General features: G+C 65.2%; 50 protein-coding genes (2 of these 50 running past the window's edge). 25 read left to right on the top strand and 25 right to left on the bottom strand.

All coding sequences use genetic code 11. The features are described from left to right. On the top strand, positions 1-756 hold the 3' portion of the coding sequence (locus tag ABIB90_RS07345; protein WP_007599348.1) for an ABC transporter permease. It extends 69 nt beyond the left edge of the window; the window shows 756 of its 825 coding nt (coding positions 70-825); its start codon lies off the left edge, out of view; the stop codon is at positions 754-756. Between the two features lie 122 nt (positions 757-878). On the opposite strand, the gene gtdA is transcribed toward ABIB90_RS07345, so the two are convergent. Continuing rightward, complete coding sequence (gtdA, locus tag ABIB90_RS07340; protein ID WP_354200555.1) at positions 879-1,919, bottom strand: gentisate 1,2-dioxygenase; 1,041 nt, start codon at positions 1,917-1,919, stop codon at positions 879-881. A 90-nt stretch (positions 1,920-2,009) separates the two neighbouring features. On the opposite strand from gtdA, the gene maiA reads away from it, so the two are divergent. Together maiA and ABIB90_RS07330 are read left to right on the top strand one after the other, a co-directional pair. After that, complete coding sequence (maiA, locus tag ABIB90_RS07335) at positions 2,010-2,642, top strand: maleylacetoacetate isomerase (protein WP_354200554.1); 633 nt, start codon at positions 2,010-2,012, stop codon at positions 2,640-2,642. Beyond that, positions 2,632-3,141 (top strand): MarR family winged helix-turn-helix transcriptional regulator, encoded by a 510-nt coding sequence (locus tag ABIB90_RS07330; RefSeq protein ID WP_007599351.1) that lies wholly within the window; start codon positions 2,632-2,634, stop codon positions 3,139-3,141. Before maiA ends, ABIB90_RS07330 begins: the two co-directional genes overlap by 11 nt. Positions 3,142-3,256: 115 nt before the next feature. On the opposite strand, the gene ABIB90_RS07325 is transcribed toward ABIB90_RS07330, so the two are convergent. The 4 genes from ABIB90_RS07325 to ABIB90_RS07310 form a co-directional block, all read right to left on the bottom strand. Continuing rightward, positions 3,257-4,870 carry a benzoate-CoA ligase family protein gene (locus tag ABIB90_RS07325; RefSeq protein ID WP_354200553.1) on the bottom strand — a complete coding sequence of 538 codons (1,614 nt, stop codon included), beginning with the start codon at positions 4,868-4,870 and terminating at the stop codon, positions 3,257-3,259. After that, entirely contained in the window at positions 4,867-6,006 is a 1,140-nt protein-coding gene (locus ABIB90_RS07320; protein ID WP_007599353.1) for an FAD-dependent monooxygenase, read from the bottom strand. Before ABIB90_RS07320 ends, ABIB90_RS07325 begins: the two co-directional genes overlap by 4 nt. Before the next feature lie 269 nt (positions 6,007-6,275). Beyond that, positions 6,276-7,130, bottom strand: coding sequence for a cysteine rich repeat-containing protein (locus ABIB90_RS07315; protein WP_354200552.1), 855 nt, complete (start codon positions 7,128-7,130; stop codon positions 6,276-6,278). A gap of 151 nt (positions 7,131-7,281) precedes the next feature. Next, positions 7,282-8,283, bottom strand: coding sequence for an NADP-dependent oxidoreductase (locus ABIB90_RS07310; protein WP_354200551.1), 1,002 nt, complete (start codon positions 8,281-8,283; stop codon positions 7,282-7,284). Between the two features lie 208 nt (positions 8,284-8,491). Here ABIB90_RS07310 and ABIB90_RS07305 point away from each other — a divergent pair, with 208 nt between their 5' ends. Continuing rightward, complete coding sequence (locus ABIB90_RS07305) at positions 8,492-9,787, top strand: dicarboxylate/amino acid:cation symporter (RefSeq protein WP_007599356.1); 1,296 nt, start codon at positions 8,492-8,494, stop codon at positions 9,785-9,787. A 12-nt stretch (positions 9,788-9,799) separates the two neighbouring features. Continuing rightward, positions 9,800-10,720 carry an amino acid ABC transporter substrate-binding protein gene (locus ABIB90_RS07300; RefSeq protein ID WP_007599357.1) on the top strand — a complete coding sequence of 307 codons (921 nt, stop codon included), beginning with the start codon at positions 9,800-9,802 and terminating at the stop codon, positions 10,718-10,720. A 345-nt stretch (positions 10,721-11,065) separates the two neighbouring features. On the opposite strand, the gene ABIB90_RS07295 is transcribed toward ABIB90_RS07300, so the two are convergent. The 4 genes from ABIB90_RS07295 to ABIB90_RS07280 form a co-directional block, all read right to left on the bottom strand. Continuing rightward, positions 11,066-11,431, bottom strand: coding sequence for a nuclear transport factor 2 family protein (locus tag ABIB90_RS07295; protein ID WP_354200550.1), 366 nt, complete (start codon positions 11,429-11,431; stop codon positions 11,066-11,068). Between the two features lie 166 nt (positions 11,432-11,597). After that, the gene (locus tag ABIB90_RS07290) at positions 11,598-11,948 is read right to left on the bottom strand and encodes a RidA family protein (RefSeq protein ID WP_007599359.1); all 351 of its coding nucleotides are present in this window, start codon (positions 11,946-11,948) and stop codon (positions 11,598-11,600) included. Between the two features lie 133 nt (positions 11,949-12,081). After that, entirely contained in the window at positions 12,082-13,002 is a 921-nt protein-coding gene (locus ABIB90_RS07285) for an extracellular catalytic domain type 1 short-chain-length polyhydroxyalkanoate depolymerase (RefSeq protein ID WP_354200549.1), read from the bottom strand. Next, on the bottom strand, positions 13,003-14,661 hold the full coding sequence (locus ABIB90_RS07280; RefSeq protein WP_354200649.1) for an FAD-binding dehydrogenase: 1,659 nt from the start codon (positions 14,659-14,661) through the stop codon (positions 13,003-13,005). Positions 14,662-14,953: 292 nt separating this feature from the next. Here ABIB90_RS07280 and ABIB90_RS07275 point away from each other — a divergent pair, with 292 nt between their 5' ends. The 5 genes from ABIB90_RS07275 (at position 14,954) to ABIB90_RS07255 (ending at position 19,245) form a co-directional block, all read left to right on the top strand. Next, positions 14,954-15,475, top strand: coding sequence for a Clp protease/crotonase-like domain-containing protein (locus ABIB90_RS07275; protein ID WP_007599362.1), 522 nt, complete (start codon positions 14,954-14,956; stop codon positions 15,473-15,475). 109 nt (positions 15,476-15,584) lie between these two features. Beyond that, on the top strand, positions 15,585-15,779 hold the full coding sequence (locus tag ABIB90_RS07270) for a hypothetical protein (protein WP_219684563.1): 195 nt from the start codon (positions 15,585-15,587) through the stop codon (positions 15,777-15,779). A 24-nt stretch (positions 15,780-15,803) separates the two neighbouring features. Then, positions 15,804-16,394, top strand: coding sequence for an SCO family protein (locus ABIB90_RS07265; protein WP_354200548.1), 591 nt, complete (start codon positions 15,804-15,806; stop codon positions 16,392-16,394). 91 nt (positions 16,395-16,485) lie between these two features. Further along, positions 16,486-17,421 carry a transporter substrate-binding domain-containing protein gene (locus ABIB90_RS07260; RefSeq protein ID WP_354200547.1) on the top strand — a complete coding sequence of 312 codons (936 nt, stop codon included), beginning with the start codon at positions 16,486-16,488 and terminating at the stop codon, positions 17,419-17,421. Between the two features lie 180 nt (positions 17,422-17,601). Further along, positions 17,602-19,245, top strand: coding sequence for a lysine--tRNA ligase (locus ABIB90_RS07255; RefSeq protein ID WP_007599366.1), 1,644 nt, complete (start codon positions 17,602-17,604; stop codon positions 19,243-19,245). 125 nt (positions 19,246-19,370) lie between these two features. Here ABIB90_RS07255 and ABIB90_RS07250 read toward each other — a convergent pair whose 3' ends face one another. Together ABIB90_RS07250 and ABIB90_RS07245 are read right to left on the bottom strand one after the other, a co-directional pair. After that, a complete protein-coding gene (locus ABIB90_RS07250) occupies positions 19,371-20,117 on the bottom strand; it encodes a carbonic anhydrase (protein WP_007599367.1) in 747 nt (248 codons plus the stop codon). 138 nt (positions 20,118-20,255) lie between these two features. Continuing rightward, on the bottom strand, positions 20,256-20,909 hold the full coding sequence (locus ABIB90_RS07245; protein ID WP_007599368.1) for a S24 family peptidase: 654 nt from the start codon (positions 20,907-20,909) through the stop codon (positions 20,256-20,258). 290 nt (positions 20,910-21,199) lie between these two features. Between ABIB90_RS07245 and ABIB90_RS07240 the strand changes: the two genes are divergently transcribed. Both ABIB90_RS07240 and ABIB90_RS07235 read left to right on the top strand, forming a co-directional pair. Continuing rightward, positions 21,200-21,544 (top strand): DUF952 domain-containing protein, encoded by a 345-nt coding sequence (locus tag ABIB90_RS07240; protein WP_007599376.1) that lies wholly within the window; start codon positions 21,200-21,202, stop codon positions 21,542-21,544. After that, positions 21,541-22,638: a quinone-dependent dihydroorotate dehydrogenase gene (locus ABIB90_RS07235; RefSeq protein WP_007599377.1), complete on the top strand. Its 1,098-nt coding sequence runs from the start codon at positions 21,541-21,543 to the stop codon at positions 22,636-22,638. The genes ABIB90_RS07240 and ABIB90_RS07235 overlap by 4 nt, the downstream gene beginning before the upstream one ends. Positions 22,639-22,738: 100 nt before the next feature. Here ABIB90_RS07235 and ABIB90_RS07230 read toward each other — a convergent pair whose 3' ends face one another. The 5 genes from ABIB90_RS07230 to ABIB90_RS07210 form a co-directional block, all read right to left on the bottom strand. Beyond that, positions 22,739-24,070, bottom strand: a complete 1,332-nt coding sequence (locus ABIB90_RS07230; protein ID WP_354200544.1) for an MATE family efflux transporter — start codon at positions 24,068-24,070, stop codon at positions 22,739-22,741. 1 nt (position 24,071) lies between these two features. Beyond that, complete coding sequence (locus ABIB90_RS07225) at positions 24,072-24,806, bottom strand: MBL fold metallo-hydrolase (RefSeq protein ID WP_354200543.1); 735 nt, start codon at positions 24,804-24,806, stop codon at positions 24,072-24,074. A 78-nt stretch (positions 24,807-24,884) separates the two neighbouring features. Further along, a complete protein-coding gene (locus ABIB90_RS07220) occupies positions 24,885-25,187 on the bottom strand; it encodes a DUF6460 domain-containing protein (protein ID WP_354200542.1) in 303 nt (100 codons plus the stop codon). Positions 25,188-25,471: 284 nt separating this feature from the next. Further along, positions 25,472-27,349, bottom strand: a complete 1,878-nt coding sequence (locus tag ABIB90_RS07215) for an ATP-dependent DNA ligase (protein WP_354200541.1) — start codon at positions 27,347-27,349, stop codon at positions 25,472-25,474. After that, a complete protein-coding gene (locus ABIB90_RS07210; RefSeq protein ID WP_354200540.1) occupies positions 27,346-28,383 on the bottom strand; it encodes a ligase-associated DNA damage response exonuclease in 1,038 nt (345 codons plus the stop codon). Before ABIB90_RS07210 ends, ABIB90_RS07215 begins: the two co-directional genes overlap by 4 nt. Positions 28,384-28,447: 64 nt before the next feature. On the opposite strand from ABIB90_RS07210, the gene ABIB90_RS07205 reads away from it, so the two are divergent. From ABIB90_RS07205 to pdeM, 4 genes are all read left to right on the top strand, one after another. Next, positions 28,448-29,374: a methyltransferase domain-containing protein gene (locus ABIB90_RS07205; protein ID WP_007599385.1), complete on the top strand. Its 927-nt coding sequence runs from the start codon at positions 28,448-28,450 to the stop codon at positions 29,372-29,374. A 114-nt stretch (positions 29,375-29,488) separates the two neighbouring features. Beyond that, positions 29,489-30,718 carry an ABC transporter substrate-binding protein gene (locus ABIB90_RS07200; protein ID WP_219684770.1) on the top strand — a complete coding sequence of 410 codons (1,230 nt, stop codon included), beginning with the start codon at positions 29,489-29,491 and terminating at the stop codon, positions 30,716-30,718. Positions 30,719-30,875: 157 nt separating this feature from the next. Next, entirely contained in the window at positions 30,876-33,452 is a 2,577-nt protein-coding gene (locus ABIB90_RS07195) for a ligase-associated DNA damage response DEXH box helicase (protein WP_354200539.1), read from the top strand. A gap of 53 nt (positions 33,453-33,505) precedes the next feature. Further along, a complete protein-coding gene (gene pdeM / locus ABIB90_RS07190) occupies positions 33,506-34,177 on the top strand; it encodes a ligase-associated DNA damage response endonuclease PdeM (RefSeq protein ID WP_354200538.1) in 672 nt (223 codons plus the stop codon). Positions 34,178-34,415: 238 nt separating this feature from the next. On the opposite strand, the gene ABIB90_RS07185 is transcribed toward pdeM, so the two are convergent. Beyond that, positions 34,416-35,279 (bottom strand): LysR family transcriptional regulator, encoded by an 864-nt coding sequence (locus ABIB90_RS07185; protein ID WP_219684767.1) that lies wholly within the window; start codon positions 35,277-35,279, stop codon positions 34,416-34,418. 96 nt (positions 35,280-35,375) lie between these two features. On the opposite strand from ABIB90_RS07185, the gene ABIB90_RS07180 reads away from it, so the two are divergent. Further along, the gene (locus ABIB90_RS07180) at positions 35,376-36,287 is read left to right on the top strand and encodes a DMT family transporter (RefSeq protein ID WP_354200537.1); all 912 of its coding nucleotides are present in this window, start codon (positions 35,376-35,378) and stop codon (positions 36,285-36,287) included. Between the two features lie 12 nt (positions 36,288-36,299). Next, positions 36,300-37,073 (top strand): MBL fold metallo-hydrolase, encoded by a 774-nt coding sequence (locus ABIB90_RS07175; protein ID WP_007599397.1) that lies wholly within the window; start codon positions 36,300-36,302, stop codon positions 37,071-37,073. Between the two features lie 144 nt (positions 37,074-37,217). On the opposite strand, the gene ABIB90_RS07170 is transcribed toward ABIB90_RS07175, so the two are convergent. The 4 genes from ABIB90_RS07170 to ABIB90_RS07155 all read right to left on the bottom strand — a co-directional run bounded on the left by ABIB90_RS07170 (position 37,218) and on the right by ABIB90_RS07155 (position 43,570). Continuing rightward, the gene (locus tag ABIB90_RS07170) at positions 37,218-37,988 is read right to left on the bottom strand and encodes a TIGR02186 family protein (RefSeq protein WP_354200536.1); all 771 of its coding nucleotides are present in this window, start codon (positions 37,986-37,988) and stop codon (positions 37,218-37,220) included. After that, positions 37,985-38,902: a sulfite exporter TauE/SafE family protein gene (locus tag ABIB90_RS07165; protein ID WP_354200535.1), complete on the bottom strand. Its 918-nt coding sequence runs from the start codon at positions 38,900-38,902 to the stop codon at positions 37,985-37,987. Before ABIB90_RS07165 ends, ABIB90_RS07170 begins: the two co-directional genes overlap by 4 nt. A 279-nt stretch (positions 38,903-39,181) precedes the next feature. Further along, positions 39,182-42,631 carry a hypothetical protein gene (locus ABIB90_RS07160; protein ID WP_354200534.1) on the bottom strand — a complete coding sequence of 1,150 codons (3,450 nt, stop codon included), beginning with the start codon at positions 42,629-42,631 and terminating at the stop codon, positions 39,182-39,184. A 348-nt stretch (positions 42,632-42,979) separates the two neighbouring features. Next, on the bottom strand, positions 42,980-43,570 hold the full coding sequence (locus tag ABIB90_RS07155; protein WP_354200533.1) for a PadR family transcriptional regulator: 591 nt from the start codon (positions 43,568-43,570) through the stop codon (positions 42,980-42,982). A gap of 199 nt (positions 43,571-43,769) precedes the next feature. Between ABIB90_RS07155 and ABIB90_RS07150 the strand changes: the two genes are divergently transcribed. The 4 genes from ABIB90_RS07150 (at position 43,770) to ABIB90_RS07135 (ending at position 49,496) form a co-directional block, all read left to right on the top strand. Next, positions 43,770-44,156: a nuclear transport factor 2-like protein gene (locus ABIB90_RS07150; protein WP_219684762.1), complete on the top strand. Its 387-nt coding sequence runs from the start codon at positions 43,770-43,772 to the stop codon at positions 44,154-44,156. 38 nt (positions 44,157-44,194) lie between these two features. After that, positions 44,195-45,985 carry an acyl-CoA dehydrogenase C-terminal domain-containing protein gene (locus tag ABIB90_RS07145; protein ID WP_354200532.1) on the top strand — a complete coding sequence of 597 codons (1,791 nt, stop codon included), beginning with the start codon at positions 44,195-44,197 and terminating at the stop codon, positions 45,983-45,985. 69 nt (positions 45,986-46,054) lie between these two features. Continuing rightward, positions 46,055-47,263, top strand: coding sequence for an acetyl-CoA C-acetyltransferase (locus ABIB90_RS07140; protein ID WP_219684760.1), 1,209 nt, complete (start codon positions 46,055-46,057; stop codon positions 47,261-47,263). Between the two features lie 19 nt (positions 47,264-47,282). Beyond that, positions 47,283-49,496: an FAD-dependent oxidoreductase gene (locus tag ABIB90_RS07135; protein ID WP_354200531.1), complete on the top strand. Its 2,214-nt coding sequence runs from the start codon at positions 47,283-47,285 to the stop codon at positions 49,494-49,496. Between the two features lie 70 nt (positions 49,497-49,566). Here ABIB90_RS07135 and gstA read toward each other — a convergent pair whose 3' ends face one another. Then, on the bottom strand, positions 49,567-50,181 hold the full coding sequence (gene gstA / locus ABIB90_RS07130; protein WP_354200530.1) for a glutathione transferase GstA: 615 nt from the start codon (positions 50,179-50,181) through the stop codon (positions 49,567-49,569). Between the two features lie 126 nt (positions 50,182-50,307). Here gstA and ABIB90_RS07125 point away from each other — a divergent pair, with 126 nt between their 5' ends. The 3 genes from ABIB90_RS07125 to ABIB90_RS07115 all read left to right on the top strand — a co-directional run bounded on the left by ABIB90_RS07125 (position 50,308) and on the right by ABIB90_RS07115 (position 52,957). Continuing rightward, entirely contained in the window at positions 50,308-50,802 is a 495-nt protein-coding gene (locus ABIB90_RS07125) for a MarR family winged helix-turn-helix transcriptional regulator (protein WP_007599417.1), read from the top strand. A 99-nt stretch (positions 50,803-50,901) separates the two neighbouring features. Continuing rightward, complete coding sequence (locus tag ABIB90_RS07120) at positions 50,902-52,272, top strand: glutamate--cysteine ligase (protein WP_007605054.1); 1,371 nt, start codon at positions 50,902-50,904, stop codon at positions 52,270-52,272. A 112-nt stretch (positions 52,273-52,384) separates the two neighbouring features. After that, a complete protein-coding gene (locus ABIB90_RS07115; RefSeq protein WP_354200529.1) occupies positions 52,385-52,957 on the top strand; it encodes a PAN domain-containing protein in 573 nt (190 codons plus the stop codon). Between the two features lies 1 nt (position 52,958). Here ABIB90_RS07115 and ABIB90_RS07110 read toward each other — a convergent pair whose 3' ends face one another. The 3 genes in view from ABIB90_RS07110 to tldD are tightly spaced (at most 54 nt apart) and all read right to left on the bottom strand, a layout consistent with a single transcriptional unit that may run on beyond the window. Then, on the bottom strand, positions 52,959-53,525 hold the full coding sequence (locus tag ABIB90_RS07110; protein WP_354200648.1) for a nucleotidyltransferase family protein: 567 nt from the start codon (positions 53,523-53,525) through the stop codon (positions 52,959-52,961). 54 nt (positions 53,526-53,579) lie between these two features. Then, on the bottom strand, positions 53,580-54,356 hold the full coding sequence (gene lepB / locus ABIB90_RS07105) for a signal peptidase I (protein WP_007599422.1): 777 nt from the start codon (positions 54,354-54,356) through the stop codon (positions 53,580-53,582). Further along, on the bottom strand, positions 54,353-55,757 hold the 3' portion of the coding sequence (gene tldD, locus ABIB90_RS07100) for a metalloprotease TldD (RefSeq protein ID WP_219684757.1). It continues 23 nt past the right edge of the window; only the last 1,405 of its 1,428 coding nucleotides appear in the window; the start codon falls outside the window, past its right edge — the gene reads right to left on this strand; it ends in the stop codon at positions 54,353-54,355. Before tldD ends, lepB begins: the two co-directional genes overlap by 4 nt.

Genomic DNA, 55,757 nt, shown 5'->3' with positions numbered 1-55,757 from the left:
GCCGGCTTCGTGCCGGCGAGCAGCCGCTTCGGCGGCTGGATCGCGCTCGCGCTGGTCATTGCGATCTGGCAGGCGGCCGGCAGCACCGGCCTGGTCAATCCGCTGTTCCTGCCGCCGCCGTCGGCGATCGCGCGTGCAATTTACCAGCTCGCGATCTCGGGCGCGCTGTGGCAGCACCTTTCCGCGTCGCTCCTGCGCATCGGTGTCGGCTGGCTGCTCGGCACGGCGGCCGGTGTCGCGGTTGGCTTTGCCATCGGCCTCTCGCGGCTGGCGCGCAGCGTCGGCATCACCTTCATCTCGGCGCTGTTCCCGATCCCGAAGATCGCGCTGCTGCCGCTGTTGATCCTCTGGCTCGGCATCGGTGAAGAGCCGAAGATCGCGACCATCGCGCTCGGGGTGTTCTTCTCGACCGCGATCTCGGTCTATAGCGGCGTCGACGCGGTGCCGCGCAATCTCATCCGCATGGCGCAGAGCTTCAACGTGCCGTTCGCCACCATCGTGCGCAAGGTGGTGTGGCCGGGCGCGCTGCCCGCAATCCTCGCCGGCTTCCGCATCACGTCGTCGGTGGCGCTGCTGCTCGTCGTCAGCGCCGAGATGATCGGCGCGCAGTACGGCATCGGCGCGTTCGTGCTTCAGGCCGGCAATTTGATGCAGACGGATCAGCTGCTCGCGGGCGTGGTGATTTTATCGGTGTTTGGGTTGATCGTGGGGCGGGTGATCAACTGGCTGGAGATACGGCTCTTGCACTGGCGATAGCCGCAGTCACCGCAGCCGTAGGGTGGGCAAAGCGAAGCGTGCCCACCAATTGTTTCATCGCTCGCGGAGATGTGGTGGGCACGGCGCGTTGCGCCTTTGCCCACCCTACGAGACCGGTGTCGTCACGCGTTCCCGCGATCCTCCCGGAACAAATCCAGCTTCTGCTGCACGGGGCGATCCGAGAAGCTGAACAGCACCGCATCCATGTCGGCCTCGTGCGTGACCCATTGCCAGCTCGGCACCACGAACAAATCGCGCGGGCCCCATTCGAAGGTCGAGTCCCCGATGCGGGTGCGGCCGTGGCCTTCGATCGGACAGAACACCGTTGCGTCCGTCGAACGATAGCGCGCGGTCTTGAAGCCCTTCGGCAGCAGCTGGATGAAGGTGCCAATGGTCGGCATCGCGAAGTCGCCGGTCTCGGGGTTGCTGAATTTCAGCTTCAGCCCGTGACATGCGTCCCACTCCTGGCTCGTGCGAGCTTTCTCCAGTGCCTCGCGCGTGTAGGCATAGGGATAGCTGAAGATCGGCGAGGTCTTCGAGCTTCGCTTCACGTCGACCGGCAGCAGATTGTGGCCGTAGCGCGCAAAGCTGTCGCCGGCGGGCCTTGTGATCTTCTGATGGTCCTCGTTGGAGCCTTCCGCGAAAGAGCAGTCGAAGAACTGCACCAGCGGAATGTCGAGACCGTCGAGCCAGAACATCGGCTGGTCGGTCTCGTTGGAATGATCGTGCCAGGTCATCGACGGCGTGATGATGAAGTCGCCTTGCTCCATCGCGGTGCGCTCGCCGTCGACCGCGGTGTGGGCGCCCTTGCCTTCGAGCACGAAGCGCAGCGCCGATTGGCTGTGCCGGTGCGCGGGCGCGACGTCGCCGGGCACCACCATCTGCACGCCGGCATAGAGCGACGTGGTGATTTTCGACTGCCCGCGCAGGCCGGGATTTTCCAGCACCAGCACGCGCCGCTCGGCTTCTTTTGCCGTGATCAGTTTGCCGGCCTCGGTCATGTAGTCGCGGATGATGTCGAACTTCCACAGATGCGGCCGGCAGGCGCTCTTCGGCTCCGGCGTGATCAAATCGCTCATGACCGTCCAGAGCGCGGTGAGATTCTCGCCGTCGATCTTCTTGTAGAACGCCTCGCGTTCCGGCGTCTTCGTCACGGCTTCCATGGTGCGGCTCCCGTCGTTTTGTTGATTGACAGTATACTTACGATCTAGGTAGCGTCAACATGCGAACAAGAACGAAACGGGAGGGTTCCGATGAAGCTGCACGGCTATTTCCGCTCCAGCGCCGCCTACCGGGTACGGATCGCGCTGAACCTCAAGGGTCTCAGTGCCGAGCACCTGCCGCATCACCTTCGTAAGGGCGAGCAATGCGCGCCGGCCTATCTCGCCATCAATCCGCAGGGCCTGGTGCCCGCGCTCGAGAACGATGCGGGCGCAGTGCTGACCCAGTCGGTCGCCATCATCGAATGGCTCGACGAGACCCATCCCAACCCGCCGCTGTTGCCGGGGGATGCGTTGCAGCGCGCCAAGGTGAGGGCGTTTGCGCTGGCGATCGCCTGCGACACTCACCCCGTACAGAATCTGAAGGTGCTGGCGCGGCTGCGCGAGCTTGGCCTTGCCGAGGAGAAGGTTCAGGACTGGGCGGCCTGGGTCAACCGCGAGGGCCTCGCGGCCTGCGAGACGCTGATCAGGGCCGAGCCGGGCCCGTTCTGCTTCGGGGATGCGCCGACGCTCGCCGATCTCTGCCTGGTGCCGCAGCTCGCCAATGCCCGCCGCTTCGGCGTCGACGTCTCGGCCTATCCGCGCCTGCTTAAGGCGGAAGCCGCGGCCAAGGCGCTGCCGGCGTTCGTCAACGCCGCGCCGGAGAACCAGCCCGATGCCGAGTAAGCCGCCTCCGATCACGATAGACGCAGTCTATGCCGCGCCGGGCTATCTGTTCCGGCGCATGCAGCAGATCGCGGTCTCGATCTTCATGGAGGAGTGCAAGGCGTTCGACCTCACGCCGGTGCAATACGCGGCGCTGATCGCGATCCACACCCACCCCGGCATCGACGCGACGCGACTGTCCGCGGTGATCGCCTTCGACCGCTCCACGCTCGGCAGCGTGATCGAGCGGCTTCAGGCCAAGGATTTCGTCGAGCGCAGGCCGGCGCCGGAAGACAAGCGGATCAAGCTGCTCTATTTGACCAAATCAGGCGCGGCGATCCTGCGTGACATCATTCCCGCCGTCGAACGCGCCCAGATGCGGATGCTGGAGCCGCTCAAGCCGGCGGACCGCAAGGCACTGATGGGGCTCCTGGCGCAGCTCGTCGATCTCAACAACGAGGCGTCGCGGGTGCCGCTCCGGGCGGAGGACGCGCTGGAGCATCTGGGGAAGGCGCCTTAATCCTGGTTGTCATTCCCCGCGAAGGCGGGGAATCCAGTACGCCGCAGCTTCTCTGCATAACTCGCCGTCTCGGAGTACTGGATCGCCCGCCTTCGCGGGCGATGACAGCGGAGGCTCACATCCGCAACAGCGCTTGCCGGTCGATCTTCCCCGTGCCGGTCTTCGGCAGCTCGTCGATGAAGATCACCTCGCGCGGATATTTGTACGGAAGCAGCTTGCCCTTCACGTAATCCTGCAGCCTGCGGGTCGCTTCGCTTTGATCCGCCGCGCGGCTGTTCATCACCACGACCGCCTTCAGCGTCATGCGCCGGTCCGGCAGCTCGGCGGCGAACACCGCGCATTCGCGGATGTCCGGGTGGTCGGCGAGGCACAGCTCGACCTCGAGCGGGTAGACCCACTGGCCGGAGATCTTGATGAGATCGTCGGCGCGGCCGCGGAAGAAGTGAAAGCCGTCGGCATCGCGGACGAAGCGGTCGCCGGTGTAGATCCAGCCGCCTTCGCGGATGGTCTCGGCGGATTTGTCCGGCCGGTTCCAGTATAGCGGCGTGTTGGAATCGCCGCGCACCCACAAGATGCCTTCCTCGTCGTCGGCGACATCGCGGCCGTCCTTGTCGCGCAGCGCGACCTCGTAGCCGGGCACGCGCAGGCCGGCGGCGCCAAGCTTCTTCCGCTCGGGACGGTTGGAGAGATAGATGTGCAGCACCTCGGTCGAGCCGAGGCCTTCGACGATCTCGAGACCGGTGAGCGTCTTCCAGCCATTGAAGACGTCGGCCGAGAGCACCTCGGCGGCCGAGAGCGCCATGCGCAGCGACGAGAAGTCGGTCTTGTCGGCCCCCTCGGCCTTGGTCAGCGATGTATAGAGCGTCGGCAGGCCGAAGAAGACCGTCGGCTTGTACTGCTCGATCGCCGAAAAGATCGCCGCGGGCTTGGGCTGGCCCGGCAACAGCAGCGTCGTCGCGCCCGCCGAGAACGGGAAGGTGATCGCGTTGCCAAAGCCATAGGCGAAGAAGATTTTCGGCACCGAGAAGCAGATGTCATCCGGCGTCAGCTTCAAGACGTTCTGCGCAAAGGCGGCCTCACTATAGGCCATGTCGTGCTGGAGATGCACGATGCCCTTGGGCCGGCCGGTCGATCCGGACGAGTACATCCAGAACGCCATCTCGTTGCGATGCGTGTCGGCTTCCGCGAGTTCGGCCGGAAATTGCGGGAGCCAGCCGGCGGCAGAGACGGCGTTCGGTGCGGCGTGATCGCCCACCGCGCCATTGACGACGATCAGCGTCTGCAGGCTCGTGTCCTTGCAGGCCTCGGCGTTGAAACGTGCACAGAACTCGGCATCCGCCACCGCAACAGAAGCGCCGGAATCGGCGAGATAGAATTGCAGCAGATCCGGCGGTGTCAGCGTGTTGATCAGCAGCGGCACGAAGCCGGCACGTACCGCGCCGAAGAACGCGGCCGGATAGGCCGGGGTATCGTCGAGGAACAGCAGCACGCGGTCGCCGCGCTTGAGGCCGAGCGAGGCAAAGCCGTTGCCCCAGCGGCAGGCTTCCGCGCAGAGCTCCGCGTAGCTGCGCGTCCCCGCGGGGCCAATGAGTGCGAGCTTGTCGCCGCATCCTCTTGCGAGATTGTCGAATAGAACGCGGCTGGCATTGTAGACCTGCGGAACGGAAAAGCCGATCTCGCGCGCGCCCGCGCAGTCGGCGGGCACCTGATCGTTAATCTGCCCGCTCATGCCTCGTCCCCACCATTCTTGGCGGCTTCGTAGCGCGCCATGAAAGCCGGCGACATCGCGCGCAGGCGGGAGTCGTCGATGCGGCCCGAACGGGTGATGTAGCTGTAGGCAAAGTCCATCAGGCCCTGCTGCATGTGCTGAGCAAAGTGCTCGTACCAGAAAGCGCTGGTCCGCGCGGCGTTGACGAGCTTCTGCACCACCGGCTTTCGCGCGGCCTGGTAGCGATGCAGGGCAGTGGACAGGTGCGCATCCGACTCCAGCGCCTTGACCAGCGCAATGGCGTCCTCGATCGCGAGCCGCGTGCCCGAGCCGATCGAGAAATGCGCCGAGTGCAGCGCGTCGCCGAGCAACACCATGTTCTTGAACGACCAGTGCTCGTTCCAGACCCAGGGGAAGTTGCGCCAGACCGATTTGTTGGAGACCAGCGAGCGGCCGCCGAGCGTGTCGGCGAACACCTCCTCGCAGACACCCTTGGACTGCTCCACGTCCTTGTAGGCGAAACCGTAGGCCTGCCAGGTCGCGTGATCGCATTCGACCAGGAAAGTGCTCATGGTCGGTGAGTAGCGGTAGTGGTGGGCGTTGAAGGCGCCGCGGTCGGTCTTCACGAAGGTCTGCGACAGCGTGTCGAAGCGCTTCGAGGTGCCGTACCAGACGAACTTGTTGGAGGAGTAGGACAGCGAGGTGCCGAAATCGCCCTCGAAGGCGCGGCGCACCAGCGAGTTCAGCCCGTCGGCAGCGACGATCAGATCGTGGCCGTTGAGCTGGTCAATCGCATGAATTGGCGTGTCGAAGCGCGGGGTGACGCCGACATCGAGTGCGCGCTGCTGCAGGAACCGCAACAGCTCGAGCCGGCCGATCGAGGAGAAGCCGACGCCGTCGATGGCGACGCTGTCGCCGCTCAGGTTCAGGGTGATGTTCTCCCAGCTCTCCATATGCGGCGCGATCGCGTCGACCGTCTCGGGGTCGTCGGCGCGCAGGAATTCCAGCGCCTGGTCAGAAAACACCACGCCAAAGCCCCAGGTCGCGTCGGCCGGGTTCTGTTCGAACAGGTCGACTTGATCCTCGGGGTGACGCTTCTTCCAGAGATAGGCGAAGTAGAGCCCACCGGGCCCCCCGCCGATCACGGCGATCCGCAACGTCTGTCCTCCCTGATTGACAGTATACTTACTATCTAGGGGTAGACTAATGTGCTCGGGTCGCCCGCGCCAGCGGAATTATCGGCAAGGCGCGCGGCACGCCGAAGCTCACGTCCGGACGCGCGTTTGGCGCGTGTCCGGAGCAGTGACCTTGCGAAGCATAGCCAAACCGTGGCGGCTTGGCCATCCGCCCCGTCAGACGCAGCGCTTCACGTAGACCCCGTCCACCAGCACCCCTGGTAAAGCGGACCACCGGATGGCACGCTTCTCTAGCGCGCAGCGAACGGCGCCAGCACGTCCTTGCAGGCGGGCGACAGCGACGCGGCGTTGCTGGTAATGCATTGGATGATCCGACCGCCACCTGGCGCCACGCTGCCGCACAGCGTGCGGACATCCTCGCGACATGCGGACTGGACGATGAACAGCTCTTCGCGTGGCCGCAGCGGGCGCAGCACGATCACGGCGGGCGCGGCTGCCGGTGCAGCTGCCGCAGGAGCTGCGCCCGCAGGTGCCGCCGTTGCTGCCGCGCCACCGCCGGCCGCGGCGCTCACGGCCTTCTCGCAGGCCGGCGAAACCTTTGCCTTGTTCTTCTCCAGGCATTCGAGCGCAGGCGCGCCGCCCGGTGGCACGCTGGCGCACACCTTGGGATAATCGGCGCGGCACGCGCTCTTGACGGCAGCGACCTGCGCGCTGCTCGGCTGTTTGGCTGCAGCGGCGGCTGCAGCAGCCTTGGGCGCGGCCGCCGCAGCCGGCTTTGCGGCGGGAGCGGTTTCAGCCTTCGGCGCGGCAGGCGCGGCCTCCGCCTTGGGTGCGGCCTCCTTGGGTGCAGCCTCGGTCTTCGGCGCGGCTTCGGTCTTCGGCGCCGCAGCAGGCTCGACCGCGCGAACCGCGGTTTGGCATCCCGATGACAAGCTGGACATGTTCTTCTGCAGGCATTGATAGGCTTCCACGCCGCCGGGCGTGACGCTCGAACAGTGCGCCATGAAGTCCGAGCGGCATGCGGAGCGGATCGCGCTCTTCTGCGCCTCGGTCGGTGCCTGTGCGAATGCGCCTGCTGCAGTTGCGAACAGAGCCGCCGCCAGCAACGCCCCGCGTGCTGACGCATGTTTCAACGTGTTGAACATCCGAGTGAATCCTGCCCTGTCGGTAACGCCGACATTTTTTCAAAAGTGATGCAAACAATCGTCGCGGGTGATGCCGCGCGCGACATCATTGGCCGCCGCGACCTCTACCGCAAGTAGATATTGGCGTTGCAATTGCGACGTAACTAGGTCGTCAGAGCTTGACCATCCGCTTGCCGCGGTTCTCGCCCGCCAGCAATCCGATCAGCGCCTTCGGCGTGTTCTCGAGGCCGTCGATGATGTCCTCCTGCACCTTCAGTTTGCCGGACGTGACCCAGGCCTGGAGATCGGCGAGCGCACGCTGGCTTTCCTTCATGTAGTCCATCACGATGAAGCCCTGCATGACGAGCCGCTTCACCACGATCAGGCCGGGCACGCCGCGCGGGCCGTGTGCCGAGGGCGCGCCGTCATATTGCGAGATCGCGCCGCAGCACGCGATGCGGCCGTAATTGTTCATCTGCGGCAGGCAGGCTTCGAGAATGTCGCCGCCGACATTGTCGAAATAGACGTCGATGCCCTTCGGAGCCGCCGCGCGCAGCGCCTTGAACACCGCGCCGTCCTTGTAGTCGACGGCGGCATCGAAGCCGAGCTCGGAGGTCAGCCAGTTGCACTTGTCGGCGCCGCCGGCGATGCCGACCACGCGGCATCCCTTGATCTTCGCGATCTGCCCGACAATCGAGCCGACCGAGCCCGCGGCCGCGGAGACCACGACCGTCTCGCCCTCTTTGGGCTTGCCGATCTCCAGCAGGCCGAAATAGGCTGTGAGGCCGGCGATGCCGAACACGCTGAGCAGATGCGTCATCGGCTCGAGCTTCGGCATCTTGGTGAGATGTTTGGCGGGCACTGCCGCCAACTCCTGCCAGCCGGTGTCGCCGAACACGATGTCGCCGGGCGCCAGTCCCGGCGCCTTCGAGCTGATGACCTCGGCGATGGCGCCGCCGGCCATCACGCTGTTAGCTTCGACGGCTGAGCGATAGGTCGCGCCGTGCATCCAGGCGCGGTTGGCCGCGTCGAGCGAGATGTATCGCACGCGCAGCAAGGCCTCGCCGTCCTTCGGCTCAGGCACCGCACCTTCGACCAGCTTGAAGTGCTCGGGGCCGAGCTTGCCGCTGGGCTTTTCCACCAGAAGAATCTGACGATTGACGCTGCCGCTCATGATGTTTCCCCTCGGTCGCTTGACGATTATTGATGCAGCTGCCGCAAGAAAAACGTGCAAGCCGCTTTCGTTGTGCGCTGCATGCAGGCTAGATCGCGGGCGCCAGTTTCGCAACGGGAACATCCGCCCCGACGGTCGCACGCCAAGCGTGTTGCGCAGCCGTCATATCTGCGACATCATGAAGCGATCGGTGTAGCGGGGGTGTTCAATGTCGAACAGGTTTACGCAATTCATTCTGGTGGCGATGGTGCTGGGCATCATCATGGGCGCGGCGATCTACAATTTCCTGCCCGACACGCGGGGCGACTGGGCCTCGTCCATCAACCTGATCGCCGTGATCTTCCTGCGCCTGATCAAGATGATCATCGCGCCGCTGGTGTTTGCGACCCTGGTCGGCGGCATTGCTCATATGGGTTCGGGCTCCAAGCTCGGCCGCATCTTCGCCAAGACCATGGGCTGGTTCGTCAGCGCCTCTTTCGTCTCGCTGATGCTCGGCCTCGTGATGGTCAATCTGCTCCAGCCCGGCGCGAACTTCCCCGGTACGTTGCCTGACAAGGCGCAGTCGACCGGCCTGCCGGTTTCCGCCTTCTCGATCGAAAAATTCCTGACCCATCTGATCCCGACCTCGATCGCGGATGCGATGGCGCAGAACGAGATCCTGCAGATCGTGATCTTCGCCGTGTTCTTCTCGGTGGCGATGGGCTCGATGCCCGAGCGCTCCAAGCCGATCCTGGCGCTGATCGACGACATCGGCCACATCATGCTCAAGGTGACGGGCTATGTGATGCTGTTCGCGCCGTTCGCGGTCTGGGCCGCCATCACCGCGACGGTTGCCAAGAACGGCCTGCTGGTGCTCTGGAAGCTCATCGTCTTCATGGGTGGCTTCTATCTCTCGCTCGCGCTGCTGTGGGGCATCCTGGTGGTCGTAGGCTTCATCGTGATCGGGCCGCGCTACGCCCATCTGCTGAAGCTGATCCGCGAACCGCTGATGATCGCGTTCTCCACCGCAAGCTCTGAAGCGGCCTATCCGAAAACCCTGGAGGGGCTGAACAAGTTCGGCGCCTCGTCGCGGATATCGAGCTTCGTGCTGCCGCTCGGCTATTCCTTCAATCTCGACGGCACGATGATGTACTGCACCTTCGCGAGCATCTTCATCGCGCAGAGCTATCACATCGACATGCCGCTCGGCACGCAGCTCGCGATGCTGGCGACCCTGATGATCACCTCGAAGGGCGTCGCCGGCGTGCCGCGCGCCTCCCTCGTGGTGATCGCCTCGACGCTGTCGCAATTCGGCATCCCCGAGGCGGGGCTGTTGATGATCATGGGTATCGATACATTCCTCGACATGGGCCGCAGCGCCACCAACGTGATCGGCAACACACTCGCGACCTCGGTCGTGGCCAAGTGGGAAGGCGAGCTCGGGCCCGAGCACGAGCTTGGAGCGGGCGATGCCGTGCCGGGGGACATGATCCCTGGCGAAGTGCCCGCGATGGCCAGCCATTGATCGGAGTGCATCATGCGCCTTTCAATGGCGATATCGGGCGGCCTCTTGCTGGCAGCGTGCCAGCTGGCCACGGGTGCCTCCGCCCAGACCGGTGGCAGCGAAGGGCTTAGCCCGACGCTGTCAGCGATCAAGACCGCGCACACCGTGCGGCTCGGCTATCGCGAGAGCTCGCCGCCGTTCTCCTTCCTCGACCAGGCCAACCGGCCGATCGGCTACAGCCTCGAGCTCTGCGAGGCGATCGTCGAGGAGATCGGCGTCGAGGTCGACGATCCCAATCTCAAGATCGCCTACGTCAAGGTCACCTCGGATGACCGCATCGACGCCGTGCTCCAGAACAAGATCGACCTGGAATGCGGCTCGACCACGGCCAATGCCGAACGCGCCAAGCGCGTCGCCTTCTCGCCGCTGATGTTCGTCGCCGGCACCAAGTTGATGGTGCCGAAGGCCTCTAGCGTCCAGTCACTGACTGATCTGAAGGGCAAGACCATCGTGGTGACGAAGGGCACCACCAACGAGCAGGCGATCCAGGCGGCCGACAAGAAGTCCTCGTTGGGACTGACCATCGTTGTCGGTGCCGATCACGAACAGTCGTACCAGATGCTCGTCGACGGCAAAGCCGATGCGTTCGCGACCGACGACATCCTGCTGTCCAGCCTGATCGTGCGCCACAAGGCACAGGACAAGTTCCGCGTCACCGGCGATTACCTGTCCTACGACCCCTACGGCATCATGTTCCGCAAGGGCGAACCGCAACTGGCGGCGGTGGTCGACCGTACCTTCCGCAAGCTCGGCTCCAACCACGACCTCGTTCCGCTCTACAACAAATGGTTCACCGCACGGCTTCCGACCGGCGAGCGGCTGAACGTGCCGATCTCGCTGCAGTTGGAGGAAGCCTTCAAGGCGATGGACGATTCCGCGAGCGCGAATAACTAGCGCTTGTGCGACGAGCGCCGCTGCGCCCTCTCTCCTTACAAGGCAGGGCAATTGCATATCGCGTGCACGATGCGGCCCCATCGGCAGTGGGCTCCCTCTCCCGCTTGCGGGGGAGGGCTGGGGTGGGGGTGTCTCCGCGTCGGGATTGCTGAGAATTGCGCAGGATGTCCCTGTGTGGTGAGAGCCCTCACCCGCCGCGCGCGGGACGATGCTGCGCATCGCCCGGGGCGCGTCGGCCTCTCCCGCAAGCGGGAGAGGCGGAGCAAGCCGCACGGTCCTCGTGAAATCCCTATGCGATTTCCCTGCCATACAAGAGGAGAGGGCACAGCAATGAGCGGCGGGCGCTCATGTGCCCGCGGGGACCTGGTCCAGAAATCCCGTGATGCTCCTGATGCGGCCGTCCTTCAGCACGGCGAAATCCGTCCCCTTGATCGGGCTGTCGATGCCATCAGGACCAAGGCCCCAACTGAAGCGGACATGGTCGCCGTAGCCATTGGGCTCGCCGATCAGCTTGAACCTGAAATCGGGAAAGCGCTGCTGCACGCCTGCGATCAGCGCATCGACGCCGTCATGGCCGTCGCCCTTCATCAGGGGATCGACATAGCTCGCATCCGCCGTCCAGTTCTGGCTCAGCAGTTCGCGCCGGCGATCGGCTGCACGTTCGTTCCAGAGGTCGATATAGCGGCGGGCGATGGTGATCGGGTCGGTCATTGTCGTCTCCTTCGATGGCGCCGTGTCGTTCGGCTGACATGACTATCGAAGGTTTGCGCGCGCTGATCGATTACCTCGGAGGTCATGCGCATGATCCGGGAAAGTGTGAAGCGGTTTCCCGATCGGATCATGCGCCGACAAGCGCGCGCAAATGTTTGTCGCGAACTTACTTCGCCGCAGTGACCATGATTTCGACGGTGTATTGTGCTGCCGCGAGCTTGGCTTCGACGGTGGCGCGTGCCGGCGTGTTGCCGGGCGAGACCCAGGCGTCCCACACCGCATTCATCTCGCCGAACGTTTTCATGTCGGTGATGTAGATCGTGGCCGAGAGCAGTTTCGACTTGTCGGTGCCGGCCTTGGCGAGATGGCTGTCGATGGTCGCCAGGATGTCCTGGGTCTGCTTCGTCACGCTTTCGCCGGCGGCGTTGTTGGCGACGACACCGGCGAGATAGACGGTGTTGCCGTGCACGACGACCTGGCTCATGCGCGGGCCGGTTTCAAGACGCTGAATGCTCATTGGGGGTCTCCTTTGAATGGCGGCCCTGTCTAGCGCAGCGGCCTGCCCTGTGCCACCCCAGGCACGCATGCATTGCCAGGCACGCATGCATTGCCAGGCACGCATGCGTCGGTGGCCATGCATGCGTCGCGCTTCAAGGAAACCGGCCGAAGAACGTCCAGATTGTCTCGGCGGCGTCGATGTCGCCGTTCTGCGATCCGAGCAAGCTGGCGGCGACCTTCGGGAAGCGCGCATCCGGAGAAAATCCGGGCATGCGGTGCCCCCCTTGATTGATGCGATAAAGCACGACGTCGTGCTCCTCAGGACAGCGCGAGGAGATCCGCGTCACCGTGGACTGGTCTGCGGGCGCCCTGTCGGGCAAATCGGTCATGTCGGAATTATCGATCTCGCAGCCGTTGAGCTTGCGCCAGAACGCAAGCGTCTCGTCGGTGGACCAGAACCCGTCTGCGGCATAATAGCTCGATCCGCGGCCGCCCTCGTAGGGGACCAGCGGATCGGCGGTGCCGTTCATCAGCAGCATCGGCAGCGGCCTCGACGGATGGCAGGTGATCGCGGCCTCATCGGTGAGGTTCATGCTCACGCTCGCGCCGGCAGCAAACAGATCGGCGCGGGCGCAGACGAGCGTCATTGCCATGGCGCCGCCATTGGAAATGCCGGTGACATAGACGCGGCGAGGGTCGGCGGTGCCGTTCGCCACCAGCTTCTCGACCAGCTTTGCGATGAAGGCGACGTCGTCGGTGCCCGCGGGCGGACCACGGAGCGCCGGTCCCGCCTTGGTCCGCGCATCGACCCATGCGTGGTTGAGGCCATCAGGAAAGACCACCGCAAACCCTTCGCGCTTTGCGACCTGCGGCCACGCCGTCCGCGTCATCATGTCGGCGCCGCGCTGGGTCTTGCCGTGCAGCACGACGACGAGCGGCACCAGCCGCTTCGCCGGCAATTGCACAGCGTAGGACCGCTTCACGCCGTCGATATCGATCGTATCGGCGGACGCAGCCGGGGCGGCGGCCAATGCCGCAACAAGCGCCGCGATGCGCAGCCGCCGCCGCATCATCTAGCCCACGGCTTTCGCCGCGGCCCGGCCTGCATTGCGGCCCGAGAACAGGCAGCCGCCGAGGAACGTGCCTTCCAGCGAGCGATAGCCGTGCACGCCGCCGCCGCCGAAGCCGGCAGCTTCGCCCGCTGCATAGAGGCCGGGAATGACGCTGCCCTCCTCGCCGAACACGCGCGAAGAGAGATCGGTCTCGAAACCGCCCAGCGTCTTGCGGGTGAGAATGTTGAGCTTGACCGCGATCAGCGGCCCTTGCGCGGGATCGAGGATGCGGTGCGGGGAGGCGGTGCGGATCAGCCTGTCGCCGATATAGCGCCGCGCATTGTGGATGTTCATCACCTGCGCATCCTTGACGTAAGGGTTGGCGATCTCACGGTCGCGCGCCTCGATCTGCATCTTGATGTGCTCGAGCTTGAGGAGGTCGCTGCCGGCCAGCTTGTTCATGGCCGCAACGAGATCCTCGATCTTGTCGCGCACGATGAAGTCGACACCATGGCTTTTGAACGCTTCCACCGGCGCCGGTGCGCCCTTGTTGGTGGCGCGCTTGATTGTCATGCGCCAGCTCTTGCCGGTGAGGTCGGGATTCTGCTCCGAGCCCGACAGCGCAAACTCCTTCTTGATGATGCTCTGGGTCAGGATGAACCAGGAATAATCGTAGCCGGTGGACATGATGTATTGGAGCTGGCCGAGCGTGTCGGAGCCGGGGAAGAGCGGCGCCGGCAATCGCGTGCCGGTGGCGTCGAACCACATCGAGGAGGGGCCGGGCAGGATGCGGATGCCGTGGCGCGGCCAGATCGGTGACCAGTTCTGGATGCCTTCGACATAATGCCACATGCGGTCGCGGTTGATCAGCCGCGCGCCTGATTTTTCGGTGATGCCGATCATGCGGCCGTCGACATGCTCCGGCACGCCGGAGATCATGAATTTGGGCGGCGCGCCGAGCCGCTTCGGCCAGTTCTGCCGCACCAGCTCGTGATTGCCGCCGATGCCGCCGGACGCCACGATCACGGCTTGCGCCTTCAACGCAAACTCGCCGACGACGTTGCGCGATGAGCTCTTGCCGCGCTCGACATTATCCGGGGCGAGAATGGCGCCGCCGACGCCATCCACCGTGCCGTTGGTGATCGAGAGCGCGTCGACGCGATGGCGGAACCGAAAGCTCAGCCGGCCGCTCCTGACGGCCTCGCGCGCACGGCGCTCGAACGGCTCGACGATGCCGGGCCCGGTGCCCCAGGTGACATGAAAGCGCGGCACCGAATTGCCGTGGCCCATCGCATCATAGCCGCCGCGCTCGGCCCATCCGACCACGGGAAAGATGCGATGGCCCATCGCGCGCAGCCACGCACGCTTCTCGCCGGCCGCGAACGCCACATAGGCCTCGGCCCATTGCCGAGGCCAGAAATCCTCGTCGCGGTCGAAGCCGGCGGTGCCAAGCCAGTCCTGCATCGCAAGGTCGAAGGAGTCCCTGATGCCGAGCCGGCGCTGCTCCGGCGAATCGACCAGGAACAATCCGCCGAACGACCAGAACGCCTGGCCGCCGAGCGACTGCTCGCCCTCCTGGTCGACCACGATCACGCGCTTGCCGGCGTCCGCGATCTCGGTTGCGGCCACGAGGCCCGACAGTCCTGCGCCGACAACGATGACGTCAGTCTCTTCAGCCATCTGTTCGGCCATATGTTTCCCCCTCCATGTGTTCCCCCTCCACAGGTTCCTCCCTGTAGTTGCCCGGATTGAAGCCGGCGGTTGCAACTGAGATCAAGAGTACGGCGCGTAAGACATCGTTAACTTGTTCCACTTCGGGAAAAAGACCGGCTGAGTGCAGCGCCGGCGCAACACTGGATTTGAATTTGTTTTGAGCGAGCCGGCATGCCTAGACAAAACCGCGGTTACGACGGACCCTAGCAGGGCATCACCACCTGACACACAGATTCGAATTCGACTGGGGCGGGGGCCAATGAAGTTTCTGACGGGGTTGCTTGCGGCGGTTCTCCTGATCGCGAGCATGGGCGCTTCTCACGCGGTGGTTCGGATCGCGGATGACCGCGGCGGCCGGATCGGAACCTACGTCGACAAATACCAGGACCTGCGACAGTCGGGCGACACCGTCATCATCGACGGTCTCTGCGCCTCTGCCTGCACCATCGTCCTCGGCGCCATCCCGCCCGACCGCATCTGCGTGACGTCGCACGCGACATTGGGCTTCCACGCAGCGTGGGATTTCGGCAGCAACGGCCGTGCCGTCACCAATACCGAAGCGACCCAGATGCTCTATGCGATGTATCCGTCGCAGGTGAAGCGCTGGATCAATCAGCGCGGCGGGCTCACCCCGCATATGCTGTTCCTGAAGGGCCGGCAGCTCCAGGCCATGTACAAGCCCTGCTACCTCGACGCGCAGGCCTCGGCCAACAAGCCGTCGCGCGCGCCACTCCCGCAAGCGGATCGGCTCGAATCCGCCCGGGGCCAGCTCTTGCACTGACGTCCTCGGCCTGACGGGATTCTTTGCCAGCCGGTGCTGCCTTGCCCGCAGGCGGGGCAAAGCTTATCTGAACGCTCGGGAAACTCACGTTTTCACCCCGATCGTTGTCATGGCTCAACCACTGCACCCCGCCCATCCTGTATCGGACAATTCGCCCACTGCCGGCCGGATGCCGTTCGTGCTGCTGTTGGCGGGTGCCGGCGTCGGCGGCCTGGTCGTGCTCGGTGCGCTCGCGCTCTGGTTCCACTATGGCAGCCAGGTGTTCTTCGAAATGATCAGGACCGGTTTTGCCGCCTGCTTCTGACCCGCGACAGGAAGTTTTCCGCCCATGAGTTCCACCGCCCGTCCGCTGGTGATCGCGACCGCCTTCGCCGCAAGCCTCGTCCTCGGGCTCCTGATCGTATTCTGGGCCATGGGCGGGGTCAGCAAGGTGGCGCAGCCGGCCGCGATCGGCGGCCCGTTCCAGCTCACCGACCAGAACGGCAAGGCCGTCACCGACAAGAACCTGAAGGGCAAGCCGACCTTGATCTTCTTCGGCTACACCCATTGCCCCGATGTCTGCCCAACCTCGCTGTTCGAGATCTCGGAAGTGCTGCGCGCGATGGGCAAGGACGCCGACAAGGTCAACGCCGTCTTCATCTCGGTCGATCCCGAGCGCGATACGCCGGGGACGATGAAGGATTATCTGTCGAGCTTCGACCCGCACCTCGAAGGCCTCAGCGGCGATCCTGCCGAGACCGCCAAGGTGATCACCTCCTACCGGGTCTACGCCAAGAAGGTCCCGACCAAGGACGGCGACTACACCATGGACCACACCGCGCTGATCTATCTGATGGACCGCGACGGTCGCTTCGTCTCGCCGTTCAACCTGAAGCGCACGCCGGAAGAAGCCGCAGTGGACTTGAAGCGGTATCTGTAGGCTCCCTATTCGCCGCAATCCGCGCTCGCGTTCCCGGCCGGATGGGCTATAAGGCCCTCCGATCCCAACGAAAATCGTTCATTTTCAGCCGATGGCTCCATCGCAACAGGCGAAATCGTCCAAATCCGCCCGTGGCTTGCTGACCGGGCTGGTCGTCGGCGTCTGCCTGCTCGCTGCCGCGCCGTGCGCGCAGGCGCAGGCTCCGGCCAAGCAGCCCCCCGTGGCGCCGCAAGCCTCACCTCAGGTCGCGCCGCAAGCCGCACCCCAGGCCGTGCCGGGCTTCTGGGACCCACGGCGGCGGCCGGAGCGGCCGGACCTGTCGCGCCTGACAGTGATCCGTTTCCTGACCGAGACCGACTATCCGCCGTTCAACTATACCGGCGCCGACGGCAATCCGGCCGGCTTCAACGTCGATTTCGCACGCAGCCTGTGCGAGGAAATCAAGGTCACCTGCACGGTGCAGATGCGCCGCTTCGAGACGCTGGTCGATGCGCTCGCCTCCAACCGGGGCGATGCCATCATCGCCTCGATGGCGGTGAGCCCGCAGCTCCGCGCCCGGGTCGACTTCACCGATCCCTATTACCGCGTGCCGGCGCGCTTCGCCTCGCGCAAGGACGCGGTGATGCCGGAGATCCGGCCCGAATATCTCGAAGGCAAGAAGGTCGGCGTCATCGCCGGCTCCGCGCATGAGGCCTATCTCAAGGCGATGTTCACCGACGCCGAACTGCACCCCTATCCCAACGACGATGCCGTGCGCGCCGCCTTGCGCAAGGGCGAGGTCGACTTCATCTTCGGCGACGCCATCGCGCTTGCGTTCTGGATCAACGGCACCGATTCCGGCGATTGTTGCGCCTTCTCCGGCGGTCCCTTCGTCGAAAGCCGGTTCTTCGGCGAAGGCATCGGCATCGCCGTGCGCAAGGGCAACGACGTGCTGCGCCAGGCCCTGAACTGGGCGATGTTCCGCGTCTGGGAAAAGGGCCGCTACACGGATCTGTGGCTGCGGTACTTCTCGGTGAGCCCGTTTTAGTTCGCTGCCTCCTCGTTGTCATTGCGAGGAGCGCAGCGACGAAGCAATCCAGAGTGCTTCTGCGCGAAGATTCTGGATTGCTTCGCTTCGCTCGCAATGACGGTGGGTGCGGTTGCACCGTCTCGCAAAATTGCATTCTGCCCGGAAATCGCTATTTTCCGCGCCCCGGAGGCCCCTTAGATGTCCGTTATCGATCTTGCCGCGAACCCGAGCGATCTGCGTGCGCTCGCCGAACAATCCAACGCCTGGCCGTTCGAGCAGGCGAAGGCCATTGTCGCGCGGCTGAAGAAAAGCCCGAAGGACGAGGTGCTGTTCGAGACCGGCTACGGGCCATCAGGCCTGCCGCATATCGGCACCTTCGGCGAGGTCGCGCGCACCTCGATGGTGCGGCACGCCTTTCATGTGCTGACCGAGAACAAGATCAGGACCCGCCTGCTCGCGTTCTCCGACGACATGGACGGGTTTCGGAAAGTGCCCGACAACGTCCCCAACAAGGAGATGCTGGCCGCGCATCTCGGCAAGCCGCTGACGCGCGTGCCGGACCCGTTCTCCAACGAGTACCCGTCGTTCGGGCACCACAACAATGCGCGGCTGCGCGCCTTCCTCGATCATTTCGGCTTCGACTACGAATTCGCGAGCTCGACCGACTATTACACGTCCGGCCGTTTCGACGCGACGCTGCTTAAAATGCTCGCGGCCTACGACAAGGTGATGGCGATCATCCTGCCGACGCTCGGCCCCGATCGCCGCGCGACCTATTCGCCGTTCCTCCCCATCAGCAAGACCACGGGTGTCGTGCTGCAGGTGCCGATGATCCGCCGCGACGTTGCGGCCGGCACCGTGACCTATCTCGATCCCGATACCAACCAGGAAGTCGAGACGCTGGTCACCGGCGGCAACGTCAAGTGCCAATGGAAGGCCGACTGGGCGATGCGCTGGGTTGCGCTCGGCGTCGATTACGAGATGGCCGGCAAGGATTTGATCGACTCGGTCAAACTCTCCGGCGCGATCGCGAGGGCACTCGGCGCCACGCCGCCGGAGGGCTTCAACTACGAGCTCTTTCTCGACGACAAGGGCCAGAAGATTTCGAAGTCGAAGGGCAACGGGCTGACCATCGACGAATGGCTGCGCTACGCCTCGCCGGAATCGCTGTCGCTGTTCATGTATCGCGAGCCGAAGGCGGCCAAGCGGCTGTATTTCGACGTCATCCCGCGCAACGTCGACGACTACCAGCAGTTCATCGACGGCTTTGCCAAGCAGGACGCCAAACAGCAGCTCGGCAATCCGGTCTGGCACGTTCACAGCGGCCATCCGCCGAAGTTCGATATGCCCGTCACGTTCCAGCTCTTGCTGACGCTGGTGTCGTCGTCGAATGCGGAGAATGCCGAGACGCTGTGGGGTTTCATTGGCCGCTATCGGCCTGGCGTGAGCCCGCAGACGCATCCCAAGCTCGACGCGATGGTCGGCTATGCCATCAACTATTATCGCGACTTCGTCGCGCCGACGAAGACGTTCCGCGAGCCAACCGAGACCGAGCGCGCGGCGCTGCAGGATTTGCGCGATGCATTATCGCAGCTTCCGCAGGATGCCACGGCCGAGGACATCCAGAACGTCGTCTACGAGATCGGCCGCCGCGAGCCGTTCCTCGATCCGGTCAAGAAGGGCAAGGACGGCCGTCCCGGCGTGACACTCGACTGGTTCAACATGCTCTACCAGGTGCTGCTCGGCCAGGAAAAGGGCCCGCGCTTCGGCTCCTTTGTCGCGGTGTATGGCGTGCAGAACGCGGTGAACATGATCGACGGCGCACTGGCGCGGAGTGCGTGAGGCGGTTGTAGCGAACGCGTAGCCCGGATGAGCGAAGCGACATCCGGGGGTTTTCGCTAGTTAGCCGCACCAGCGGTCCCGGATGTCGCTTCGCTCATCCGGGCTACGGACCTTCAGCCCCCCGCTCAGGTCGACCGCAGCACGTAGCGCCGGTTATCCTTCTGCACCGGGCGCGCGTTCATCGGGTAGAGCTTTGCGAATGCGGCGACGTCGGTGGCCGACGCCTGGATGGGGGTCGTCAACAACAGCCACTCGACCACTTCTGAGCAAGGCGGCGTCGTCAGCGAGCCGGGATAGCGGAAGTAGCTGAGCCTCGTGGGCAGCATGGCGTGGGGATCGATGGTCGAATCCGCCTTCACGGCGGGGCCTTCCGCGGCCGGCATGGTCTTGACGATCTTGCCGAAGGCAGGGTTCGGCCTGCCCTCGGCCATCAGCACGCCGACCACGGCGAGCCCGCCGGCATCGTTGCGGTGGACGAAATGCGCCTCCATCGGAAAATTCTTGCCGCCGATCATGTGCTCGCTCGGCCGGTGGAAATGCACCTGGAGCAGCTTGTATTTGACGTCGCCGAGCGTGAGCGTGCTGCCCTCGGTGAAGTTGAGCTGGATCGTGTGCCCGTTGTTGACGATGGTGTCGGCGCTCTTGCCCCAGTTCAGCTTCAGCGCGGGCAGTTGCGATTTGACCGTCGCCTCGATGTCGATCGGCGATTGTTGCAGGCCGACCGCGCAGGCCTTGTTGGCCGCGTCGAGATCGCCCCATTTGGCGCCGGCGCCTTCATAACTCCAATGCGCACCTTCGGCGGCGAAGGCCGGCTTGCAGAGCGGACAAAGCGCAAGACCTGCGAGGGCCTTCAATGCGTGACGGCGATCCATCATATTCCCCCTGACATGAATTTGCTCGGCAATGAGTGGCCGCAACCTATGCGAGAGAGATGCTGAGTCGCAAGGATGCCCGCGGCGAATGCGGCGCGGCTGAAATCATCGCCCGGTCACGACGCAGGCGAGACGTGATCACTGGCTCGCCCACACGATCCGCGCGATCCAGCCGACCTCGCTCGCTGCCATCCTGCGTTCGGCCTGGGAGGCATCGAGCGGCTGCAAATCCACAGCCTTTGCCGTGCGGCGCTTCAGCGTCGCCACCGTCACCTCGCCTGCCCTGGTCTTCACCACCACGCGATCCCCTTTGCGGATCGGCGCGCCGGGTGCGACCAGGATGATGTCGCCGTCGCGATAGGCGGGCGCAAGCGCTTCGCCGGAAATCTGCAGCGCGAAGCTGTGGTTGTCCTCGGCGGCGGGAAGGGCAAATTCGGTCCAGCTCTTGCCGATGGGAAGGCCGGACTCGTCGAAGGCGCCGCTCGCGCCCGCCAGTGCCAAGCCGAGCAGCGGCACCGAGCGGCCGCCGCCTGCCTCGTCGCCGACCAGCCTGGCAAAAATGTCGATCGAGGAATCTGCCGCCGCCAGCGCTTTCGCGATCGATTCGGTCGAGGGCCAGCGCTCGCGGCCGTCGGAGGTGACGCGCTTGGACTTGTTGAAGGTGGTGGGATCGAGCCCGGCGCGCTTGGCGAGGCCCGACGGCGACAAGCCGGCGCGCGCCGCCAGCCGATCCAGCGCGCCCCAGATCTGGTCGTGAGTGAGGATCCTCTGCGCTTTGGCCTGCCTGACCATGAAAGGTCCAGCCCGTCGCAACTCAGGAAAACTATCCTCGAATCAACCGGTTTTCCGCTTTTTGCGCAAGGGGCGCGCTGAGCGTGTTTTCAAGCGAACCGGTTACCGGTTCGCACCAGGAAACGCGTCAAAGCAGGAATTTGGCGCTCCGCTTCGATTTCATCGGAACGGAAATGGCTCTAAGTCTTGAGTTCGGAGGGGGCGGCCATTACGGTCGCGCCCGGGTTTCAGGGACCCGCACGACCCAAAAACCCCAAAAGACTCAACGAGCAAACAGGGCTGCGTAAGCGGTGGTCAAGATCTACAAAATCTGTCCGGCCTCGGCCTGGCGTGAGGCGGAACGGCAGGGCGTCTACCGCGGCAGCGCGGACGATTCGCGCGACGGATTCATCCATTTCTCGACCGCCGCCCAGGTTCCCGAGACCCTGCACAAGCATTATGTCGGGCAGCGCGCGCTGTTCCTGGTCGAGGTCGACGGCGATGCGCTCGGTAGCGCATTGCGCTGGGAGCGTTCGCGCAATGAGGAGCTGTTTCCGCATCTCTATGGCGAACTCGATCTCGGTGCGGTGATTGCCGTGATGAACCTCAACACGCGCTCCGACGGTGGCCACGATGTTCCGGAGCTTGCCCCGTGATCCGCGCTTTCGACGCTCTCTCGCTGCCGGTGTTGCGTTGGCTCGATCCGGAGGATGCGCATCGCCTCGCGATCCAGGGCCTGCGCTTCCTGCCGCCGGGCAAGCCGCACGCTGACGATCCCAAGCTTGCGGTGCGTGCGTTCGGGCTCAACTTCCCCAATCCGATCGGCATGGCCGCGGGCTTCGACAAGAGCGCCGAAGTGCCAGATGCGCTGCTGCGGCTCGGCTTCGGCTTCGTCGAGATCGGCTCGGTGACGCCGAAGCCGCAAAGCGGCAATCCGCGGCCGCGGCTGTTTCGTCTGGAGCGCGACGAGGCCGTGATCAACCGCATGGGCTTCAACAATGACGGCGCGGAGACAGCGCTGCGCAGGCTCGCGGCGCGCGCGCAGCACGGCGGCATCGTCGGCGTCAATGTCGGCGCCAACAAGGATTCACCCGACCGCGTCAATGACTACGTCAAGCTGATCGAGACATTTGCGCCGGTCGCGAGCTATTTCACCGTCAACGTTTCCTCGCCGAACACGCCGGGCCTGCGCAATCTGCAGGAAGGCGCGCTGCTCGACGATCTCCTCGCCAGGGTGATCGACGCGCGCGAGCGGGTGCGGCAAAAGGCCGGCGACACGCCGGTGCTGCTCAAGATCGCGCCGGATTTGAGCCTCGCCCAGCTCGACGACGTCGTGCAGGTCGCACGCTCGCGCCGGGTCGACGGCATGATCGTGTCGAACACCACGATCGCGCGGCCGAGCACGCTGCGCGAGGAAATGCGCGCCAAGGAGCAGGGCGGCCTGTCCGGCCGGCCGCTGTTCCGGCTGTCGACGCGGATGGTCGCGGAAACCTATGTGCGGGTCGAGGGCGCATTCCCCCTGATCGGCGTCGGCGGTGTGGACTCGGGCGGCGCCGCGCTGACGAAAATCCGCGCCGGCGCGAGCCTGATCCAGCTCTATTCGTCGCTGGTCTACAAGGGCCTCGGCCTCGTCGACGAGATCAAGCGCGATCTCGCCTCGACCCTATTGCGCACCGGGCGGGATTCTCTCTCCGAGATCGTCGGCTCCGACGCCGCCACGTTGACGGCGGAAGCCTGGCCGGGGATGTAGCTCTTCGCCGCGTAGCCCGGATGGAGCGAAGCCCAATCCGGGATTCTATCCGCGGACGCGAAGGTCCCGGATTACGCTTTCGCTCCATCCGGGCTACGCGTTACAGCGACTGCTTCGAAAACGTCTTCCTGTACAGCGCCGGATAGCGCGCGGCCTGCAAGCCGCCGCGCGAGACGTAGGAGGCGATCAGCGCGCTCCACAGCCCGGCATTGCCGAACGATTGCAGCGCCCACCATGTGGCGAGGAAGATCGCGAGCGAGGCCAGCATCAGATTGCGCATCTCGCGCGCCCAGGTCGCGCCGATATAGATGCCGTCGAAGCCGAAGGCGAACACGCCGGGAATCGGCGCAAGCACGACGAACGGCAGGAATTCCCGCGCGCCGCGACGGACGCTTTCGCTCGCCGTCATGAAATCGATCAAGTTCGGTCCGAACAGCGCAAACAGCGCGGACACGACCAGCGCGAAGCCGAGCCCCCATAGCAGCACCAGCCGGGTCGAATCCGCAAATCCCTTGGCGTCGCGTGCGCCGAGCGTACGGCCGCAAAGCTGCTGGGCTGCGTTCGCAAGACCGTCGAGGAAGAAGGCGCTGACCAGCAGAAAATTGTTGAGAACGGAATTGGCGGCCAGCGTGACGTCGCCAGCCCGCGCGCCCTTGGCGGTGAAAAACAGAAACACCGCGATCAGCGCCGCGGTGCGGATCAGGATGTCGGAGTTCACCGCCAGCAGCCGCATCAGCTTGGCCCGGTCGAACAGCTCTGCGTATGGCACCGCGAACCCGCCGTCCGCATAGCGGCGGCAGACCATCATGCCGAGCCCGAATCCGGCCGCTTCAGACAACAGCGCGGCGATTGCAGCACCTGCGATGCCGGTGTCGTAGACCAGCACCAGCAGGATCGTCGCCGCCGCGTTGACGAGATTGATGACAATTTGGAGCGCGAGCGCCGGATTGGCGCGGGCCTGGCCGACCAGCCAGCCGAGGATGACGTAATTGGCGAGCGCCAGCGGCGCCGACCAGATCCGGATCACGAAGTACGTTTTCGCCGCGCGCGTAACGCCTTCGCTGCCGCCCATCAGGTCGAACAGCCCGGCGGCCAGCGGCAGTTGCAGCACGATCAGGGCTATGCCGATCAAGCCGGCGACGATGAAGCCGCGCACCAGGATCGCGGTCAGCTCGCGCGTCTCGCCGGCGCCGAGCGCCTGCGCCGTGAAGGCAAGCGTGCTCATGCGAAGGAAGCCGAACAGCCAGAACAGGCAATCGAAGATGACGGACGCGATGGCGACGCCGCCGAGCAGCGCCGCGTCGTCCAGCCGTCCGATCGCGGTGGTCGAGACCACGCCGATCAACGGCGTGGTGAGGTTCGCGACCATCGCGGGGCCTGCGATGGCGAAGACCTGACGGGAACCGATCTTCAAGTGAACGGGTGCGTGCATGTCAGAACACGAGCACCATGCCGTCTTCGGCGGCGAGATGGGCGATGTCGTCGAGGCGCGACAGCACATCTTCGCTCATATGGGTGAGCACGAGGCGTTTTGCGCCGATTTCGGGAAGATGCTGTTCCAAGGTCTTCAGGCTGAGGTGATTCTTGACCACCTTCTCGTACATATAGGCCTCGACGATGAAAAGGTCGGCGCCATGCGCCAGCGGAATGAGCGTCTCCGTCCATTCGGTATCGGCGCTGTAGGCCAGCGTGCGACCCTCGGCTTCGATGCGATATGCGAGGAACGGTCCGCCGGATTCGCCGTGCACGACAGGGTAGGGCGTCACCGTCACCGCGCCGAAGCTTCGGCGTTGCTCGGGCGCGAGCTCGACGACCGACAGCTCGAAGCGCTGGTTCGTCTTGGAGGAGTGCTCGAACAGCGCCTCCATCACCGCACGCAGCCGCGTCTCGATGCCTTTGGGCCCGGCGATCGTGAGCGGCCGCGTCCGCCGCGAGAATTGTGCGTCGAGCAGGACAAACGGCAGCCCGGCAAAATGGTCGCCGTGGAAATGCGTGATCAGGATGAGATCGATCTCATTGTGCTCGATCTCGAGTCGCTTCAGCGCCGGCAGAGCCGACGCGCCGCAATCGATCAGGAAGTTGGCCTCGCGTCCCGAGACGTGGAAGCAGGTGTTGAGCCTGCCGCCGGATCCGAAGGCGTCCCCGCAGCCGACAAAGCGCAATTGCATCGACTGCTGGCTCCCTAGAGCATGATCCGGAAAAGTGTGAAGCGGTTTTCCGACAAGATCATGCTCAAAACTAACGGCTTACCTGCGCGGCGTGCCGAAAACGCGCATCAGCAGCCAGATCGGGATCACGATGACAGCGCCGAGCAGGAAGTAGCGCCATAGCCAGTTCACGGTATCGAAGCCGAGATCCCACAACCGCTGGAACAGGAGACGAATGCTGGTGAGAATATTCCAGGGATCGAAGCCGATCGCCGCCAGCACGACGCCGACCAGGATCGAGAGCAGCACCAGGCGAAACGCGACCGCCAGCGGCGAGCCGCCGAGAAAGCGGTGCAGGCCATCACTGCGGCCGGCCGGCAAATCTCTGACGTCGTGGGCCATCTCAAACTCCTCAGGGGATTCTACCCTATCATAGGGCAAGGCGGTGGACATGGGGAACCCGTGAGGGGGCGTCAATCGGCTTACGGGATTTTAATTCGGGCAAGGCGGGTCCGCCTTGGTTGTGGGATGATCGCGCCGCAGGCTCGCTGCAACCTCTCCCGCTTGCGGGAGAGGTCGCGCCGAAGGCGCGGGTGAGGGCTTTCGCCTCTTGGGGAATCCCACTGCGGAGATACCCTCTCCCCAACCCTCTCCCGCAAGCGGGAGAGGGAGAGCACCTCGTACGCTCACGCCTCAACCTCCACTGCCTCCGCCTTCAGCATCTTCTCCAGCGTTTCCAGCCGGTCGGCTTCCCGCGGCGGCTTGTCCCAGCGTAAGCGGCTGATGCGGGGAAAGCGCATCGCGACGCCGGATTTGTGCCGCGGCGAGCGCTGCAGCCCCTCGAAGGCGACCTCGAGCACCAGCCCCTTGTCCGGCTCGTGCACGACGTGGCGGACCGGGCCGAATTTTTCGGTGGTATTGCGACGCACGAAGCGGTCGATCTGGAGCAGCTCCTCGTCAGTGAAGCCGAAATAGGCTTTTCCGACCGGCACCAGTTCGTCGCTGCCCGCACCTTCAGTCCAGACGCCGAAGGTGTAGTCGGAATAGTAGGACGACCGCTTGCCGTGGCCGCGCTGCGCATACATCAGCACCGCGTCGATGATGTGCGGATCGCGCTTCCACTTCCACCACTGTCCCTTCGGCCGTCCCGGCAGATAGGGTGCATCGCGCCGCTTCAGCATCACGCCTTCGACGGCGTCGGCGTCTTCGCCCGCACCGGCGCCCGCGGGATCGGCGCGTGCGGCGGTCAGCGCCTCCCAGCTTGCGAAGGCGACGGTGGGCGAGAGATCGATGCGGGGATCGTCAAGCTTGCCGATGAAGGTCTCCAGCCGTTCGCGGCGCTCCGCAAAAGGCAGCTCGCGCAAATCGTTCTCGTCGTCGCCGAGCAGATCATAGGCGCGCAGATGAATCGGAAACTCCTTGATCAGCTTCGGAGACACGACCTTGCGGTTGAGCCGCTGTTGCAGAACGTTGAAACTCTGCACGCGCCCTTCGCGCAGGATCAGAAGCTCGCCGTCGATGGCGCCGGGTAGCCGCAGTGAGGGCACGAGGTCCGGAAAGCTTCCGGTGATGTCCTCGCCGGTGCGCGAATAGAGCCGCGCGGTAATGTGGCCGTGCTCGTCGCGGCCGGCCACCGCCTGCACGCGGATGCCGTCCCATTTCCATTCGGCGATGTAGTCGGCGGGATCGAGCGCGGCGAAATCGGTGTCTTCGATCGCATGCGCCAGCATCACCGGGCGGAACGGGGCGGGATCGCGATTGACCGGCTTGTCGCCGCGGCCTTCCAGCCAGGCGAACAGGTCGAGATAAGGCGGCGCGAGACCCGGCCAGATCAGCTCGAGCTCGTGCGGGTCCTTGTCGCCGAGTGCAGCGGCCGCGGTCTTGGCCAGGCGCGCGGAGATGCCGATGCGCAACGCGCCGGTGACGAGCTTCAACAGCGCCCAGCGGCCGGTCTCATCCAGCTCGTCGAGCCAGCGCTCGAGCTGTTTTGGCAGCTCGGTCTTGCCGAGCGTGCGCAGCGTGGTGACGACCTCGGTTAGTGTTGGAGGTGGTGGATTGTTGTGGTTGCTCGGATGAAGCGCATCGCTGGCATCTCGCCCGCGGTACCCCCCTCCCTGACCCTCCCCCACAAGGGGGGAGGGAACGGTGAGGTTCGTGCATCCATCACTTTGGGAATCGCTGTTAGCTCTCGCGCTCACTGATAGCGCCGCGCGCAACTGCGCTCCCTCCCCCCTTGTGGGGGAGGGCGGGGGAGAGGGGTAGCCCGGAAAAGATTCGTCCTTGTGTGCATTCCGCTTCGGCCACATCAGCGCCACCGTTTCCGAGAGGTCGCCGACATAATCGTAAGACAATCCGAACAGCACCGGATCGGTGCGCGACGCGATCAGATCTCGGATCAGCGCGGGCTTGGCGTGCTTGAAGCTCAGCGCGCCGGTCAGCGCGGCCAGCGCGTAGCCGCGATCAGGGTCGGAAACCTCGCGAAAATAGCTCGTGATCAGCCGCAGCTTGTTGTTGCGGCCGGGCTCGTAGGCGAGGCGGTCGAGAAGTTCGGCGAAGCGGTTCATGCTTCGGCCTCGTCAGCGAGCGGCGTCTCGGTCTCCTCCTCGTCGCCGTAGCCGACCAGATCGAGCGGCCGTGCCTGCAAACCCTTGCTTTGGCACCAATGCACCAGCGCGTCTTCCTGGCCGTGGGTGACCCAGATCTCGCCGGCGCCGGTCGCGGCGATCGTGGCGGTGAGGCCGTCCCAATCGGCGTGATCCGAGATCACCAGCGGCAGCTCGATGCCGCGTTGCCGCGCGCGGGCGCGCACCCGCATCCAGCCGGAGGCGAATGCCGTGACTGGATCGGGAAACCGCCGGGTCCAGAGATCGGACGTCGCAGAGGGCGGCGCCAGCGTGATGGTGCCGGCAAGTGCCGCCTTCTTGACGCCCTTCACCGGCCTGAGATCGCCGAGCTCGATCCCGCGGCTCTGATAGTAATGCGTGATCTTCTCCATCGCGCCATGCAGATAGATCGGCGCGTCGTAACCCGCCTGGCGCAGCAGCGCGATCACGCGCTGCGCCTTGCCGAGCGAATAGGCGCCAACGAGATGCGCGCGTTCCGGAAACAGCGCCACCGATGCCAGCAGCTTCTTGACCTCGTCGGCGGCATCGCCATGGCGAAACACCGGCAGGCCGAACGTCGCCTCGGTGATGAAGACGTCGCAGGGCACGAGCTCGAACGGCGTGCAGGTCGGGTCGGGTGCATCCTTGTAGTCGCCGGAGGCGACGATGCAGGTGTCCTTGCAGGTCACCGCGACCTGCGCCGAACCGAGCACATGGCCGGCCGGGTGAAACTTCACGCTGACATCGCCGAGCCGGATCTCCTCGCCATAGCGGATCGCCTGCGTCGAGCCGGCAAAATTCTCGCCATAGCGCAGCCGCATCATGTCCAGCGTTTCCTGCGTCGCCAGCACCGCGCCGTGGCCGGCGCGGGCATGGTCGGAATGGCCGTGGGTGATCACGGCCCGCTCGACCGGCCGGACGGGGTCGATATGGAAGCCGCCCGGCTTGCAGCATAGGCCGGCGGCAACTGGCAGCAGGATGTCTTGCGGACGCATGCCTGTTATATAGGTTGCGACCCCGCATCTTCGAGTCATCACCGCTTCGTTCCCTGGTTCCCCAATGCCCCTGCGCCTGTTCCTGACCTCCGGCGATCTCATGGCCGACCGCCGCTTCGAGTTCGCGCGCGACCTCCAGCTCAAGGGCGATCTGGCGGCTGCCGCCGACCTGCTGGAGCAGACCATCGAGCTTGCGCCGAATTTCACCTCGGCCTGGTTCACGCTCGGCGAAATCCGCGCGCAACTCGGCGAGCGCGACAAGGCGATTGCGGCCTTTCGCAAATCGCGCGAGTCCGACCCGGGCGATCAGCATGGCGCTCATCTGCATCTGATACGCCTCGGCGATGCGCAATTGTCGGAGATGCCGAAGGCCTATGTGCAGGCCTTGTTCGATCAATACGCGCCGCGCTTCGAGCACGTGCTGATCAACGATCTCGGCTATCGCGCGCCCTCGCTGATCTTCAAGGCGGTGGTGGCTGCCCGCGTCGCCGCGAAGAAGCCCGCCCTGTTCAAGCGCGCCATCGATCTCGGCTGCGGTACGGGGCTTGCGGCCGCCGCCTTCGCAAAACAGGTCGACCAGTTCATCGGCATCGACCTGTCGCCCGGCATGGTCAAGGAGGCGCGCGCAACCGGCCTCTATGCCGAGCTCGAAGTCGCCGACATGATCGAAGGCCTGCGCAGCAGGAGCGATGCGAGCGCAAACCTCGTCGTCGCTGCCGATGCGTTCGTCTATCTCCCCGATCTCGCGCCAGTGCTCAGTGAGGCCAGGCGCGTGCTCGCGCCCGGCGGCGTGCTTGCGTTCACGCTGGAGACCCATGACGGCAGCGGGATCGTTCTCGGCGAAGGCCTGCGCTATGCCCATTCGGCGGAATATGTGCGCGATGCGATGGCGCAGGCCGGCCTCAAGGTCCTCACATTGGAGCGGGCCTCGCCACGCACCGAGAACAACGAGCCGGTGCGCGGACTCGTCGTGGTCGCCGAGAAAACTTGAGTTTAGGCGCTATAAGCGGCGCTTTGAGCGTCATTGCGTCGCAAAGCCGTGACTTCCCACTTGCGAGCCCTGCGGCGATGCCAGCACAATGCGCGCACCAGGGAGAAACGAACAATGACGAAGAATCCATCGCGGCGCGATTTCAGCGCCGCCGCGCTCGCGACCATCGCGGCATCCACCTTGCCCGCGCCCTATGTCTGGGCCGCGGAAAAGAAATACGATGCCGGCGCCAGCGACACCGAGATCAAGATCGGGCAGACCGTGCCGCATTCCGGCCCCGGCTCGCTCTACGGCGTGCTCGGGCGCGTCGGCGAAGCCTATTTCCAGATGCTCAACGAGAAGGGCGGCATCAACGGACGCAAGGTCAAATTCCTCACCATGGACGATGCCTACAGCGCGCCGAAATGCGTCGAGGCGACGCGGCGCCTGGTCGAGCAGGAGGAGGTGCTCGCGCTCTACGGCTCGCTCGGCACCGCGCCGCAGACCGCCGTGCACAAATACCTCAACTCGAAGGGGGTGCCGCAGCTGCTGCTCAACACCGGCGCGTCGAAGTGGAATAATCCGAAAGAGTTCAAATGGACCATGGCGGGCCTGCCGCTCTATCCGACCGAGGCGCGCATCCTGGCGCGGCACGTCGTCAGCGTGAAGCCGAACGCGAAGGTCGGCATCCTCTACCAGAACGACGATTTCGGCCGCGACTTCCTGGGTCCCTTCAAGAAAGTGCTGGCCGATGCCGGCGGCACCGCGCAGGTCATCATGGAACAGACCTATGATCTGACCGATCCGACCGTCGATTCCCAGCTCATCAACCTCTCGAAGTCGGGTGCGGACGTCTTCTACAACATCTCCACCGGCAAGGCGTCGTCGCAGTCGATCCGCAAGGTGGCCGAGCTCGGCTGGAAGCCGCTGCAGCTGTTGTCGGCCGGCTCGACCGGCCGTTCGATCCTCAATGCAGCGGGCCTCGAGAACGCCGCCGGCATCGTCGCCATCCGCTACAACAAGGAGGTCGGCCTGCCCAAATGGGAGAAGGACCCCGACGTGATGGCGTTCGAGGAGCTGCGCAAGAAGTACACGCCGGCGATCGATCAAGACAACACCATCGCCTTCGCCGGCTACGGCCAGGCCGTCACCATGGGCGAGATCCTGCGCCGCTGCGGCGACGAGCTCACGCGCGCCAACGTGCTGAAGCAGGCCTCCAACCTCAAAGGCTTCCACTCGCCTTATTTCCTCGACGGCGTCACCTACGACTACACGCCTGACGACTACACGCCGATGAAGACGCTCTTCATCTCCACCTTCACCGGCAAGGACTGGGACATCTCCGACAAGCCGATGTCGGAGTAGGGGCGGGCGGGATGCTGTAGGGTGGGCAAAGGCGCACTTGCGCCGTGCCCACCATCTCTCCATGCATTCGGGTGCACATGGTGGGCACGCTTCGCTTTGCCCACCCTACGGGACCACCCCCTCGACGAACCCACCCCCACGGCTTACCTGTGATGCCGTGCCGCCCCGCATCCGCAAATCTCCGGCCGAGCCTGCCGCGCTGCTGCCCGACCACTTCCAGGCGTGGTTCACAGCCCGCGGCTGGTCGCCCCGCGCGCATCAATTGGCGCTGCTGGAGAAGGCGCACGAGGACCGGTCCGCACTGCTGATCGCGCCCACCGGCGCCGGCAAGACGCTGGCGGGATTTCTGCCGACGCTGGTGGAGTTGAGTTCTGCGCCCAAAGCTTCGGCAAAATCGGTGATCTCCACCGGCCGCAGTCTGCAACGCACCGGCGGCCTGCACACGCTCTACATCTCGCCGCTCAAGGCGCTCGCGGTCGATATCGCGCGCAACCTCGAGCGTCCCGTCGCCGAGATGGCGCTGCCGATCAAGATCGAGACCCGCACCGGCGACACGCCGACGTCGCGGCGGCAGCGGCAGCGGCGCTATCCGCCCGACATCTTGCTCACGACCCCCGAACAGCTCGCGCTGCTGCTGTCCTCCGACGACGCGCCGTTCCTGTTCTCCTCGCTGAAGCGCATCGTGCTCGACGAGCTGCATGCGCTGGTGACGTCCAAGCGCGGCGATCTTCTCTCCCTTGGGCTCGCGCGGCTGTGGCGACTGGCGCCGCAGATGCGCGCGATCGGCCTGTCGGCGACCGTGGCCGAGCCGGAATCGCTGGCGCGCTTCCTGGTGCCGCAGCCCGGCGGCAAGGAAGCGGCCGCCGACATCGTCATTGCCGGCGGCGCGGCGCCGCCGCTGGTCGAGATGATGGACACGCGCGAGCGCCTGCCCTGGGCCGGCCACAGTGCGCGCCATGCGCTTCCCGAGATCTACGAGCTGATCAAGGCGAACAAGACCACGCTGGTTTTCGTCAACACCCGCAGCCAAGCCGAGATGCTGTTCCAGAATCTCTGGAGCATGAATGATGACAATCTCGCCATTGCCCTGCATCACGGCTCGCTCGACGTTGCCCAGCGCCGCAAGGTCGAAGACGCGATGTCGGCGGGCAAACTGCGCGGCGTGGTCTGCACCTCCTCGCTCGACCTCGGCGTCGACTGGGGCGACGTCGACCTTGTCGTCAATATCGGTGCGCCCAAGGGTTCCTCCCGCCTGATGCAGCGCATCGGCCGCGCCAATCACCGGCTCGACGAAGCCTCGCGCGCGGTGCTGGTGCCGGCGAACCGCTTCGAGGTGATGGAGTGCCGCGTCGCGATCGACGCCATCGCGGAGAATGCGCAGGACACGCCGCCGCTGCGGATCGGTGCCCTCGACGTGCTGGCCCAACACGTTCTCGGCTGCGCCTGCGGCGAGCCATTTTTCTCCGACGAGCTCTACGACGAAGTGCGCACCGCCGCACCTTACGCCGATCTCACGCGGCAGGATTTCGACGACGTGGTCGATTTCGTCGCCTCCGGCGGCTACGCGCTGAAGACCTATGAGCGCTTCGCCCGCATCAAGCAGGACAAGGAGGGGCGCTGGCGCGTCGCCAATCCCAAGGTGCGGCAGAGCTACCGGATGAATGTCGGCACCATCGTCGAGGACGACATGCTGAAGGTGCGGCTGGTGCGATCGCGCGGCGGTGGTCAAGGAAAAGCAGGCGGGTCGACGGGCGTGATCGCGCGCGGCGGCAGGTTGCTCGGCGAGATCGAGGAAGCCTTCATCGAGGGCCTCAGCCCCGGCGACACCTTCGTGTTCTCGGGCGAGGTGGTGCGCTACGAGACCCTGGTCGAGGACCAGGTCTATGTCTCGCGCGCCAACGACAAGGACCCGAAGGTGCCGTCCTATATGGGCGGCAAGTTCCCACTCTCGACCTATCTCGCCGAACGGGTCCGCCGCCTGCTCGATGACGGGCGCGCGTGGGGCGCCTTGCCGGAGCAGGTGCGCGACTGGCTGTCGCAGCAAAAGGACGTCTCGCGTGTGCCTGAAGTGCGCGAGCTGCTGGTCGAGAGTTTTCCCCGCGCCAACAAGCACTACATCGTCTGCTATCCCTTCGAAGGCCGTCTCGCGCACCAGACGCTGGGCATGCTGTTGACGCGCCGGCTGGAGCGTGCCCGCGCCCGACCGCTCGGCTTCGTCGCCAACGAATATGCGATCGCGGTCTGGGCGCTCGGCGACCTGTCCTCCATGATCCGGGACGGCAGGATCGACCTCGATGCGCTGTTCGACCCTGATATGCTCGGCGACGATCTCGAAGCTTGGCTTGCCGAATCCGCACTGATGAAGCGCACGTTTCGCAATTGCGCGATCATCTCCGGCCTGATCGCGCGCCGTCACACCGGCGAGGAGAAGAGCCGCCGCCAGGTGCTGTTCTCGACCGATCTCGTCTACGACGTTTTGCGAAAACACCAGGCCGATCACGTGCTGTTGCGTGCCGCGCGGGCCGATGCCGCCACCGGCCTGCTCGATCTGCGCCGCCTCAGCGACATGCTGATGCGCATTCAGGGCCGGATCACCCACCGGGAACTCGACCACGTCTCCCCGCTCGCCGTCCCCGTGATGCTGGAAATCGGCCGCGAGTCAGTCTATGGCGAAGCTGGAGACGAGCTCCTGGCGGAGGCCGCCGATGAGCTGGTCAAAGAGGCGATGGGATAAGAGCAGGTTTTGACGTGACGGCAGGCGCGCTGGTTTCAGGAGATAACGAGGACATGCGCGTTTCGAATGTCAACATCAGCAGCGTGACGTTCGCCGCCGATCTCTCCGGCGCACTGTTCTGGGAAGAGCAGCGCCTGCTCGTCGTCTCCGATTTGCATCTGGAAAAAGGTTCCAGCTTCGCCATGCGCGGCGTACTGCTGCCGCCTTACGACACCATCGCGACTCTCAGTCGTCTCGCTGCTGTCATCTCCCGCCATGATCCCCGCATCGTCATTGCGCTCGGCGACAGTTTTCATGATCGCAGCGCGCATGGACGCCTGTCGGCGGAGGATCGCGACGCGGTCGCCGCCTTGCAGGCCGGCCGCGACTGGATCTGGATTTCGGGCAATCACGATCCGGCGCTGCCGCGTGATCTCGGCGGCACCGTCGCCGACGAAGTCGCGATCGGCCCGATCACCTTCCGCCACGAGCCGACCGGCGCGGGCGGCGAGATCGCCGGCCATCTCCATCCCAAGGCCCGCGTCTCCGCGCGCGGCCGCTCGATGGAGCGCCGCTGTTTCGCCTGTGATGGGATGCGCGCCGTGATGCCCGCCTTCGGCGCCTATGCCGGCGGCCTCAGCATCCGCGACGCGGCGTTTGCAAAGATCTTTCCAAAGAATGGTTTTGTCGCGCATTTGCTCGGCGACCGCCGCGTGCACGCGATTGCCGCGTCGCGGTGTTATTGACTAGCTATCGCTTCGATCGGGCTGAACCCTCTCACCACGCGCACACTGCGCTCCCTCCCCCCTTGTGGGGGAGGGCAGGGGAGGGGGGTAGCCCAGGAAAAGTTGCGCGTTGGCGTCGCGCAAACGCGTGTGCGAATCGAGATAATCCCCGTGTGGTACCCCTCTCCCTAACCCTCCCCCACAAGGGGGGAGGGAACGTACCGGTCTCGCAGCCGCAGATCGCGACTATCGCAACGGTTCACGCCGCCTTCGCCTGCACGTCATCGCAGAACTCTGCCAGCCGATCGGCGAGCCGCAGCGTCGCGGGGCTTGCACCCGGCGCGGCCATCAACGCGACTTCGGTCCGGTTGATTGGCGCAAATCCATCCTTCGCGGTCAGCACGCGGTGGTCGGACTGGATCGCCATCTCCGACAGGATGCTCAGCCCCATGCCGGCAGCGACCGCGGCTTGGATGCCGGCGAGGCTCGATGACGTATAGGACATGTGCCAAATGCGGCCCGCGCTTTCCAGCGCGTGGATGGCGCCGGCGCGGTAGAGGCAGCCGAGCGGAAAGCCGATCAGCGGCACCGAGGCGACATCGGCGTGGATCGGATGGCTCTTGCTGGTGACCCAGTGCACCTGCTCCGGCCACACCGCGATCGCGCCCTTCTCACCGGCTGCGCGCTTGAACAGTGCGAGGTCGAGCTCGCCGCGATCGAGGTCCCGCGCCAGGTTCTTGCTCTGATCGGCGCGCACATCGAGCCGCAGGCCCGGATGCGAACGCGAGAAGGCGCCGAGCAGTTTCGCCAGCCGGTACGCCGCAAAGTCTTCGGGGATGCCGAGCCGGATCGCGCCTTCGCCGTCGGGCTGGCGCAGCACGTCGCGGGCCTCTTCCGCAAGCGACAACAGCCGCCGCGCATAGGACAGCAGCCGTTCGCCGGCTTCGGTCGGGCGCAAATCCTTGCCGTCACGATGCAGCAGCACCTGTCCGACATCCTCCTCCAGCCGCTTGATCTGCTGGCTGACGGTCGATTGGGTGCGATGGACGCGCTCGCCGGCGCGGGTGAAGCCGCCGGCATCGACCACCGACACGAAGCTGCGCAGGAGCTCCAGATCGAGCATGGGCGCCTCCATTCGAAAATCCACTGACTAGAAGTTAATCATTTAATTTCCAAATGACAAGCCGGCCCCCCTAAATCGAGGGCTCAGGAGATTCGCATGTCGCTCGCCCCCTCGATTTCGGTTCCCCGCAGCCGCTTCAATACGCTGCCGCTCGCCATCGGCGCGTTCTGCCTGCTCTGGAGCTACGCCTTCGTCGCCGGCAAGATCGGCGTGACCCATTGCCCGCCGCTGATCCTGCTCGCCGCGCGCTTTTCGCTCGCCGGCATCCTGATCATCGGTGCCACGCTGGTCCGCGGCGACGACTGGTCGCTGTCCTGGCGCGATGCCGCGATCTTCGCCGTGCTCGGCGTCGCCAACAACGCGCTCTATCTCGGCCTCGGCTACACCGGGCTGCAATCGGTCTCCGCCGGCCTCGGCGGCCTGATCGTGTCCGCCAATCCGGTGTTCACGGCGGGCCTCGCCGCGATTCTGCTCGGCGAAGGCATGACGTGGCGCAAGGCGAGCGGCCTCCTGCTCGGCATCATGGGCGTGACCTTGATCGTCTGGCACCGCCTGTCGGTCGGCACCGACTCGCTGCACGGCATCGTGTTCACGCTGGCCTCGCTTGCCTCCCTCGTCGCTGGCACCATTTTGTTCAAGCTGCTCGCGCCAAAGGGCTCGTTGTGGATCGGCAATGGCGTGCAGAATCTCGCCGCCGGCATCGTGCTGACGCCGGTCGCGCTCACCTTCGCTGACGTCCATGCCATCGACTTCACGCCGGGCCTGATCGGCGCTTTCGCCTTCCTCGTGCTCGGCGGCTCGATCATGGCCTACTGGCTCTGGTTTCATCTCCTGAAAGTGTGTGGCGCGACGGCTGCCAGTGCCTATCATTTCCTGATGCCGCCGCTCGGAATGCTGTTCGCGTATCTCGTGCTCGGCGAGCATGTCGAGGCCCGCGATCTGCTCGGAATCATCCCGGTCGCACTTGGCATCTATCTGGTGACGCGGCCCGCAAAATCCGTCTCGTAAGAGGAGTCCATCATGCCCATTTCCATCACCCTGATCGGCGGTCCCACTGCGCTGATCGAGATCGATGGCTTCCGCCTGCTCACTGACCCGACCTTCGATGCGCCCGGCGCCTATCAACTGCCGCATGTGAAGCTGGAGAAGACGATTGGACCCGCGCTGAAGGCCGACGCAATCGGCCCGGTCGACGCGGTCCTGCTCAGCCACGACCAGCATTCCGACAATCTCGACAATTCCGGCCGTGACTATCTGCTTAAAGCGCCGCGCGCGCTGACGACCGAGGCCGGCGCCAAGCGCCTGGGCGGCCATGTCGAAGGCCTCGCGCCATGGGCGACCTCGCATCTGAAAGACGGTGACGGCAATACGCTGACGATCACCGCCACGCCCGCGCGCCACGGCCCGGCCGGCATCGAGCCGCTGTCGGGCGACGTCATCGGTTTCGTGGTGTCGTCGAGCCGGACCGACACCACTTCGGTTTATATCAGCGGCGACACCACCTGGTTCGACGGCGTCGCCGAGGTCGCGCGCCGCTTCAAATGCGGCGTGGTGATGCCGTTCGCTGGCGCCGCGCAAACGCGCGGGCCGTTTCATCTCACCATGGACACCAACGACACCATCGAGACCGCACGCGCCTTCCCCGATGCGATGATCGTGCCGGTTCATACGGAGGGTTGGGCGCATTTCCGCCAGAACGGCGAGGATCTGCGCAAGACGTTTGATGTGCTGGGTTTTGGCACAAGGCTGCGATTGCTGGAGCCGGGGGTGCCGACCGTGGTGCAGGCGCCGTAGCCCCAACTGTCATGCCCCGGCTTGACCGGGGCATCCAGTACGCCGCGGCGGTAGTTGTGAGAGCGAACTGCCTAACGCCGGCCTCTGGAATACTGGGTCGCCCGGTCAAGCCGGGCGACGACGAGAGGAGAGAGCGTAGTTCCCTCAATCCTTCCTGAAAACAATCGACGCCATCCAGCCCGTCATCAGCGCCATCGCGGCGGTGACGAGGCCGTAGATCAGCCCGTTCTGGCGCGCCGTCGTCGCGACGAACTGCTCGAAGCCGACCTTGACGATCTCGAACGCGGTCTCGGTCTTGCCGATGAACGCGCCGTCGGCGAACAGCTTGATCTCGACCTCATAGGTGCCGATCGGCACCTCCGCCGGCAGTGGAATGCCGGTGCGGAACAGGGTCGATGTCAGGAACGTCACCGCGCTCGGATCCTCGCGGTAGAGACCGCGCTGGGTGCGCAGGCGGATGAAGGCGGAGCGGAACGCGTCGTTCGGCACCACATCGGCATAGTCGCCGCTGACGCGTTGGGTCAGCAGCACGTTGTTGAGCCCGATCTGCTGGCGTCGCGCGATCTCGGGCGAGGTTATGACATCGAAGGAGCGGTTGGCGAACAGCGCGAGATAGCTCGGCACCTCCAGAAACTGGCGGTAGTCGGTGTTGATCCAGATCCCGAAGGTACGCTCCTTGCGCCGCGTCACCATGTCGGCGCGCGGGCCCATCACGGTGACGACGAGATCGTAGCTCTTGCGGTCGACGGGCGTGGAGGCGTCCTTCTCGACCGAGCCGAACAGCACGAGCTCCTCGCCGGAATAGTTCGGAGTCACCGTGACGCGATGGTTGGAGACCGACACGATCAGGCGCTCGGCCCGTGCGGCGGAGCCGAGCAGCAGGACAACCAGGACTGCGAGAGCTGCGCGCATCATCCGTTCACCCCCAGCTCGCGAATGGTGAAGAGATCCTCGGGCCGGATCACCAGCTCGATCGCGAAGCGAACACCGACCGAGAGGATCAAGAGGCCGAGCAGCAGCCGCAACTGCTCGCCGCGGATCTTCTGGCCGGCGCGGGCGCCGAACTGCGCACCGGTGACGCCGCCGACCATCAGGATCAGCGCCAGCACGGCGTCGACCAGGTGATTAGTGACCGCGTGCAGCAGGGTCGCAAACAGCATCGTGACCAGCGTCAGGACCATCGACGTCCCGATCACCGTCGAGGTCGGCACCCGCAGCAAATAGATCATGATCGGCACCAGGATGAAGCCGCCGCCGATGCCCATGATGGCGCCGATGAAGCCGATCAGCATGCCGACGATCACGACCGGAATGACCGAGAGGTAGATCTTGGAGCGCTTGAACCGCATCTTCAGCGGCAGGCCATGGATCCAGTTATGCGTGCGTCGCGGCGGCACCGCGCCGCGCCGGGTCCGCATCAGGGCACGCAGGCCTTCGGAGAACATCAGGCTGCCGACGGTGGTGAGCAGCACGACGTAGGACAGTGCGATCATCAGATCGAGCTGGCCGAGCGCGCGCAGCTGCGTGAAGGTCCACACCCCGAGAGCCGTCCCGGTTACGCCGCCGCATAACAGCACGCTCGCCAGCGCCGGGTCGATCGCGCGTCGCCGCCAATAAGCGAGGGCGCCGGAAAAGGACGAGGCGGCGATGTGGCTTGCGACGGAAGCGACCGCGACTGCCGGTGTGATGCCGATGAAGATCAGAAGCGGCGTCATCAGGAAGCCGCCGCCGATCCCGAACATGCCGGAGACGAAGCCGACCGCCGCGCCCATCGCTAGCACGAGGAAGACGTTGACCGGAAGATCGGCGATCGGGAGATAGAGCTGCATCGAGAGACCACGCTTCCGGCGAGACGGATCGATTGCGCGGAATGCTCGCAGGAGGGCAGAACGATTGCCGCGTCCCTCAATAGCGGAATTCGGTAGCGGGCGGGACCAGGAATTTCGGGCGTGGTGAATGGGGGTGTCGGCGGCATCGACGCTTTAGCTCCTCACCCTGAGGAGCCTGCGCAGCAGGCGTCTCGAAGGGCGAGGCCCGGATCAAGAGGCGGGCCTGCATGGTTCGAGACGCGCGCAAGAGCGCGCTCCTCACCATGAGGGGAGAGGGCCTCAGTGCACCGCCGACGCCGACTTCTTGCTCGCAACCGGCTTCGGCGCCGGCTTCGCGTTGGCCTGCGGGGCGCTGTCCCAGCCGCCGTTCGGGGCCGCAACGTTGACGGCGTCGTCGGGCTGGGGCTCGGCGCTGAAGGTCTGGATCGCGAGCTTGGCAGCGGCGAGCGATTGCGGGTCGAGCCGCTTGGCGACGTCGTCGCGCTTGGTTGCTGCGTCCGCATCGCCCTGAGCGGCGGCGAGGGTGAACCATTTGTAGGACTCGGCGAGGTTCTGCTCCACCCCGATGCCGCGGGCATAGAGGATGCCGAGGTTGAACTGGCTGTCGGCGACGCCGCGATCGGCGGCCTTCCGGAACCACAGTGCCGCGCTCTTGTAATTGGCGCCGCGTCCGCCGCCGTCGGCATCGAGCACCGCGAGGTTGTGCATCGCCTTGGCGTTGCCGCGCTCGGCGGCTTGCGTGTAGTAGCGGCGGGCGATGTCGGCGTCCTTCTTCACGCCGAGACCCTTTTCGTAGAGTGTCCCGAGGCGGAAGGTTGCGGGCACCACGCCGGCCTGTGCCGCGCGGTCGTACCATTTGGCGGCTTCGTCGTAATTCGCGGCCACGCCCTTGCCCTCGGCAAAGCGCACGCCGATCTCGTAGGCCGCGGTCGCATCGCCCTTCATCGCGGCGGTGCGCAAGCCGGGGCCACCGATGCCGTCAGGCAGCTTTTCGCTCGGCGGCACCTGGATCATCGCGAGTTTCGCACGGCTCGTGCCCGACAGCGCGCCGGTGGCGTCGCTGGAGGCCGCAGGCGGGGTTGGCGCCGCGGTTTGCGGGATTTCGACCGAAGCGGTGCCGCTCGGGCTCGTCACGGGCCCCGGCGCGGCATTGTTCTGCGACTGTTTTCCGATCGGGGTCGGCGAGGTCATCGACGGCGTGACCTGCTCGGGCGTGGCGGGCTTGTTCTCGACCGGCGGCGGGGCCTGCGGCGCGGGCGCGGGCGACGAATTCTCCATCGCCTGCGGCGACGGCGACGGGCTGCTGCCATCGAGCAGGTTCATCGCCATCTTGAAGGTGCCGAGCACGATCACGACCACGCTCGCGCCAACCAGCAGCGAGCGGATCTTCGAGGTGATGGTCGCGCCACCTTCCTGGCCCTTGTCCTTGGCGCGGGCGATTGCGGCCTTGGCGCCACGGGCCGGCTTTTCGGGCGGCTGCGCGGCGGCGGCTTGGGCTGCGCGGCGCGCGGCGGCGATGAAGCTCGACGACGACACCGGCTCCTTGGGCGCGGCCGGGATTTCGCTGATTGCGCTTTCGGACGCGGCAATGCGCTCCGACGACGTGGCGATGCGTGCACCCGGCCGGGTGCCGGGCTCGAGCGGATGATCCGGCGGCAGTTCGGGCGCGAGCGCGGCGCGCGTGGGCGCCGTATGCGGCTCCAGGATTTCGCTGATCGCGCGTGGCGGAACCGGCGGTGCCATCGGCATCGGCGGCGGCGCTGCCGGCGCGGCGGCATGGAATTCGCGCGGCGCGGCGGCGAAGGCGGCTTGCGCCGCCTGCGCGGCGGCCGGATTGGGCAGCTCGGGCTTCGGATCGTATTTCGGGTGCTGCTGTTGCTGCGGCCGCGGCTCGTGCGCCATCGGCGCGGGCGCCATGGGAGCGGCCATCGGCATCGGCTGCGGCGCTGGGGCGGGCGGCGCGGTGCGCACATTGCGCAGATCGCCCTCGATCATCGAGAGACGATCGACGACGTGGCCAAGGGCGTTGTGGACGGCCTCCAGCGAGTCCTGGGTGGTCCGGTTCGTCTCGGCCTGACTGAAGCGGATGTCGGAGAGCTCGCGCTTGACGAGATCGACCATGCCGGACTCGGCAGGGGGCGCGGAGTTGCGGCTCTCGGCCAGCGCCGAATAGGTCGCCTGCTGCCGCTCCAGGTGGCGCAGGATGTCGTGCAGCCCGTCCTCGACGCGGCTGAAATTCCCGTTGCGCGGATCGGAGGCGGCCTCGAGCCGCTCCAGAAGATACGAGACCCGCTGTTCAAGATGAGCAAAGGTCGAAGCCGAGTCGTTGCCGACCTGCATGCGGTCGAAACGGTCGGACAGGGCGCGGATCGCGCTTTCGAGATGCTCGCTGCTCTCGGGTGGCTGAGGGCGCTCGCGCGTTTCCAGAGCCGCGGTGAGCGCCGCGATGCGTTGCTCCAGCACCGCAAAACTGTCGCCGTTGCCCGAGGCGCGGGTGACCTGGTCGACCTTGGACGACAGCAGCTGCACGTCATCCGAGAGCCGGGCCAGCGCTTCGTTGGAAGCGACGTTGGAGACGATGCCGCGCAGCGCCGAGATCGCGCCTTCGAGCTGGCGGACCGTCGAGGGATCGTCATTGGCGCGCAGGATCAGATCGAGCTTGGCGCCGAGATTGCGGATCGCCTCGTCATAGCCGGTGAGCTGCTCGGCCGGCGTCAGCGTGCGGAGCACCTGCTTGATCTCGGACAGCGCGTGCTCGATGCCGGACAGGACCTGACCGTCGGTGCCGTTGGAGCGGGTCTCGTCGATGCGCCGATGCAGCGAGCGGATCTCGTTCTCGATCGATTCGATCGCGCGGCGCGGCATCGCCTCGGTGATGGCGTTGCGGATCTCCGCAAGCTCGCTGCGGAAACTGTTGATCGCCTGCTCGGTATTGTCGGGGCGCTGGAGCGATTCGATCTGGCTCGTGATCTTGAGCAGATGGCGCTCGAGCGCAGAGAAATCCGGCCCCGGCTGCGGTGGCGGCGGAGCGTAGGCAGGCGGCGCGGGGGGCGCGTAAGGAGCTGCCGCAGGCGCGATCGAGGGTGCTGCGCGCGGCGGCATCTGTCTGGGCGTAAAGCCGTCGAGCTCGCTCTGCCGTGCCGTGATCTCGGCGACCGCGACGTCGAACGAAGCGGGGCTCAGGGGCGGTGAGCTGCGATAGACCTGCGCTGCCGCACGCTCGACCGCATCGGCCTGGCGCTGGCGCGTTTCAACGGGTGCCTGCCGCGGTGCCGGAGCCTGCTGCGGCTTTGAGATTTGCGACAGCCTTGCATCGAGCCGCGAGATCGCGTCGTTGAGCTGGCGCGCAACGCCTTGCTCGCGCGAGACGTCTGGTCGCGAAGTGTCCTGCCGCGAAGTGTCTTGTCGCGAAGGATCTTGCCGCGGCGCGGGCTTGGAAATCCGTTCGATCTGCTGGGTGATGGCGTCGAGCCGCTGGTGGATGTCGGCGACTTCGCGACTTTCCTGGCTCGGCACGTGACTCGGGACTTGGCTCGGCAGTTGACTCGGGACGTGCTGGGCTTGCGGACGCTGATCGTAAAGTCCGCGAAAGTTCGGCGGGGCGGTCTCGCCGAGCGTGGAGTTCAGCCAATCGTTGAGTGACATGCCGGCGCGACGCGCAGCAGCTTCGGCCCGCTCCCGGACGGAGGGATCGATGCCGTCAACACTCCACGATACGCGCGAATTCATGACTCTGTCCGGTCCCGACTCCGGCGCCTCACCCGGCGCCTCCAGCCTCCCCACGCGTGCCCGTTGCAAAGACAATCGAATTTCGCGTGGGTCGTCTGCCTCGAAAACCGACTTTTGTCTGTTACGGTAAATAACGGGTTAAGGAACCCGTTGACGGTGTCTTAAAGTTGGCCAGCGGGGGAACGGCACGATGGCAGGTGCGCTCCCTCCCCCGCTTGCGGGGGAGGGTTGGGGAGAGGGTGCTTCCACAATCGAGAACCCCCAAGATGAGAGAGCCCTCACCCGCGCCTTCGGCGCGACCTCTCCCGCAAGCAAGCGGGAGAGGCGACGAGCACCGCCGAAGCCGGTCTAGCCCTTGCTCTCGCGCTTGCCGTCCTCAAGCGGCACCACGGTGCCGCCAGCGCTCATCGCCGACAGGGCCTCGAGCGCCTCTTCGCAGAAATCGGCCACCATCTGCTCGTGCCGGGCGCCGAGCTGAAGCAGGAGGAGGTTACCGAGGTCGAGCACGCCGGACGCCGCCCCCTCGGGAAAGCGCTTCTTCAGGATGCGCTCGTAGTTCTCGTGGCGATCGCGGTGGTGCTCGAGCCGGGCCATCAGGTCGGTGCGCATGGGCTCGAGGCCGATGCTGTCGAGCGCATGCAGCCGCACCAGGAGGTCGTCCTTGATGGAGGGGGGCGTGCTTGGCCGCGCGGCCCAGTGCCGCAGCGCTGTTCGGCCCTCCGGAGTCAGCGTATAGATCAGCTTATTGGGCTTGCCGGTCTGCACGACCTCGCGGCCCTGGATGTAGCCGCGGTCGCGCAGCTTGGAGAGCTCGCGGTAGATTTGCTGGTGGTCGGCCTTCCAGAAGAAGCCGATCGAGGAATCGAATGTCTTGGCGAGCTCGTAGCCCGTCATCGGACGTTCCGTCAGGCATGCGAGGATTGCGTCGCCCAAAGCCATGACCCGGTCCTCCTGTTCTTGACCTTAACCAATTGGCTTGACTTTATGCGCATCGGCGCATATGCGTCAATGTGCATATGAGGTGATCCAAGAACGAGGGCAAGCACCGCCCCGAAAACCCCAATGGAATCAACCTTCGCGCTACTGTGCATGGGGTTGTTCTCGCGTTTTTTGCCGAAGCCTTTAGGGAGGCAGCTGAATGACCGGCCTCGAGTCCTGGTACGGCTACATGAAGTCGCATGACCAGGCAGCGCTCTGGGACCTGCTCCATCCCGACGCGATCTTCGAAAGCCCCGTCGTGCACGCGCCGCAGCGCGGCCGCGACATCACCTTCAAATATCTGGCCAGCGCCGAGAAGGTGCTTGGCGGTCCCGGCTTCACCTATGTCGGCGAATGGAAGAGTGAGAGCGGCGCCGTGCTCGAATTCAAGACCATCATCGACGGCATCGAGATCAACGGCGTCGACATCATCAGTTTCGACGGCGAGGGACGCATCACGCATTTCAAGGTGATGGTGCGGCCGCTCAAGGCCATCAACATGCTGCATCGCCTGATGGCGGAGCAGTTGGCCGCCGCTCAATCCTAAGCCAGCATCATCACTTCAAGGCCTGCCGGGAGACCACCATGCCGATCTACAAAGCCCCCGTCGAAGACGTGAACTTCCTGCTCAACGACGTCTTCCAGATCGACCGCTACGACAATCTGGCCGGCTTCTCCGATGCGTCGAGCGACGTGCGTGAAGCCATTCTCGGCGAAGCCGCCAAGCTCGCCGAAGAGGTGCTGCAGCCGCTCAACCGCGTCGGCGATCTCGAAGGTTGCAAGCGCGCCGATGACGGCAGCGTCACCACGCCAAAGGGTTTCAAGGAGGCGTTCAAGCAGGTCGCCGAGGGCGGCTGGCTCGGCCTGTCGGCGCCGACCGAGTTCGGCGGCCAGGGTCTGCCGGTGACGCTCTCCCAGGCGGTCAACGAATTCCAGATCTCCGCCAACATGGCGTTCTCGATGTATGGCGGCCTCACCATGGGCGCGACCGCGGCGTTGATCGTCCACGGCACGCCGGAGCAGAAGCAGACCTACGTGCCGAAGATGGTGGCCGGCGAGTGGACCGGCACCATGAACCTGACCGAGCCGCATTGCGGCACCGACCTCGGCATGCTCCGCACCAAGGCGGTGCGGCAGGCCGACGGCAGCTTCAAGATCACGGGCACCAAGATCTTCATTTCGGCCGGCGAGCATGACCTCGCGCCCAACATCATCCACCTCGTGCTGGCCCGTATCGAGGGCGCGCCCGCCGGCATCAAGGGCGTGTCGCTGTTCGTGGTGCCGAAATTCATGGTCAATGCCGACGGTTCGGTGGGGCAGCGCAACGGCGTCGTCTGCGGCTCGATCGAGCACAAGATGGGCATTCACGGCAATTCCACCTGCGTGATGAATTACGACAACGCCGTGGGCTGGCTGATCGGCGAAGAGAACAAGGGCATGCAGGGCATGTTCGTGATGATGAACGAGGCCCGCCTCGGCGTCGCCGTGCAGGGTCTCGCACAGTCGGAAGTGGCCTATCAGAACGCGGTCGCCTATGCCCGGGATCGCATCCAGGGCCGTTCGCTCACCGGTGCCAAGGCGCCGGACAAGCCGGCCGATCCGATCATCGTCCATCCCGACGTGCGTCGCACGCTGCTGTCGATCCGCTCCTTCAACGAGGCCGCGCGCGCCTTCGTGATGTGGACCGCGCTGAAGAGCGACGTCGCCCATCGCTCCGAGGATCCCAAGGACCGCCAGGCCGCCGACGATCACATGGGCCTGATGACGCCCGTCCTGAAAGGCTTTCTCACCGATTACGGCTTCGCCAACGCGGTGCAGGCGCAGCAGATGTATGGCGGCCACGGCTACATCGCCGAGCAGGGCATGGAGCAGTTCGTGCGCGATGCCCGCATCGCCATGATCTACGAAGGCGCCAACGGCATCCAGGCGCTCGACCTCGTCGGCCGCAAGCTGCCGCGCGATGGCGGCCGCGCCATCATGGCGTTCTTCGGCGAGGTCATGGCCTTCGCCAAGGAGAACGGCGGCGACGAGGCGATGAAGTCCTTCATCACCCCGCTCTCGGCTTCGCTCGGCCATCTCCAGCAGGCCACGACGTGGCTGATGCAGAACGCGATGGCGAAGCCCGACAATGCCGGAGCCGCCGCGACCGATTACCTGAATCTCTTCGGTTTCGTCGCGCTCGGCTACATGTGGGCGAAGATGGCGAAGGTGACGCAGGCCAAGATTGCCGAGAGCGGGACGACGCCCTATCTCTCGACCAAGCTCGTCACCGGCCGCTTCTTCATGGAGCGGATGCTGCCGGAGACCGCGGCCAATCTCGCGCGCATCCAGGCCGGCTCCGCCACCATCATGGAACTGCCGGCAGAAGCGTTCTGAGGATTTTGCCCCACCAATAATAGCGACCGCGCGGCGGTCGCGACCAATAACTGCAATCAGGAGGCTCCCATGGCAGATGCCTATATTTACGACCACGTCCGCACCCCGCGCGGCCGCGGCAAGGCGGACGGCGCGCTGCACGAAGTCACCGCGCTCGCGCTCGCGACCGTGCCGCTCAAGGCGCTCAAGGACCGCAACAACCTGCCGGAAGATTCCGTCGATGACGTCATTCTCGGCGTAGTCGATCCGGTCGGCGAAGCCGGCTCCGACATTGCGCGCTTTGCCGCGCTGAAGGCGGGCCTCGGCGAAGCGGTGCCGGGCGTGCAGATCAGCCGCTTCTGCGCCTCCGGCCTCGATGCCGTGAATTTTGCCGCAGCCCAGGTGATGAGCGGCCAGCACGAACTCGTGATCGGCGGCGGCGCCGAATCGATGAGCCGCGTCGGCATCGGCGCCTCCGGCGGCGCCTGGCCGATGGACCCGTCGATGGCAGTGCCGGCCTATTTCATGCCGCAGGGTATCTCGGCCGATCTGATCGCGACCAAATACGGCTTCTCGCGCGACGATGTCGACGCCTATGCGGTGCAGAGCCAGCAGCGTGCGGCGAAGTCCTGGGATGAAGGCCGCTTCGACAAGTCTGTCGTCCCGGTAAAGGACATCAACGGCCTCACGATCCTCGCCAAGGACGAGCATATGCGTCCTTCGACGACGATGCAGTCACTGGCGCAGCTGCAGCCGGCGTTCACGATGATGGCACAGATGGGCGGCTTCGATGGCGTCGCGGTGCAGTCGCATCCGGAAATCGAACGCGTCAATTACGTGCACCACGCCGGCAATTCGTCGGGCATCGTCGATGGCGCCGGCGCTGTCCTGCTCGGCAGCAAGGAAGCGGCCAGCAAATACGGCCTGAAGCCGCGTGCAAGAATCCGCGCATTCGCCAATATCGGCTCCGAACCCGCGATGATGCTGACGGGCCCGGTCGATGTCACCGAAAAGCTGTTTGCGCGCTCCGGCATGAAGAAGTCGGACATCGACCTGTTCGAGCTCAACGAAGCGTTCGCTTCCGTCGTGCTGCGCTACATCCAGGCCTTCGACATCGACAACGCCAAGATCAACGTCAATGGCGGTGCGATCGCGCTCGGCCATCCGCTTGGCGCGACCGGTGCGATGATCCTCGGCACCGTGCTCGACGAGCTCGAGCGCACCAACAAGGCGACCGCGCTGGTGACGCTGTGCATCGGCGGCGGCATGGGCACTGCCACCATCATCGAACGCGTCTAAGGGTAGGGGAGCAACCAGCATGGCTTACAAGAACTTCAAGGTTGAGACCGATTCCGACGGCATCGCGCTTGTCACCTGGGACATCCCGGGCCGTTCGATGAACGTGCTCGACGAGACCTCCACCAGCGAGCTCGACGCGATCGTCAAGGCGACCACGGCGGATGCCGCGGTAAAGGGCGTCGTCATCACCTCCGCAAAGGAAGCGTTCTGCGCGGGTGCCGATCTTTCCATGCTCGAAGGCATGAACCAGGCCTACGCAAAGGTCTTCAAGGAGCAGGGCGAGACGGCGGCGAACCAGATGCTGTTCGAGCAGAGCCGGCGCTTCTCGCAGGTGCTGCGCTCGATCGAGACCTCCGGCAAGCCGTGGGCGGCGGCGATCAACGGTCTCGCGCTCGGCGGCGGTTTCGAGATCACGCTGTGCTGCCACTATCGCGTGGCGGCGGAGAATCCCAAGACGCGGCTTGGCCTGCCCGAGGTCAAGGTCGGCCTCTTCCCGGGCGCTGGCGGCACGCAGCGCGTGCCGCGCCTGGTGCCGCCGCAGGACGCGATGACGATCCTGCTCAAGGGCGATCCGGTCACGGTCGAGAAAGCCAAGGCGCTGAATCTGATCCACGCCATCGTTCCCGCCGCCGACCTCGTCAAGTCGGCAAAGGACTGGATCAAGGGCGGCGGCAAGGCCGTCGCGCCCTGGGACGAGAAGGGCTTCAAGCTGCCGGGCGGCCCGGTGTTCTCCAAGGCCGGCATGATGATGTTCCCGGCCGGCAACGCGATCTACCGCCGCGAGACCTACGACAATTATCCGGCCGCACGCGCGATCATGAGCTGCGTCTATGAGGGTCTGCAGCTGCCGATCGACGCCGCGCTACGCGTCGAGTCGCGCTACTTCACCTCGGTGCTGCGCTCGAAGGAAGCGGCCGCGATGATCCGCAGCCTGTTCCTGTCGATGCAGGAGCTCAATAAGGGTGCGCGCCGTCCGAAGGATGTGCCGCCGACCAAGGTGAAGAAGATCGCCGTGATCGGCGCCGGCTTCATGGGTGCGAGCGTCGGCTATGTCTCGGCCCGTGCCGGTCTCGACGTCGTCCTGATCGATCGCGACCAGGAGAGCGCCGACAAGGGCAAGGCGCATGCGCAAAAGGTGATCGAGGAGCAGATCAAGAAGGGCCGCGCCAAGCCCGGCGACGCAGAAGCCCTGCTCGCGCGCATCACGCCGACCGCGGACTATTCCGCACTGAAGGACGTCGATCTCGTCATCGAGGCCGTGTTCGAAGACCGCAAGGTCAAGGCTGATACCTTTGCCAAGGCGCAGGAGCATATGAAGCCGGACGTGATCTTCGCGTCCAACACCTCGACGCTTCCGATCACCTCGCTGGCGGAATCCTTCAAGGACCAGGGCAGGTTCGTCGGCATCCACTTCTTCTCGCCGGTCGAGAAGATGATGCTGGTCGAGATCATCCAGGGCAAGAACACCGGCGATCTCGCGATCGCGACCGCGCTCGACTACGTCCGGCAGATCGGCAAGACGCCGATCGTCGTCAACGACAGCCGCGGCTTCTTCGCCAATCGCTGCGTCGGCCGCTACGTCGCCGAAGGCAACGAGATGTTCCTCGAGGGCGTGCCGCCCGCGATGATCGAGAACTGCGCCAAGATGGCCGGCATGCCGGTCGGCCCGCTCTCGCTGTCGGACGAGGTCGCGCTCGACCTCGGGCTCAAGATCATGAAGGCGACGGAAGCCGACCTCGGTCCCAACGCCATCAATCCCGATCAGAAGAAGCTGATGGTGGAAATGGTCGAGAAGCAGGGCCGACTGGGCCGCAAGAACAGCAAGGGTTTTTACGACTACCCCGAGAAGGGCAAGGGTCAGAAGAGCCTCTGGCCGGGCCTGTCCGCACTGCAGCCCAAGCAGCTCGATCCTGATACGCTCGACGTCGAGGAGCTGAAGCAGCGCTTCCTGGTGGTGCAGGCGGTGGAGGCCGCGCGCACGGTGGAGGACCACGTCATCACCGATCCGCGCGAGGCGGATGTCGGCTCGATCCTCGGCTTCGGCTTCGCGCCGTTCACCGGCGGCACGCTGTCCTATATCGACTTCATGGGCACGAAGAAGTTCGTCGAGCTCTGTCACAAGCTGGAGGCGAAATACGGCTCGCGCTTTACCCCGCCGAAACTCCTCGAGGAGATGGCCGCGAAGGGAGAAACCTTCTACGGCCGCTTCGCTCCGAACAAGGCGGCGGCGTGATTCTCTGAACCGTAGCCGGGACGAAAATTACGAAAGGCCGGATCTCGATCCGGCCTTTCGCATGGGCGCCTCAGGCAGCCTGAATCAGTCCTTCCTTCTTCATCGCTTCCTGCACCTGCGGCCGCGCCGCGACGCGGGTCTTGTACGCGGCAAGGTTCGGCATCGCCGACAGGTCGAACTTCATCCGGTCGGCCCAGGTCAGCATCGTGAAGAGATAACCGTCGGCCACCGTGAACTGCTTGCCCATGAGGTAGTCGCGGCCGGCGAGCTGGCTGTCGATGTATTTCAGCTTGCCCATGACGCGGTCCTTGAAGAAGGCCTTGGCCTCGTCGTTCAGCGCCGGCGCGAACATCGGGCCGAAGCTCTTGTGGACCTCCGAGGTGAGGAAGTTCAGCCATTCGAGCAGCTTGTAGCGCTCGGCGCTGCCGTGGGCCGGCGCCAGCGCCTTGGCTGAGGCCTGATCGGCGATCATCTGGACAATCACCGGGCCTTCGGTCACGATCTCTCCGCTATCGAGGCCCAGCGCAGGGACCTGGCCCTTGGGGTTCAGCTTCAGATAATCCTCACCGTTTTCGAGCTTCTTGGCCCGGATATCGACCTTGACCAGTTCATAAGGCAGGCCGGCTTCCAGGAGCGCGATATGGGGGGATAGCGAGCAGGCACCGGGCGAATAGTACAATTTCATGGAATTTCCTCCTCTTGTTGCTTGGTTCAGGCGAAAGAACGACTACATGCATCTGCTTGAAATAGTCAAGATTGATGCAGCTGCATCGAATAGGGTAAGAGACGGGCGACGAGCTTGAGCGGGACCATGAAACGCAAACCATCGACCGAGGCGACTTCCGCCTGGATCCGCTTGATGCGGGTGCAGAGCCGTGTGCTCAATTGCGTCGAGCAGGACCTGAAGAAGGCCGGCTTCCCACCGCTGGCATGGTATGACGCGCTGCTCGAACTGTCACGGGCGCCCTCGGGCGAACTCCGGCCGGTCGAACTCGAACGGCAGATGCTGATCCCGCAATATTCGACATCGCGGCTGATCGACCGCCTGGTCGACGAAGGCCTCGCCTCGCGACGTGAATGCAAGATCGACAAGCGTGGCCAGTTCGTGGAGATCACGGAAGCCGGGCGCGAATTGCAGAAGCGGATGTGGGGCGCCTATTCGGCCGCGATCGAGAAATATGTCGGTTCGAAGCTGTCCGATGCGGATGCCGTGAAGCTCAGCGGTCTGCTCGACCGTCTGGGCTGCTCGTGCGGCGAGATGAAACTGCCGCCTGCCCACGTCAACGAAACCACGCCGTTGCGATGATCGCGCGGCAAACCAGCTCGTCCGTGCAGCCGGTGGCTGCGCGGACCATCCCTGTCACCCACGCGCGTTCGATCGAAGCGCTTTTGATTAGAGTCTGATATGGCGCGAGACCAGATCGATATGACGCCGTTGCAATCGCGTGACGAACTCGTCAAGTGGTTCGAGGAAGGCTGCAAGGACCCGTCCGAATTCCGCATGGGCACCGAGCATGAGAAGACGCCGTTCACGCTCGAAGGCCACCGCCCGGTGCCCTATGAGGGCCCGCGCGGTATCGGCGCGCTGCTCGAAGGCATGAAGCTCCTGCTCGGCTGGGAGCCGATCATGGAGAAGGGAAACATCATCGGCCTCTACGACGTCACCGGCGGCGGCGCGATTTCGCTGGAGCCCGGTGGGCAGTTCGAGCTTTCGGGCGCTCCGGTCGAAAACGTGCACCAGACCCAGAGTGAGCTGATGGCGCATCTGGCGCAGGTGCGCGAGATCGCAACGCCGCTCGGCATCGGCTTCCTCGGGCTCGGCATGACGCCGTCCTGGTCGCGCGCCGACATCCCGGTGATGCCCAAGGGCCGCTACAAGATCATGACCAATTACATGCCGAAGGTCGGCCAGTACGGCCTCGACATGATGTACCGGACCTGCACGGTACAGACCAATCTCGACTTCTCCTCCGAAGCCGACATGGTCAAGAAGCTGCGTGTTTCGCTCGCGCTCCAGCCGGTCGCAACCGCCTTGTTCGCCAACTCCCCGTTTACCGAGGGCAAGCCGAACGGCTTTCTCTCCTTCCGGTCCGAGATCTGGCGCGACACCGACAATGCGCGCGCCGGCATGATGCCGTGGGCATTCGAGGACGGCATGGGCTTCGAGCGCTATGTCGATTACGCGCTCGACGTGCCCATGTATTTCGTCAAGCGCGACGAGGATTACATCGACGTCTCCGGCTCCTCGTTCCGCGCCTTCTTCGATGGCCGCAACAACAATCTGCCCGGGGAACGTCCGACGTTGTCGGATTGGGCCAACCATCTTTCGACGATTTTCCCGGAGGTGCGGCTCAAGCGCTATCTCGAGATGCGCGGCTCCGATGGTGGCCCGTGGGGCCGTCTGCCGGCGCTATCAGCGTTCTGGGCCGGGCTGCTCTACGACGATGTCTCGCTGGATGCCGCCTGGGACCTTGTGAAGCACTGGAGCGCGCATGAGCGTCAGGCCCTGCGCGACGACGTGCCGCGCTTCGGCTTCAAGTCGCGGATCAAGGACCGCTATCTGTTCGAGATCGCCAAGGAATGCCTCGTTCTGGCACATGCCGGCTTGCGCCGGCGCGGCCGGATCGACCAGCTCGGCCGCGACGAGACCAGGCATCTGGAGCCGCTCGATCGCATCATCGATTCCGGCCGCACGCCGGCTGAGGAGATGCTCGACAAGTTCAAGGGTCCTTGGAACGGCTCGGTGGAACCAGCCTACGCGGAATACGCGTTCTAGGACACAAGACGAGCGGTCGGGAGCTGAGCCGTTCATCGCCCGTACAGGTTTGCGGCGATCAAATGGCCGGCTGAAAAACCCGAGCGTCGTCAATAACTCGAAAGCTGTTCCGATGGGGAAGGGCCGCCTGGCCGTCATGGCACGCGTCCTGGCAAGCGTCGCGGCCTGCGCCGCGCTGCTTTCGCTCGCGTTTTCGAGCTGGCCTGCGCGCGCCCAGACGGCGTTCGACCGGCCCGGCGGAGACTATTTCAGCACCCCGGTCACGTCGGGCGATCCGGAGGATTGCGCGCTGCTGTGCGAGCGCGACCGCCGGTGCCGCTCGTGGAGCTTCAGCTATCCGGACGTCGAAGGCGGCTCGGCCGTGTGCTGGCTGAAGAACACGGTGCCTGCGCGCGTGCCGGGAAGCTGCTGCATCTCCGGTGTGCGGGGCGCCGGCGTGATCGAGCCACGCGTCGAAGGCGTGGAGACCTCGATCGACCGCCCCGGCGGCGATTTGCGCAATTTCGAGATGAAGGACGGCGAAGGCGAAGAAGCCTGCAAGGCCGCCTGCACCGCCGACAACAAATGCCGCGCCTTCACCTATGCCCGCCCCGGCTACACCGGACGCGAAGCGCGCTGCTTCCTGAAAAAGGAAATCAAACCGCCGCGGCGGAAGGCGGGATTCACGTCGGGCGTGGTGCGGTAGCTCACTCTGCCGCGATCACCGTGATCTCGGGCCACAGCGTCTTCCAGCGTGCCGCCTTCGCCGCGTAATTGGCGGCGGAAAAATTCGGCGCCCGATTGGGTCGCACGATCAGCTTCGCGACGTCGTCGAATCCGTGAGGCGCGTAGACCTCGAAATCCCCTCCGGCAGGGCGGATGCCCACCTGCGTATTCTCCGTGAGGAAGCGGTCGATACCGTCGGTCGCGCGCATCAAGGGTGGATAGGGCAGACCGTGCTTGCCGGGATACCAAAGGTGTACGCGTGCCTGGTTGCGGATTTCGACCTTGGGGCCGAGATGCGCGAGCTGCGCGTGCAGCTTGCGGATCACCGCATCTTCCGCCTCCCATGAGGTGTCGGAATCGAAATAGAACACGTCGTAATCGGCGATGCCGTGATCGATCGGGCGGCCCGTGAGCACGTTCCATACCGTCTGAACCAGGCAGCCCGCGACGAGCCACGCATCCGGCAGCGCGAGGCGATGAATTTCATCGAGGATCGCTGCGTTCAACGGATTTCGCAGGGCGAGAGCCAGAAATTCGTCGCGGATCATCACTGTTGCACTCCCTCTCCCGCATGCAGGAGAGAGGTGAGGACGTTCCTGCCTTCAATGCACGGCGGTGAAAAACCGCGCCATGCGAAATCCGGACAGCCAGGTCCACACCGGCTGGCCCCGGATGCCGAGATCCCAGGATCCGAGCACGGCATCCGCGCGGCCGACCAGATTGTCGATCGGCAACATGCCGACGCCGCCGGAGCGCAGGGGCACGCGGCTGTCGGCGGAGTTGTCGCGGTTGTCGCCGAGCACGAAGAGATGGCCCGCCGGCACCGTCACCTCCTGCGTGTTGTCGAGCGGACCGTTGTCGCGCATCTTGAAGATCAGGTGCGAGACGCCATTCGGCAGCGTCTCGACATAGCGATAGGCGGGTTCGCTGCCGCCATTGTCGTCCTCGGCGGCGCCAACGCCGTCCGGCTTCAGCTCGGCGGGGCGGTCATTGACGAAGAGCTGGCCCTGGCGCAGCTGGATGCGGTCGCCGGGCAGGCCCACGACGCGCTTGACCCAGGCCTGCGAGCGGTCGCCGGGCCAGCGGAAGACCACGACGTCGCCCTGCTTCGGCGTCTCCGCGAAGACGCGACCGCTCTCGGGCAGGTTGATCTGGATCGGCAGCGACGAGGTGCCGTAGCCGTAGGGGAATTTCGAGGCGATCAAGGCGTCGCCGATCAACAGCGTCGGCTCCATCGAGCCCGACGGCACGTAGAACGGCTCGGCCAGCGCACCCTTGGCGATGAACACCGCCGCGACGATGCCCGCGAGCTGCACGAGCTGGCCTGCCCAGCCGCTGCCCTTCCGCTTGGTGGTGACAGTTATCTTCTCGACGCTCATCCGCCTGTTCCACCCACCGTAATGCGTTCCATCAACAGCGACGGCTGGCCGACGCCGACCGGCACGCCCTGACCGTTCTTGCCGCAGGTGCCGATGCCGGTATCCAGCGCGAGGTCGTTGCCGATCATGCGGATGCGATGCAGGTCGGTCGGCCCGTTGCCGATCAGCATGGCGCCCTTCAAGGGCGCACCGATCTTGCCGTTCTCGATCTTGTAGGCCTCGGTGCATTGAAACACGTATTTGCCCGAGGTGATGTCGACCTGACCGCCGCCGAAATTCGCGGCGAAGACGCCGTTCTTCACCGACGCGAGGATCTCGGCCGGATCGCGGTCGCCCGCGAGCATGTAGGTGTTGGTCATGCGCGGCATCGGCACATGGGCATAGCCTTGGCGGCGCCCGTTGCCGGTCGGCTTCATATTCATCAGGCGCGCGTTCTGGCGGTCCTGCATGTAGCCGACCAGGACGCCGTCCTCGATCAGCACGGTGCGGTTGGTCGGCGTGCCCTCGTCGTCGATCGACAGCGAGCCGCGGCGCGAGGCAATGGTGCCGTCGTCGACCACGGTGACGCCCTTGGCCGCGACCTGCTGGCCCATCAGGCCGGCAAACGCCGACGTCTTCTTGCGATTGAAGTCGCCTTCGAGGCCATGGCCGACCGCCTCATGCAGCATTACGCCGGGCCAGCCGGCCCCGAGCACGACATCCATCTCGCCGGCGGGGGCGGGAATCGATTCCAGATTGACGAGGGCCTCGCGCAGCGCGCCGTCGGCGGCGTCGCGCCAGGACTTAGCTTCGATGAATTCGGCGTAGCCGGCGCGGCCGCCATAACCTTTGCTGCCGCTCTCCTGGCGGTCGCCCTGACCGGCGACGACGGAGACGTTGACGCGCACGAGCGGGCGGATGTCGCGATAGCTCTCGCCGTCGGGCCGCAGGATCTCGACCACCTGCCAGGTCGCGCCCAGGCTGACGCTGACCTGCCGCACCCGCGGATCCTTGTCGCGCAGATAGGCGTCGATCTCGGCGAGCAGCTTGACCTTGGTCTCGAAGCCGGGGGCATCGAGCGGATTGTCGTCACTGTAAAGCCGCACGTTGGTATGTGCTGGAGGCGCGGCGAAGTTGCCGGAATAACCACCGCGCACGGCCGCTACCGCGTCCGCGGCGCGAATCAGCGCCGGCAGCGAGACGTCGGAGGAATGCGCGTAGCCGACCGCGTCGTCCTTGACGGCGCGCAGGCCAAAACCCTGCGAGGTGTCGTAGGTCGCCTGCTTCAGCCGCCCATTGTCGAACATCAGCGCTTCGGTCTGGCTGTATTCCAGGAACAATTCGCCGTCGTCGGCACCGGCAAGCCCGCGCGCGAGCTCGTTGCGAACCTGATCGCGGTCGAGATTGGCGCGGTCGAGCAGG

The sequence above is a fragment of the Bradyrhizobium sp. JR4.1 genome (assembly GCF_040548605.1).
Lineage (GTDB): Bacteria > Pseudomonadota > Alphaproteobacteria > Rhizobiales > Xanthobacteraceae > Bradyrhizobium > Bradyrhizobium canariense.
This window is presented reverse-complemented; position numbering and strand designations above follow the sequence as displayed.

Bases quoted from the DNA above. Each gene is read 5' to 3' on its own strand.
- ABIB90_RS07180 (WP_354200537.1), top strand. From the start codon at position 35,376: ATGTCGCTCGCCCCCTCGATTTCGGTTCCCCGCAGCCGCTTCAATACG.
- ABIB90_RS07245 (WP_007599368.1), bottom strand. From the start codon at position 20,909: ATGGTCAGGCAGGCCAAAGCGCAGAGGATCCTCACTCACGACCAGATC.
- ABIB90_RS07255 (WP_007599366.1), top strand. From the start codon at position 17,602: ATGTCCGTTATCGATCTTGCCGCGAACCCGAGCGATCTGCGTGCGCTC.
- pdeM (WP_354200538.1), top strand. From the start codon at position 33,506: ATGCGCGTTTCGAATGTCAACATCAGCAGCGTGACGTTCGCCGCCGAT.
- ABIB90_RS07265 (WP_354200548.1), top strand. From the start codon at position 15,804: ATGAGTTCCACCGCCCGTCCGCTGGTGATCGCGACCGCCTTCGCCGCA.
- ABIB90_RS07155 (WP_354200533.1), bottom strand. From the start codon at position 43,570: ATGGCTTTGGGCGACGCAATCCTCGCATGCCTGACGGAACGTCCGATG.
- ABIB90_RS07165 (WP_354200535.1), bottom strand. From the start codon at position 38,902: ATGCAGCTCTATCTCCCGATCGCCGATCTTCCGGTCAACGTCTTCCTC.
- maiA (WP_354200554.1), top strand. From the start codon at position 2,010: ATGAAGCTGCACGGCTATTTCCGCTCCAGCGCCGCCTACCGGGTACGG.
- ABIB90_RS07120 (WP_007605054.1), top strand. From the start codon at position 50,902: ATGGCGCGAGACCAGATCGATATGACGCCGTTGCAATCGCGTGACGAA.
- ABIB90_RS07145 (WP_354200532.1), top strand. From the start codon at position 44,195: ATGCCGATCTACAAAGCCCCCGTCGAAGACGTGAACTTCCTGCTCAAC.
- ABIB90_RS07205 (WP_007599385.1), top strand. From the start codon at position 28,448: ATGCCCCTGCGCCTGTTCCTGACCTCCGGCGATCTCATGGCCGACCGC.
- gstA (WP_354200530.1), bottom strand. From the start codon at position 50,181: ATGAAATTGTACTATTCGCCCGGTGCCTGCTCGCTATCCCCCCATATC.
- ABIB90_RS07305 (WP_007599356.1), top strand. From the start codon at position 8,492: ATGTCGAACAGGTTTACGCAATTCATTCTGGTGGCGATGGTGCTGGGC.
- ABIB90_RS07160 (WP_354200534.1), bottom strand. From the start codon at position 42,631: ATGAATTCGCGCGTATCGTGGAGTGTTGACGGCATCGATCCCTCCGTC.
- ABIB90_RS07300 (WP_007599357.1), top strand. From the start codon at position 9,800: ATGCGCCTTTCAATGGCGATATCGGGCGGCCTCTTGCTGGCAGCGTGC.
- gtdA (WP_354200555.1), bottom strand. From the start codon at position 1,919: ATGGAAGCCGTGACGAAGACGCCGGAACGCGAGGCGTTCTACAAGAAG.
- ABIB90_RS07135 (WP_354200531.1), top strand. From the start codon at position 47,283: ATGGCTTACAAGAACTTCAAGGTTGAGACCGATTCCGACGGCATCGCG.
- ABIB90_RS07310 (WP_354200551.1), bottom strand. From the start codon at position 8,283: ATGAGCGGCAGCGTCAATCGTCAGATTCTTCTGGTGGAAAAGCCCAGC.
- ABIB90_RS07185 (WP_219684767.1), bottom strand. From the start codon at position 35,279: ATGCTCGATCTGGAGCTCCTGCGCAGCTTCGTGTCGGTGGTCGATGCC.
- ABIB90_RS07285 (WP_354200549.1), bottom strand. From the start codon at position 13,002: ATGATGCGGCGGCGGCTGCGCATCGCGGCGCTTGTTGCGGCATTGGCC.
- ABIB90_RS07125 (WP_007599417.1), top strand. From the start codon at position 50,308: ATGAAACGCAAACCATCGACCGAGGCGACTTCCGCCTGGATCCGCTTG.
- ABIB90_RS07200 (WP_219684770.1), top strand. From the start codon at position 29,489: ATGACGAAGAATCCATCGCGGCGCGATTTCAGCGCCGCCGCGCTCGCG.
- ABIB90_RS07175 (WP_007599397.1), top strand. From the start codon at position 36,300: ATGCCCATTTCCATCACCCTGATCGGCGGTCCCACTGCGCTGATCGAG.
- ABIB90_RS07170 (WP_354200536.1), bottom strand. From the start codon at position 37,988: ATGATGCGCGCAGCTCTCGCAGTCCTGGTTGTCCTGCTGCTCGGCTCC.
- ABIB90_RS07140 (WP_219684760.1), top strand. From the start codon at position 46,055: ATGGCAGATGCCTATATTTACGACCACGTCCGCACCCCGCGCGGCCGC.
- ABIB90_RS07225 (WP_354200543.1), bottom strand. From the start codon at position 24,806: ATGCAATTGCGCTTTGTCGGCTGCGGGGACGCCTTCGGATCCGGCGGC.
- ABIB90_RS07290 (WP_007599359.1), bottom strand. From the start codon at position 11,948: ATGAGCATTCAGCGTCTTGAAACCGGCCCGCGCATGAGCCAGGTCGTC.
- ABIB90_RS07215 (WP_354200541.1), bottom strand. From the start codon at position 27,349: ATGAACCGCTTCGCCGAACTTCTCGACCGCCTCGCCTACGAGCCCGGC.
- ABIB90_RS07295 (WP_354200550.1), bottom strand. From the start codon at position 11,431: ATGACCGACCCGATCACCATCGCCCGCCGCTATATCGACCTCTGGAAC.
- ABIB90_RS07250 (WP_007599367.1), bottom strand. From the start codon at position 20,117: ATGGATCGCCGTCACGCATTGAAGGCCCTCGCAGGTCTTGCGCTTTGT.
- ABIB90_RS07220 (WP_354200542.1), bottom strand. From the start codon at position 25,187: ATGGCCCACGACGTCAGAGATTTGCCGGCCGGCCGCAGTGATGGCCTG.
- ABIB90_RS07230 (WP_354200544.1), bottom strand. From the start codon at position 24,070: ATGCACGCACCCGTTCACTTGAAGATCGGTTCCCGTCAGGTCTTCGCC.
- ABIB90_RS07110 (WP_354200648.1), bottom strand. From the start codon at position 53,525: ATGATCCGCGACGAATTTCTGGCTCTCGCCCTGCGAAATCCGTTGAAC.
- ABIB90_RS07315 (WP_354200552.1), bottom strand. From the start codon at position 7,130: ATGTTCAACACGTTGAAACATGCGTCAGCACGCGGGGCGTTGCTGGCG.
- ABIB90_RS07280 (WP_354200649.1), bottom strand. From the start codon at position 14,661: ATGGCTGAAGAGACTGACGTCATCGTTGTCGGCGCAGGACTGTCGGGC.
- lepB (WP_007599422.1), bottom strand. From the start codon at position 54,356: ATGAGCGTCGAGAAGATAACTGTCACCACCAAGCGGAAGGGCAGCGGC.
- ABIB90_RS07210 (WP_354200540.1), bottom strand. From the start codon at position 28,383: ATGCGTCCGCAAGACATCCTGCTGCCAGTTGCCGCCGGCCTATGCTGC.
- ABIB90_RS07275 (WP_007599362.1), top strand. From the start codon at position 14,954: ATGAAGTTTCTGACGGGGTTGCTTGCGGCGGTTCTCCTGATCGCGAGC.
- ABIB90_RS07330 (WP_007599351.1), top strand. From the start codon at position 2,632: ATGCCGAGTAAGCCGCCTCCGATCACGATAGACGCAGTCTATGCCGCG.
- ABIB90_RS07115 (WP_354200529.1), top strand. From the start codon at position 52,385: ATGGGGAAGGGCCGCCTGGCCGTCATGGCACGCGTCCTGGCAAGCGTC.
- ABIB90_RS07270 (WP_219684563.1), top strand. From the start codon at position 15,585: ATGGCTCAACCACTGCACCCCGCCCATCCTGTATCGGACAATTCGCCC.
- ABIB90_RS07325 (WP_354200553.1), bottom strand. From the start codon at position 4,870: ATGAGCGGGCAGATTAACGATCAGGTGCCCGCCGACTGCGCGGGCGCG.
- ABIB90_RS07150 (WP_219684762.1), top strand. From the start codon at position 43,770: ATGACCGGCCTCGAGTCCTGGTACGGCTACATGAAGTCGCATGACCAG.
- ABIB90_RS07260 (WP_354200547.1), top strand. From the start codon at position 16,486: ATGGCTCCATCGCAACAGGCGAAATCGTCCAAATCCGCCCGTGGCTTG.